Raw genomic sequence first — 57,671 nt, forward strand, 5'->3', positions numbered from 1 at the left:
AACCAAGCAATAATGCACAATTATTAGGTGAGGTAAGTATGACGCTAACGAAAGAATCTGGGAGCTGGAAGATGACTGACTCTAAACCAAATTTGCTTGAGGTAGATGCAAGTATAGAGGCAGATCAAACAATCGTGAATCTTGTTCAAGATTTAGAACATAAAACACAAGAGTGGTTAGACACACCAATTGGCCAAATGGATGGTGATATGTCAATTACTGATCCATTAACTGTTCGTTTAAAAGAACATCCATTTGTGGAATTTGTAAATAAAGTTCAGATGGATGTTGCAAATGTAACCATCTCGAATACTGCTTTATTTAATAATGACTCACCGGGATTTCCAAAAAATGTGACCATGCGTGATATCGTTTCGAATTATGTTTATCCAAACACATTAAAAGTCGTTCGTATTACTGGAAAAGATATCAAAGATGCTTTAGAAAAGTCTGCAACCTATTTTGTTATTGATAAAGATGGAGAAGTCGCTGTTAATCCGGCTTATATGAATCCAAAACCACAACATTATAACTATGATATGTGGGAAGGAATTGAGTATGAGCTGAAGATTAGCAATCCAATTGGGGATAGAGTTGCATCTTTGAACTACCAAGGTGCACCAATTAACGATGAACAGGAATATGATGTCGTTATGAACAATTATCGTGCTGGTGGAGGTGGTAACTTTACTATGTTCCAAGGCAAGCCAGTTGTTAAAGATATCCCAACAGATATGACAGAGTTAATTGCAAATTATATTATAAAACAAAAAATGATAAAAGTTAGCAATAATAGCAATTGGAAAGTTATAAAATAGAATCATATTTTTTATCCATAGTGTTGCTTATCAAAATACAGATTTGATGGAAACTGCGACATAACAGAAGACCCTTATCCGCCACGGAAGCAAATGGCTTTATGTTTTCGAGGATGTCGACCATTTGCTTCCTTCGCTAGAAAGAACTTAAAGTTCGAAAAGGTCTGTTATTGTTGATATTGCAACTTCATCAATAAACATATTACCGACTAGCGATGAAAATCCACTACGACTCCTGCAGGAACAGCGCGATCTGAAGATCCACTTGGAAGTGTCTTTCTTCCAAGTTAGCTGAAGACGTGCCTGCGGAAAGCGTAGTAGATTATCAGAGCGAGGTAATCTTCTAAGTTGTGTCGTAGTTGATGATAATTTACTCATAAAATACTGTCTATTAGAAAACAGTCTTTACGAAAAAAGCAGTTTGGATAAGTTGTCCAAACTGCTTTTTTGATGTCCTTTTTATTGTAAAAAATTCAGAAAGATTACAATTCTATGTATAAAATGCTAGATTATTGCCCCACAATTACATTATGACAAAGAAAAGCCCGAAACGTAAATGTTGCAATGAAACCTTAAAGGCATTGTAACCACAAATGCTATTGTCTATGTTAGGATTGGGCTTGTCACAAAAATAAGGAGGAAAACAGATGAACAAAAAAGTCGTAGCATTCGCTATTGGATTAAGTATAGTGGGTACAGCTACAACAACAGCATCTGCAGAAGAGTACCAAGTTGTCAAAGGAGATAACCTCTGGGAAATTGCCCAAGAAAATGAGAGCTCAGTGGATGAGCTAATGGAAATAAATGAGCTGGATAAAGAGATGATATTTCCTGGTCAAACATTACAAATAGATAAAGAGATTGTATATATAGTTAAAAAGGGCGATTCTTTAAGTGAAATAGCAGATGAATATGATGTTGTGGTGGAAGAATTAATAAAATGGAATGACCTATCTTCTGATTTGATTTTAATAGATCAAGAGTTACGTATCCAATCTGTTAAACACGTAGGAAATGAGACACAAGCAGCATCTACTGAAACAACAGAGCCTGTAGCAGCAGAACCAGCAGAAGTAGACGAAACTCCGGTAGCAGAAGAAGTTGAAGAAGTTTCTACTACTAATGAAGAACAAGCTGGAGAAACCATAACAGTAACAGCAACAGCTTACACCGCTGAATGCGAGGGCTGTTCAGGTATTACAGCAACAGGTATTAATTTGAACGAAGATCGCAATAAAAAAGTGATCGCCGTTGATCCATCCGTTATTCCATTAGGCACAAAAGTTTATGTGGAAGGATATGGAGAAGCAATTGCTGGTGATACTGGAGGCGCAATTAAAGGAAGTAAGATTGATATTCACGTACCAACTAAAGACGAAGCTTATCAATGGGGCGTTCGAACCGTTGACGTTACAATCTTAAATTAAACAGAATCGGAAGTGCGTATAATTAAACGCACTTCCGATTTTTTTGATCACATTTATATTTTAGATTCTAGAATTAAGGTTTCTTCACTTTGTTGTTCTACTTTTACGCCATGTGTGGGGGAGTTTTGCACGATACCAACCACACTAAAACTAATAATTAAAAGAAGAAAGAAGAAGACTAGCAATTTCCTCATTTTGTATCCCCCTGTTTGTCAACCTAGGTTATATTGTATATGATAAACACTATCATTGGCTATAGAAAATTTACAAAAAAAACAATTTTCTTATAGAAAGGGAGTAATAAAATGGAAAGCTTAGCAATCGCCGAAGTAATAAGTGTTACACCGATTGGAATGGGGACACGGGTGTGTTTAGATGTGATTGACCAACTAGCACCGTCAGAAGGAATTTTTGTTGGGAATACAGGGAATGGTTACCTACTAGTTTTATCGGAAAACAGGTCAACAAATACATATCCACCACGTCCATTTCGTATGAACGGTGGCGCTATTCATCAGTATCTTCATTTAGATGAGGGGAAGACAACCTATTTATCAGAAGTGAAACCAGGCTTGGAGGTTCCAATTTGGCAAGGAAATGAAGTTAGAAAAGTAGCAGTAGGGCGAGTTAAAGTGGAAAAACGTCCCTTTTTACGTGTTGTGTGTCAGGTAGAAGGAACGGAACAAGAAATATCAGCAACCTTACAAGAAGCTGACAGTGTTCATGTCTTAACTGCAGATGGACAGGCAAAGGCCGTCCTTGATTTAGAAAAAGGTGATCGAATAACCTGTTATCCTGATCAACCAGGCAGACACTTAGGTGAAAAAATTGATGAAGAGATAAGTGAATATTAATCTACTCTTAAGATAAACTAGGAGGGGATCTATCTAAATTTGTATATAAGAATGATGTGAGAGGAGAGAGCTGAATTTGTCCAATAAAATAATTCCATTGCAACCAGGTGATATTATTTATTCATCAAAAAGCTTTTCAACCTTTTTAGTCGGTCATTGCAGTATCGTGGGGCATGACAATAAGATATATCATTCTCATCCAAAGGGAGCCTTTGCTGATACGTTAAAGCAGTACATATCGCGTCACCCTTATGGTGGCAGATTAACACTAATTCGACCGTTACGTGGCGGAGAAGAAAGTGCATCTTGGGCCCAAGGTAATATTAAACATGTAACAAGATATTCATTTCATCCACATTTAAACAATATACAAATGAACTATTGTTCTAAATTTGTTTGGCAAGCTTATTGGTTTAGTTTAGAATAGGATATAACTGGGGGAGATCTCACAAATAAAATGAACTGGTGGATTCGCACGCCCCATATTCGCTATTCTCCTGTGTTTTCTATGATTGGTGTGTGGGATATAGCAGACCTTTAGAAATGAATTATCTAAAATGTTTGAAAATTCAAGCATGCCTGTTGACAAAATAATAGTAGCATATTATGATAAGAGACAAGATAGCAAACGGTAATAAGCGTTGACGAAGAGTAGTAGCTTATTTGTTTCACTAAAGAGAGCTAGTGGTTGGTGTAAACTAGTGTGAACGATAAGTAAATGGACTTCTGAGCTTTCAAACCAAACCCCTTCTTTTCTGAAGGGCAGTAGGCTTTGACGATTTCGTCTCATCGTTATCTGAGACAACTACTCGAGTGTTCTACTCGGCTAGTAAAGTGAGCTGACTTTCAGCTAACTAAGGTGGTACCACGGGTTTCCTCGTCCTTTTCGGATGTAGGAGACCCTTTTTTTTATAGGTGAAATTGTTTGAGTAGGAGTAGTATGCTTTTGTTTTTCTTATCATAGAGAGCCGGGATTTAGCTGGAAACCGGTATAAGAACAGAGCAGAATGGACTTACGAGAGCCTTTCTGAACAGTTGAAGGTTAACTAAGTAGGAAAAGACGGATTATCCCCGTTATCGGATCTGTGAGTGGAAGAGTAAAGAGATAATCTTCAACATAGAGGTGGCACCGCGGTATCAAACCGTCCCCTATACATGCAATTGAATTGTGTGTATGGGGGATTTTTTTATTACTAAAAATGACTTGATATATAGAAGGGGAGAATGAAAATAATGGAAACAAAATCGCAAAAGATACTATTCGAAAAGAGACAAATTAACGGCGATACCTTAACACCAATCTCGGTATATAACCGGATACAAGGAAAGAAAAAGTTCCTATTAGAAAGTTCTAGTGGCCATGGTGAAAAAGGCCGGTACTCCTTTATTGGTTTTGAACCTTTTAAAGAAATTGTTGGTGATAGTAGTCAAACTATTGTTTATGATAATCAAGAAAATACGAATAAAGAAGCGTTTGGAACACCATTGGAAGTTATCAAACAGCATATTCCGCTTCAAACACTTGATTTACCTTTTGCATTTTATGGTGGCGCGATTGGTTATATTGGGTATGATACGATCCGTCAATATGAAGATATTGGTGAGCTATTAGATGATGAAATAGAGATGCCGGATGTCCATGTTATGTTTTATCAAGATGTTGTCGTTTTTGACCACAAAAAACAAACGGTAACGATAATTGCAACGAACTTAGACGGTAAACGGACCAAAAACCATTTAGTTAATCAGTTGGAGCGTATACAAGCAGATATACTGAAACATGTGGAAGAAAATACGGAAGAAAGTATTAAAGTTTCCTTTAAACCTTCTATTAATAAGCAAACATTTATGGAAATGGTGGAGACAGCAAAAGGACATATAACAGATGGGGATATATTTCAAGTCGTTTTATCACAGCGAATGATAGCAAGCTTTGATGTTGATCCATTTACTTTTTATCGCAGATTACGTCTAGCAAATCCATCACCATATATGTTTTTTATCGATTTTGAGACGTACATTGTCTTAGGGGCTTCCCCAGAAAGTTTAATTAAAACAAAGGGTGATCAACTAATTACCAATCCAATTGCAGGTACTAGACCACGTGGTACTACGGAGGCTGAAGATCAAGCGTTAGCTGAAGAGCTGTTAGCAGATGAGAAAGAGCGTGCAGAACATAAGATGTTGGTTGATTTAAGTCGAAATGATATCGGACGCGTTTGCCAAGTTGGTACGATTACGATACCGAAATTTATGACAATTGAACGTTACCAGCATGTCATGCATATTGTTTCAGAAGTCCAAGGGACACTCAATAAAAATTTCACTGGTATTGATGCGCTAGTATCTACACTACCAGCAGGAACAGTATCTGGAGCGCCAAAGATAAGCGCGATGCAAATTATTAATCGCTTGGAAACAAAGAAACGAGGCGTGTACGCAGGTTCTGTCGGTTATATCAATATGAACGGTGATGTTGATTTAGCCTTAGCGATTCGTACGATGGTGATTAAAGGAAAACAGGCATATGTGCAAGCAGGAGCAGGGATTGTTTATGATTCTGATCCAGCTTCTGAATATCAAGAGACATTGAACAAAGCAAAATCATTATTGGAGGTAAATTGAGATGATACTTTTAATTGATAACTATGACTCTTTTACGTATAACTTATTTCAATATATTTCTGAATTAGATAAAGAAGTGCAGGTCGTTCGTAATGATAAAATTACGATTGAGGAAATTAAAGAGTTGAAACCAGAAGCTATTATTCTCTCACCAGGACCTGGAACACCAGAGGAAGCTGGAATTTGTATCGAAGTCGTAAAACAGTTAGATAGAACTTTTCCTATTTTAGGTATCTGTCTTGGACATCAAGCGATTGGTGTTGCATATGGCGCGACTGTCTCCCATGCGGCACAGATAAAGCATGGTAAGACGTCGATGATCAAGCACACAGAAGATGAAGTATTTCAAGACTTAGCGGCACCATTAGAAGTGATGCGTTATCATTCATTAGTAGTCAAACAAGATACGGTACCATCGACACTTAAAATTACAGCTACATCTGTTGATGATGCGGAAATTATGGGATTGAAACACGTTCATCTACCGGTTTATGGTCTGCAGTTTCATCCAGAATCAATTGGAACAAATACAGGGAAACAGATGTTAGCGAATTTTTTTGAAACGATAAAAAAGGAGCGATCACATGAGACAATATCTTAATAAAGTTATGAATCGTGAGAGTTTAACACTTGTAGAAATGGAAACAGCAGCACGAATTATGTTTATGGAAGAAACATCGGATATCGAGATTGGGGCATTTTTGACGGCTTTAAGAGTTAAAGGCGAAACAACGGATGAGATTGCTGGAATAGTTAATGTCATTCGCGAGAAATCACTAACTCTCCCACACGTAATTCCGGGAGTAATGGACAACTGTGGTACTGGTGGGGATGGTTCGCAAAGTTTTAATATTAGTACAACAGCGGCATTTGTGATCGCTGGAGCTGGTATTACTGTTGCAAAGCATGGAAATCGAAGTGTCTCTAGTAAAACAGGAAGTGCGGATGTATTAGAGCAATTAGGTGTCTCGCTAGATATGACACCAGAACACATGCAAGTAGTGTTAAAAGAAAATGGGATAGCCTTTTTATTTGCGCCACATGTTCATCCGGCCATGAAGCGAATGATGCGAGTTCGTAAAGCATTAGGCGTTCCAACTGTTTTCAATTTAATCGGTCCTTTAACAAATCCAGTAGAATTAACAACGCAGCTTTTAGGTATTTATCGTCGCGATCTGTTAGATCAAATGGCAAATGTATTACATCAATTAGGTAGAAAACGAGCGCTCATTCTTAATGGTGCAGGTCATATGGATGAAGCTTCACTTGCGGGTGAAAATCATTTGGTCCTCTTAGAACGCGGTGAACTTATGCAGTTCACGCTTCATGCGGAAGAAGTAGGATTACCAGTTTATCAAAATGAGGAGATTAAGGGCGGTGACGCTAAAGAAAACGCCCGTATCTTGCGAAATGTTCTAGAAGGGAAACCAGGTGCTGCTCGTGATACAGTTATATTTAATGCTGGCTTAGGGATCTTCGCTGATGGAAAAGCGAGCACTGTCCAAGAAGGTGTGGATTTGGCCCGAGAAAGTATAGACTCTGGTGCAGCTTTAGAAAAACTAGAGAATTTAATCAACTACAGTTATCAGATAAAACAAGAGGTGTAAAAAGATGACGATTCTTGATACTATATTAGAAGAAAAGGCAAAGGAAGTAGCCTTATTAAAACAAGACTATCAAAAAAAGAAGAGGCAAAGTAAGCTGCCAATTAAATCATTATACGACATATTTATGGAAGCGGACTATATGAATATTATTGCTGAAATCAAACGTTCATCTCCATCAAAGGGGAGTATTAATCCAGATGTAAATCCCCCAGAGCAAGGGAAGAAATACGAAGAGTATGGCGCAAGTGTTATCTCTGTACTAACAGATTACCCCTTTTTCAAAGGGACGATGGATGATCTTGCTGCCGTTCGTGAAGCGGTGGAAATTCCCATTTTAAATAAAGATTTTATTATAGATGAGATTCAATTAGAGCGTGCAAAAGACTATGGTGCTAATGTCATCTTGTTGATCGCTGCTGCATTGCCAAAGAATCGTTTAGTGGCATTATATAAACATGCGAAACAATTAGATCTAGAGGTACTGTTTGAAGTGCATAATGAAGAAGAACTACTAATTGCACAAGAAATCGGAGCAGATATTATCGGGATTAACAACCGCAATCTAAAAACGTTTGAGGTTGATCTAGCAATAACCGAACGATTAACCAAATTGATTGATACAGGTAAAACAGTAGTTATCAGTGAGAGCGGTATAAAAACTACACAAGATGTGGAACGAGTAAAAGAAGCTGGTGTACGTGGGATTTTAGTTGGCGAGACAATGATGCGTTCGGGACAACTAGAAAAAACGTTTAGCGATTTACGGATTAAGTTGTGAAATGGGGTCTAGATGATGTTAGCTAAAATATGTGGCATTACCACAATAGAAGCTGGATTACAGGCTGCAGAAGCAGGTGCTGACTTTATTGGATTTGTTTTTGCAAAAAGCAAACGGCAAGTAACAAAGCAGCAAGCGCGAGTAATTTCCGAAAAACTTCCAGTTAACGTTAAAAAAGTTGGCGTATTTGTTAATGAAGATCTCGCAACAATTCAAGATATTGCAAAAACTGTAGGGCTAGACTATGTACAACTACATGGAGATGAATCAGCTGATTTCTGTCAGGAAGTAAGTTACCCGGTAATAAAAGCATTCGAAATTCGAGAGCAAGCAGATGTTGCACAACTTGTTAATTATCAATGTGCTTACTTTTTATTAGATAGCCCTGCCGGTAAATATCGTGGTGGGAATGGTGAAACGTTTAATTGGTCGTTGGTAAAAGACCTACCCGATATCGAGGGGAAAGTGTTATTAGCAGGTGGCTTACATGCAGGTAATGTAGCAGAAGCTATTGAAGAGGTGAAGCCCGCTGGAATTGATGTTTCAAGTGGGGTTGAAACAAATGGATTAAAAGATAATGAAAAAATAAAAGCCTTTATACATGAGGTGAAAAGGGATAGGTGAGCAATGTGGCAGAATATAATCAACCAAATGAAACAGGACATTATGGCTCTTTTGGAGGAAGATTTGTACCAGAAACATTGATGCCAGCTGTAATTGAACTAGAAAATGCGTATAAAGAAGCGATGAAAGACCCGGCATTTATAGACGATATTAACTATTACTTCGAGCAATATATTGGAAGAGAAACACCGTTGTATTTCGCGGAACGACTTACTAAAAAGTTAGGCGGACCGAAAGTTTATTTAAAACGTGAAGATTTAAACCATACTGGAGCCCACAAGATTAATAATGCCATCGGACAGGCACTACTTACGGTCCGAATGGGTAAGAAAAAGGTAGTAGCAGAAACAGGTGCTGGGCAGCATGGTGTTGCTACAGCAACCGTTTGTGCACTGCTAGGTCTAGAATGTGTTGTTTTTATGGGAAAAGAAGATATTCGCAGACAAAAGTTAAACGTGTTTCGCATGGAGTTACTTGGTGCACGTGTTGAAAGTGTTGATCAAGGAAGTGGCACATTAAAGGATGCCGTTAATGAGGCGCTACGATATTGGGTCAGTAATGTAGAAGATACGCACTATATTATTGGTTCTGTTGTTGGTCCGCATCCATTCCCGCAAATTGTTCGAGATTTCCAACGTGTCATTGGTGATGAAACAAGACGCCAAATTCAAAAAGCAGAAGGAAAACTTCCAAATGCAATCGTAGCTTGTATTGGTGGTGGCAGTAATGCAATGGGTATGTTCTATCCGTTTGTTAATGATCAAGACGTTAAGTTATACGGTGTTGAAGCAGGAGGATCTGGTTTAGAAACAGGCAAGCATGCTGCTACATTAACGGATGGTCATACAGGAATCTTACATGGTACGATGACCTACTTACTACAAGATACGAATGGTCAGATTCAAGAGGCACATTCTATATCTGCTGGACTAGACTATCCTGGAGTTGGACCTGAACATAGTCATCTTAAAGAAATTGGACGTGTAACATATGAGTCGATTACAGACGATGAAGCACTTGAAGGATTACAAGTATTATCTAAAACAGAGGGAATTATTCCAGCGTTAGAAAGTGCACATGCTGTTGCTTATACAATGAAATTAGCAAAAGAAATGCAAGCGGATGAAACGATCGTTATTTGTTTATCAGGTCGTGGCGACAAGGATGTTGAGACGATTAGAGAATCACTTGGGGGTGAAGCAAATGCCTAAACAAAAAATTGACCAAGCGTTTGAGCGTGTTTTAAATAATGGTGATAAAGCTTTCGTTCCTTATATCATGGCGGGCGATGGCGGGTTAGATAAATTGGATGAACAACTGGCTTTTCTTGAAGAATGTGGTGCAACAGTAGTTGAACTGGGAATAGCTTTTTCTGATCCAGTTGCAGATGGTCCGACCATTCAAGAAGCTGGGATTCGCGCATTGAAAAATGGTGTTAGCCTAGGAGCTGTACTGAATAAACTTGTTGAAACGAAGCAGACACGAAGTATTCCAGTTGTCCTGATGACCTATATTAATCCAATTTATGCGTACGGTGTTGCGAATTTCGCGAAAGCATGTGAGCGAGCAGGTGTGGATGGTTTAATCATACCAGATCTTCCATTAGAAGAAGAAACGATTGTTGTTTCAGAGCTTACAGCAAGTAATATTGCATTAATTCGATTAGCAGCATTAACGAGTCCAAAAGAACGAATTGAAGAAATTGTTAAACGTACAGAAGGTTTCTTATATGCTGTCACTGTTACTGGTACAACTGGCGCACGTTCGGAGTTTAAAGAAAACCTTGCAGCACATTTGACTTCATTACAAGAAATCAGTAAGGTACCAGTCTTAGCGGGATTTGGTGTATCAACACCAGAACACGTGAAAGAATTGACAAAAAGTTGTGATGGTGTTGTAGTTGGTAGTCGTATTGTAGAGTTATTACACAAGGGTGACCACGAAACAATTCGAACATTAATTCAATCAGCTCGAGCATAGATGGAAGATAATGTTGGTAACTAGAATTGAGCGAAAAACAGAATAATCGGTCGAACACAGCTCGAATCGAGCGAACACAAAACAACAGTAAAATCAAACAGCACAATCAGTTGATAACATATCAATTGATTGTGCTGTTTACTCTAATATTATTATTATTCAATAAGACGTGACTAAAGAAAGCATTATGTATTTTCAAAGCGCGTTCTGCATTTAAGTTGTTTCGTAAACAAATAACCGAACCATAGTAGTTTTAACAACTAGTATGGTTCGGTTACTTTAGTGCCAAATTTCTTTTATCTAGGTTCTATTTAAGCTTTTACCAATGTTTCTTTATTCCTTTTTGTCTCTTGTGCCATTGCTTCTAATGCTACTTGATTCAAGAAGTTTATTGGCTTATTGTAATGCGGTTGGAAGAAAAAGTCTGTTAAAGCTAGTTGTTCGATCGTCATATCATTTGCAATAGCTATACTTATTGTGTTGATCGCTTGAGTAAAGTCAGCATCTGATATAACTTGTGCACCGACAACGCGGTGTGTTTCTAATTCGTAAACGAGTTGTAACTTAATCACATCATTATCTGGCATAAAATCTGGACGGTACGTATCTTCAATATACGCACTACCAACAGTTAACCCAGAAGCTTCACCCGCAGAAACGGTTAAACCAGTTGAAGCAATATTGTGATTGTAAATTTTTAATCCAGATGTTCCCTGTGTTCCTGGATGTGGTAAAGTTGGTTCAACTAAATTGTGTGCAACTAGTGTCCCCATGCGAACTGCATTTGTAGCTAGAGGAATATATGCAGGCTCTTTTGTTGGGTTATATTGTACTGCACAACAATCTCCCGCAGCATAGACATCTTTCACACTTGTTTGCATATACGCATCAACAATAATAGCTCCATTACCCAGTGTGTTGAGTTGATCTTTTACTAACCCTGTATTTGGTCGGAAACCAATACACATAACAACTAGATCAGCTTCATATTCACCTTTATCTGTAATAACTTTTTCAACTGTCTCTGTACCTTCAAATGCAGAAACGGTTTGACCTAGTGCTAAATGCACACCTTTTTCTTTGAATGAGTTTTCTACAGGTGTAGTAAACTTTTCGTCTAAATAACGATTTAGAATTCGATCTTCACTATCAATTAATGTTACTTCTTTCTCATTTTCTTCAAAGGCCTCGACAAGTTCTACACCGATATAACCTGCACCGACAACGACAACTTTTTTAACGGATTCAGCACGACGGATAATTTCTTTTGCATGATCATAATTTTTACAAAGAACAACATTGTTTAAATCTCCACCAGGTATTGGTGGTGTTATTGGCCATGATCCAGTTGTAACGATAATTTTATCAAATGTGTGGGTAGTGGTTTTTCCTGTTTTCAAATCTTTTGCTTCTATTTTCTTTTCGTTAATATCACAATTGGTTACTTCATGTTGCATATGCATTTGCACACCGTTTTTTTCAAATTGATCAACAGATGCATAAAATAATCCGGCAGCATCATTTACAACGCCTCCAACATACAAGGCGATACCACAAGATAAAAAGGAAACATTATCATTTTTCTCGAATACTTCAATTTTTGCTTCTGGATATAGATTTAAAATATTTGTTATAGCTGCTGTTCCAGCATGTGTACAACCGATAACTGCTATTTTCATTTTTATCATCCTCCATTAGGTTCATTATTTCACATTAAGTTAAAAACTATGCAATGAAATGTTTGTAAACTTATTATACGATTATGTGTAATAAATCACAATAGATATGCTCATAAATTCACAAAATGTTCACAAATAAAAAATCCCACTCTATTTAAAGTGGGATTTTAACCTTGTTATTATGCGTACATTTCACTAATTTGTTTTTGTAATTTCTTATCGACGACATACTCATCATAGCTCATTTCTTTATCAACAATACCAGTAGGTGTAATCTCAATTAGGCGATTTGCTATACTGTTAACAAACTGTTGGTCATGAGATGTAAATAATAACGAACCTTTAAATTTAATTAAGCCATTGTTTAAAGATGTAATGGACTCTAAATCTAAGTGGTTTGTTGGTTCATCTAAGATAAGCACATTAGCATGCGAAAGCATCATTTTAGATAACATACAACGTACTTTCTCTCCACCGGATAAAACATTCGCTCTTTTCAATGCTTCTTCTCCAGAGAATAACATACGACCAAGGAAACCACGTAGGAATGTTTCTGTTTGATCTTCTGGTGGCGCATATTGACGTAACCAGTCAACTAGTGGCATATCATTACCTTCAAAGAATTCACTATTATCTTTAGGGAAATAAGATTGGGAAGTTGTGACGCCCCAAGTATAAGTTCCTTCATCAGGCTCTACTTCTCCCATAATAATTTGGAAAAGTACGGTCTTAGCTAACTCATCTCTTCCAACAAATGCAACCTTATCATCACGATTTAATGCAAAACTAACATTATCTAGTACCTTTTTGCCGTCAATTGTTTTTGAGATGCCTTCTACACGTAGGAAATCATTCCCCATTTCGCGATCAGGTGTGAACATAACATAAGGATACTTTCTAGATGATGGTTTGATGTCTTCTAATGAAATATTTTCAAGCATTTTCTTACGAGAAGTTGCTTGTTTAGATTTAGAAGCATTTGCACTAAAACGCGCAACAAAGTTTTGCAATTCTTTGATTTTCTCTTCTTTTTTCTTATTGTTATCTTGTGACATTTGTAAAGCTAACTGGCTTGACTCATACCAAAAATCATAGTTACCGATATAAAGTTGAATTTTCCCGAAATCAACATCGGCAATATGTGTACATACTTTGTTTAAGAAGTGACGGTCATGGGAAACAACAATAACTGTGTTCTCAAAGTTGATCAAAAACTCTTCTAACCAATGAATTGCAGTAATATCCAAGTGGTTGGTAGGCTCATCTAATAACAAAATGTCAGGTGAACCGAATAGTGCTTGTGCTAACAACACTTTTACTTTGTCAGAACCACTTAGTTCTTCCATTTTCTTATCATGAAGTTTTTCACTAACGCCTAAACCTTTTAGTAAGACAGCGGCATCAGATTCTGCTTCCCAACCGTTTAATTCCGCGAATTCACCTTCTAATTCAGCAGCACGCATGCCATCTTCTTCAGTAAAGTCCGCTTTTGCATAAACAGCATCTTTCTCTTGCATTACTTCATATAAACGTGTGTGTCCCATGACAACTGTTTGCAAAACTTCTTGTTCCTCATAAGCGAAGTGATCCTGTTGCAATACAGCTAAACGTTCATCCTTACCAAGGGATACATGCCCACTTTGTGCTTCAACTTCACCAGAAAGAACTTTTAGAAAAGTTGACTTTCCAGCTCCATTCGCCCCAATTAACCCATAACAATTGCCAGGTGTGAACTTGATATTAACATCTTCAAATAACTTTTTATCTCCAAAACGTAAACTAACATTCGTGGCTTGTAACATATATTTATAATTCCTCCAGAAAAAACATAATCAAAGCTAAGCTTAAGCGATTTAAGCTTGTAAGTCAACTCCATAGCAATGAATGTGTGCCAATTGATGGTATAAATAAGATTTATTTGTAATGTTTCCCATTCCGGAGAAAGAATACAGCTTAATTATATTTCTTTGCATCGAGATGCTGAAGAGATTAGAATTGCAGATAGGAGAGAAATTTAGCTAAAATTGAAACGAAACTGCATTCCTATACGTTATAATAGTGAGACGTATCTAGAGATAGAATTATGGATAGTGTGATGGGGGATTTTGTATAATGGCAACGGGTATAGGGAAGAAAATTAAGTACTATCGAATAAAAGCAAAGATGACACAAGAGGAACTGGCTAATGGTATTGTTTCTGTCTCTTATTTATCTAAAATCGAACATAACACAGCAGCGCCGAATATTGAGGCTGTAAAGCTTATATGTGATAAATTACAGATTAAACCGGTAAGTACAGATGATGAGCAAATTCTAATTATATGTAAAAGATGGTTTACAGAATTATTGTACGAACGCCTTGCGACTGCACATGAAACGTTTCAGCAAATAACTGAAGAATTTGAAAAGGTAATTGATTCCGATTTGTATTGCTTAGTGGAATTACACACGTTACAGTTTTATCTTTTAACCAACCAAATTGAAAATGCAAAAATACAATATGAAAAATTAGAAAAATACGAGCACGTGCTTACTGATTTAGAATTATATTATTGGAATAAATTTTCTGGATGTTTCCACATAAATAATTCGGCTTATAGTTTAGGTTTAGAGCGATTCCAAAATGCTGAGAAATTGATTAAATCAGAAATACATAATTATCAACATGAATTACATGATTTGTATTATAGAATAGCAAAAGTAACAACCGATTTGTATTTCACTTATCATGCTATGACCTATGCCAATAAAGCTTTAGAATATTATCGGAATAATTATTTACTGAAAAATTGTGCTGCATGTCATATTTTAACTGGTATAGGTTATCAGCGAATGAGAGAGATAGAAAAATCAATGAAGAGTTTTCAATTGGCAATTACAATAGCTAATGAACAAGATGAACAGGGTTTACTAGCTGAATGTCAGCATTATTTAGGTGTGTTGTACAAGAGAAAACTACAGCCAACACAAGCGTTAAATTGTTTTAATCAAAGTTATCAGTTTGTGAAAAACACATTAAGTCAAGAAGAATTAGTGGCTACGATCAGTTTAATGAAAGAATATGTCGATCAAAATGATCTTGATCAGGCAATTATTTGGTATAAGAAAGCAGCTATTATCGCTAAAAAAATGAGACCAGACAAGTCTTTTTTAGTATATGAAATTAAAGTTTACAAGTATTTAATTTATGGTTTTACACCTTCATTTGAAACGTTAATGCAAAAAGAAGTATTACCCTTTTTGAAGGAGCGAGAGTTATATATAGAATACGGTTTATATCTCAAAAAAATGGGTGAATATTATTACAAAGAGCGTAAATATAAAATAGCTGCGGATTATTTTGAAGAAGCTTTTCAATCTGTGGATCAAATTAGAAGAAAAGATAGTAATTCTCTTTTACTAAAGTAAAAGAGAATTTTTTTGTTCTTTTATAAAACTGTAAACTCTTTCATTGTAAATAAAATAGTGATAAGATGTTTTTTGGATCTTATTTTCTCCTCGTTCCTTCTTTCAACTTTAAATCTCCTCATGAATTTCACCATAAAAATGGAGGATTAGCCAGATGACTTTTAAAAAAATAGGTAGTAATTTTTATTATGGCTGGATGATTGTTTTTATTGCAGGCCTAGGAATCTTTTTTTCTGGTCCAGGTCAGACATATTCTAATTCCGCTTTTATAGATCAATATATCAATGATTTTGGATGGAGCAGATCACAAGTATCGGGTGTGTATTCTGCTGCAACTTTGTGTGCGGGTTTAATTATGATGTTTGTCGGTCGATTTATTGATCGGTTTGGCCAACGTACCATGATGGTAACTGTTGGAACGCTTTTTGCGTTAGCATGCTTTTTTAATAGTATGGTTTCAAGTATTTGGATGCTTGCGATTGGTTTTTTTCTAATTCGTCTTCTAGGTCAAGGCAGCATGTCACTCATACCAAGTACGCTTGTTGCACAATGGTTCATTAAAAAGCGGGGCTTTGCTTTTAGTATCATGACACTTGGTAGCTTTATCAGTGCCGCCTTGTTTCCAATTATGAATACATGGTTAATACAAACGTGGGATTGGCAATTTGCATGGCGCTTTTGGGGTGTTGCACTTTTAGTTATTTTTCTACCATTCGCATTATTTGGTGTTCGTAATAAACCAGAGGATATGGGTTTAGTTCCGGATGGTAAGGTGGATGCTAAGAAAAAGAAATCTATTTTAGGTGCTGCAACTGCAGACCCTGCACAGGAAGACTGGACATTACGAGAAGCAACGAAAACGAAAACATTTTGGTTTTTGATTGCCTGTATTGGAATTCCTGCAATGGTTAATACAGGAATAACATTTCATATCTTTTCGATCTTTGATAGTCAGGCATTATCACTTGAAGTGGCCGCTACTGTTCTTAGTTTAATGGCTGTTGTAGGTATTCCAATGTCATTATTAGCTGGTTATTTGACTGATCGACTTCCGACTAATTATTTTCTGATAGCAATCTTCTTAATTGAAATTATTTTATTGCTATTGTTAATGGTCACTACAAATGTAATGATCGCAATCTTATTTGGGGCAATATGGGGTATTGCAAATGGTCTTGAGCGGATTAGTTTGAAAATTATTTGGCCTAATTATTTTGGGCGTAAATACATAGGAAGTATCAATGGTATAGGAACAACAATGATTGTATTGGGATCCGCTTTTGGTCCACTACCATTTGGCTACGGATTTGATTTATTTCAAAGTTACACACCAGTTCTATTAGTGACACTTCTATTTCCTGCTTTAGGTGTAGTTTTTGCATTTTTAGCAAAAAAACCATCTAAATCTGAATTGAAGGGTTCTTATTAATTTTCATCAAGATTTTGCGTCCACCTGTATTATTACTCTTTTTTTGTAAAGGATAAGATTGTAAAAATACAAACGTAAAATCTGGAGGGTTGTAAGATGTCAAAAGATTTTTATACAGCTATTAAAGACAGGCGCTCATTTTATCAAATAAGTAATGAAGCTGTCGTATCGGAAGAACGAATAGAAGAAGTGGTAAACTATGCTGTGAAATATTCCCCATACGCATTTAATTCACAAAGTGGCCGTGTTGTCGTTTTATTTGGTGACCAACATCATGCATTATGGGATATAACGAAAGAAACATTGCGTAAAATAGTGCCAGCCGATAATTTTTCTTCAACGGAGGAAAAAATCGCAAGCTTCGCAAGTGGTTATGGAACGGTTCTTTTCTTTGAAGATCAAAAAGTTGTGCAAGGTTTACAAAAAGACATGGAATTATATGCAGATAAATTTCCAGTTTGGTCTGACCAAGCATCTGGTATTTTGCAGTTTGTTGTGTGGACTTCATTAGAAATAGAGGGGCTAGGTGCATCACTACAGCATTATAACCCGCTAATTGATGATGAAGTAAAAATGAAATGGGACATTCCAACTAACTGGGAACTAAAAGCTCAAATGCCCTTTGGTAAACCAGCTGCTGATGCTGGCGAAAAGGATTTCCAACCTTTAGAAGAACGCGTTAAATTCTTTAAATAAGTAAAAAGAAGCGAAACTCTCTATAAAGAGAAGATTCGCTTCTTTTTTATTATTTCTGAGACTAAGTTAACCGACAATCTGTCGGAAGAGCGTATTAATTCGACGGAAGAGTGCGATAATTCGTCGGAACGCAACATCTAGCTAAAAATTATCTTCTGTCTCCACCAAAAATATCAAATAATCCACCGGCAATACTTCCTTCGCCTTTAGATCCTCCATTTTCAGGTGCCGCAGAGAAAACGCGACTTGCTAATCTGCTGAATGGTAGTGATTGTACCCAGATCGTACCTGGTCCACGTAAGGTTGCGAAGAAGAGTCCTTCTCCACCAAAGAGGGCTGTTTTAATCCCGCCAACAAACTCAATGTTATAATCAACATCACCAGTCATTGCTACAAGACAACCTGTATCTACGCGCAAAGTTTCTCCAACATTAAGCTCGCGTTTGTACATAGTTCCACCAGCATGAACAAACGCCATGCCATCACCTTCAAGTTTTTGCATAATAAAACCCTCGCCGCCAAAAAAGCCAGTACCAAGTTTGCGTTGGAACTCTATACCAACGGATACCCCTTTAGCTGCAGCTAAGAATGCGTCTTTTTGACAGATTAACTTGCCATTTATTTCACTTAAATCCATTGGGATAATCTTACCTGGATAAGGAGCGGCAAATGATACGCGTCTTTTTTCAGCGCCTCCATTGGTGAAAGTAGTCATAAACAAACTCTCTCCACTGATCACGCGTTTTCCAGCACCAAATAATTTGCCAACCAGCCCGCTAGGACCATCAGATGAACCATCACCAAAAATAGTCTCCATCTCGATTTTTTCTTCCATCATCATTAAACTTCCGGCTTCAGCAATTACCGTTTCATTTGGATCAAGTTCAACCTCCACAAATTGCATATCATCGCCATGGAGCTTGTAATCAATTTCATGGTTATTCATTTTTATCGTCCCCTTTCATATTTAAATTCATTGTACATTTGATTTAGTTAAAAAAGTAACTATATTTGAAAAATAATCCAAAAGTTCTATAAGGATTTTACTTTATGGAGATGCACGCATCTGTATATAACGGTCCTGTTTGCTAAACTTGAAATGGAGTGGTTTGAATTCAATTTAGTTAATACCTTTCTCGTCCACTGCTTGATATGATAAAGTATAAGTAGTAACTAGGAAGGATTGAAATAAATGAGTAAAACAGTTGTTTTAGCAGAAAAACCTTCAGTTGGACGCGACATTGCGCGTGTATTAAATTGTACCAAAAAAGCAAATGGATATTTTGAAGGTTCGAAATATATTGTAACTTGGGCTCTTGGTCATTTAGTAACTTTGGCAGACCCAGAAACATATGATGAGAAATTTAAAACGTGGAAGTTAGAAGATTTACCAATGCTTCCTGCTGATTTAAAGTTAGTGGTTATGAAGAAAACGGGAAAACAGTTTCAAACAGTGAAAGCACAAATGCAACGAAAAGATGTATCAGATATCGTTATTGCAACCGATGCAGGACGTGAAGGTGAGCTTGTTGCTGGTTGGATTTTAGAGAAAGCACGTATTAATAAACCAGTAAAACGTCTGTGGATTTCATCTGTAACAGATAAAGCTATTCGTGATGGTTTTACTAACTTGAAACCAGGGAAAAATTATCAGAATCTCTTTCAGTCGGCTGTTGCGCGTTCGGAAGCAGACTGGTATGTCGGTTTAAACGCAACCCGAGCTCTTACAACAAAATTTAATGCGCAATTATCAAGTGGACGTGTCCAAACGCCAACGCTTGCGATGATTGCTAAACGTGAAGAAGAAATTAAAAAGTTTCAACCCAAAGATTTCTATGGACTTGAGGCTAAAACGAAGCAAGGCTTAACATTAACATGGCGTAATGAAAAAAACGATACGCGCATTTTCGATAAAGAAAAGGCAGAAAAAATAGCGACAAACTTAAAAACTAAACAAGCAACAATTAGTGCAATAGATAAAAAAGAGAAAAAAAGCTTTGCGCCTCCTTTATATGATTTGGGTAGCTTACAACAGGAAGCCAATAAGGCATTTGGCTTTTCTGGTAAACAAACGTTATCGATCATGCAAAAACTCTATGAGCAGCACAAAGTATTGACATACCCACGAACTGATTCACGCTTTATATCAGCAGATATTGTACCTACTCTAAAAGATCGTGTTGATGCTTGTGGCGTAGACCAGTATGCGAAAGTAGGAGCAACTATTTTAAAACAGGGTATTAATGCTAATAAATCTTTTGTTGATGATAAAAAAGTTTCAGATCACCATGCAATTATACCTACTGAACAAGGCGTAATATTGTCGGATTTAGATGATAAAGAGCGAAAGATTTATGACCTTGTTGTGAAACGTTTTTTAGCTGTTTTATCAAAACCATACGTGTATGAACAGACAACAATCGAAGTAAAGTTTGGGGAAGAACGCTTTTCCGCTAAAGGAAAGAAAGTAAAAGATCATGGCTGGAAAGAAATTTATCAGAATCGTTTCCAGGATGACCGCGAAACAGCAGATGAACAAACACTACCTAATCTTACAAAAGGTGATGTTTTAGCTGATGTATCAGTGCGTGTCACGAATGGTAAAACACAACCCCCTGCACGTTTTACAGAAGGTACTCTGCTAGAAGCAATGGAGAATCCAGTTAAGTATATGGATCAAGAGAATAAACAATTGGTACAAACGATGCATCAAACGGGTGGACTCGGAACAGTAGCGACGCGTGCTGATATCATTGAAAAGCTTTTCCATACAAATTATATCGAGAGTAAGGGAAAATCTCTGTTCACAACGTCAAAAGGACGTCAATTACTTGAAATTGTACCATTAGATTTACAATCGCCAATCTTAACTGCCGAATGGGAGCAGAAGTTGACTAAGATTGCTAATGGAGATTTGAAAAAGGAAGCGTTTATTAAAGAAATGAAAACCTATGCGACAACAGTCGTACGGGAAATTAAAAATAGTAAAGAAAATTACAAACATGATAATATTACGGGAACTAAATGTCCGACTTGTGGCAAGCTAATGTTAGAGATAAATGGCAAGAATGGCAGAATGCTTGTCTGTCAGGATCGATCATGTGGTGAGAAAAAGAACATTGCCCGTAAAACAAATGCACGTTGTCCAAATTGCCATAAAAAATTGGAAATGCGTGGTGAAGGAGAAGGCCAAACCTTTACATGTAGCTGTGGTCATCGTGAAAAGCTAACGGCATTTCAAAAACGTAAAGAGCAAAACAACAAGAAAAAGGCTTCCAAACAAGATGTAAAAAAATATGTGAAACAAGAAAAAGAAGAATTTACAAACCCAGCGCTTGCAGAAGCGTTAGCAAAGTGGAAAAAATAATTTCTTGTGTCGATTTGAAAGAGTCAAGTAACACACTCCAATTTACGGAGTATTACTTGACTCTTTTTATTTTAAATATGAATTGACAACCTTTACCACTATAATATATAATCTAAATCGTAACCATTTCGATCGTAATGGTTACGATTTAATTAATGAGAGGGGAATTTATTTTGAATAAACATACATATGTTATTTACTTAATGTTACTATCACTAATTATTTTTTTGTCAGCATGCTCAGCTTCGTCTTCAGAGGAAACGGATGACGAAACAAAGGAAATTCACTTTTTATATAATTTCTCAACAAGTTCACTAGATCCACATGTTGATTCTAGTTATGTGCCGATACGAGCTGGTTTAACAGAGACCTTAATGCGCTTAGATGAAGAGGATTTGTCGGTAGAGCCTTGGTTGGCAGAGGATTGGAGTAGTGAAGATGGGCAAAATTGGACAATCGAGTTAAAAGAAAATATTACGTTTCATAATGGAAATGTTATGGATGCGGAGGCTGTGAAAGCTTCGTTAGAACGTATGTTGAAAGAAAGTGTTGCAATGCAAAATGCCTTACATATTCAATCGATAGAAGCGGATGGATTAAGTTTAAAAGTTAAAACGGATCAGCCATTTCCAGAATTTATATCGGAACTAGTAAATCCAAATACATCGATTATAGACGTAACGGAAACAGACTTTGTTACTAATCCTGTTGGAACTGGTCCATTTAAATTAACGTCATTTACACCAGGAAGTGGTTTGGAATTAGAGAGATTTGATGCATATTGGAACGGGCCATCGAATTTAGATAAAGTGAAATTCTCGTTTAATGAAGATGCCAATGCACGGTCGCTTGCTTTAGAAGCAGGTGAAGCTGATATTGTATTTCGTCCTGAGGTTGAAAGTATAGACTCTTTAGAAGAGCGTGACGGTATCACTGTAGAAGCAACTGACACATTTCGCGTACATCAAATGACGATGAATATGGAAAAGGAAAGTATACAAGATGTAAACGTAAGAAAAGCAGTAGATGCTTTAATTAATCGAGAAGAGATTGTCGATTCCATTTTACAAGGGTTTGGAAAAGTGGCAGAAGGACCTTTTCTTCCCTCACTCTCTTTTGCTCCTGAATACGAGGAAAGACTTACCGGTTCAGAAGTTGCTACAGATTACCTTGAAAAGGCTGGATATGTTTTAGAAGATGGTTTGATGCAAAAAGATGGAGAACAATTAAGTTTTACTTTATTAACGTATAGTGCACGTGCTGATCTACCGTTGATTGCACAAGTGTTTCAATCAGATGCAGGTCAAATTGGTATTGAGGTAGAGATACAACAGATTGATATTCCAGAAGAATATATGGCATCTAACCGTGATTGGGATTTAGCAACGTATAGTAATTTAACTGCACCACGAGGAGATGCTGGTTATTATTTGAATGCAACCTATCATCCAACTGGAGCACTAAACTTTAGTGGTACGGAAGAACCCGAGTTAACTGCTATTATAGATGAATTGAATCAAACTGTTGATGCGGATGCTAGAGCAGAATTAGCTGAACGTGCAGCGATGTATGTTGACGAAGAAATGATTAATTCCTTTATTTTACATCCAGCAACACTTGTTGCTTATGATGGAGATAAAGTAGAAAACTGGGTAACAACTAGAAGTGAATATTATATGATTACGAATAAATTGGATGTGAAGTAATGTTTCGAATTATAAGTAGACGATTAATAGAGGTTCTTATTTTTGTCCTTATTATTACCTTTATTAGTTTCCTATTTATTAGATTAGCACCAGGAGACCCAATATTGACAATATTAAATGCGGATGAGCTAGCCGTGACACAAGATCAAATAGAATTATTACGTGAGGAAATGGGTTTTAATGAACCGCTCATCATTCAATACGTAACATGGTTATGGAGATTCATTCAATTTGATCTAGGTGATTCTTTTGTTACTGGTCAACCTGTTATGGGTCTTATTCTTGGGGCAGTTCCTGCAACATTAGAATTAACGATAGGATCTACCATTGTTATGCTTTTGATAGCTGTTCCGTTAGGATCGCTAGCTGCTTTATATCGAAATAGTTGGATTGATCAGTTTAGCAGAGGCCTATCTGTAGTTGGGGCTGCAATGCCGAGTTTTTGGTTAGGGCTTCTCTTAATTGACCTATTAGCTGTTAAAATGGGTCTTTTTCCTACGATGGGACGTGATGGGTTTTTATCTTTGCTTCTACCATCATTAACTTTAGGAATTGCGATATCAAGTGTTTATGTACGTCTATTGCGCTCCAGTTTACTGGAGTCTTTAAACCAAGAGTTTATTAAATCTGCAAGAGCAAGAGGACTATCGTCATTTCGAATTTTCTTTTTTCATGCTTTTCGTTCCGCGCTACCTCCAGTAATAACTGTTTTTGGAGTAAGTATTGGTAGCTTAATAGGTGGAGTTGTCGTGATTGAAGTACTCTTTTCGTATCCTGGGATTGGTAAGTTAGTAGTTGATTCAATAAAACAACGTGATTATCCAATTATTCAAGGTTATATATTGATTATGGCGATCATTGTTTTCGTGGTTAATACGATAGTGGATTTATCGTATTATCTATTAAATCCCGAAGCTCGACTGCGAGAAAAGGAGACAAATTGATGGCACTTTTATCTAATAATAGCTTTGTAAAGAAAAAAAATAACTGGAAAATAATCTCTAGTATATTAATTGGTGTTAGTTTATTAGTATGTATCCTTTACACATTCTTATATCTGCAACATGATCCGAATCTTACCGATATGTCAAAGAGATTACTAGGCATGAGCTTTCAACATCCTTTAGGGACAGACCATTTAGGACGAGATGTGTTAACTAGAATCTTGCTTGGAAGTAAGTTAACAGTTGGCTACAGTGTTTTGGCACTTATTGTAGCAGTTATAATTGGTGTTCCATTTGGTGTCTTTGCTGGTTTTAAGGGAGGATTAATTGATCGTATTTTTATGCGTGTGGCGGATGGATTCCTAGCATTTCCTGACACTGTAGTTGCAATTGTTTTGAGTGGTTTACTTGGAGCCGGGATAGGCAACTTATTGTTTGCGATTATATTGGTTAAATGGGTTAATTATGCACGATTAGTTCGAAGTACGGTAATGACAGAACGTAAAAAAGAATATGTAGATATAGCTAGAATAAATGGACTGAAGCCGTGGAAAATAATGATTAAACATATTTTTCCACATGTAATTGGAAATGTTCTAGTACTTGCAAGCCTTGATTTAGGGAAAATAATATTGTTAATATCATCTTTATCCTACATAGGACTTGGTGCACAACCGCCATCACCAGAATGGGGAGCGATGTTAAATGACTCTAGACCATATTTTCAATCAAGACCTGTGTTAATGATTTACCCAGGACTTGCAATTGTTAGTATTGTTTTAGTATCAAATCTCTTTGGCGATTATTTAAGAGATCGTTTTGATGTGAAAAAGGAGGCTTAGTTCGATGTCTGTATTAGCTATTGAACAATTATCTGTTTATAAAAAGGATGAAACAATTATTAATAATATTTCCTTTGAAATTAAAAAAGGAGAGTGGTTTGCCCTTGTCGGACAGAGTGGAAGTGGGAAGAGTGTTACAGCTTCTGTGATTGGTCAACTAGCCGCAGCTAACTTCAAGATTACTGGAGAGATAATTTTTGAAAAGCAGGATATTTTGACAATGTCTAAAAAGGAAATGCAAAAGATTCGCGGACAAGAAATAGCTTACATCTTTCAAGACTATCATGGATCATTCACACCCTTTTTAACAATTGGAAAGCACTTTGAAGAATCGTTTAAAAGACATACGAACTTTTCAAAGAAGAAGAGAATAGATGAAACGATTAAAGCACTTCATTCTGTTGAACTAGATGAAGCGCTCTACGCGCGTTACCCTTTTCAACTTAGTGGGGGACAGTTACAACGGGTTTCGATTGCATTAGCTCTTCTTTTAAAACCTAAACTTCTAATTGCTGATGAAGCGACAACAGCATTGGATAGTGTTACATGCTATAAAATCTTAGGATTACTAACCAAATTACAAAAAGAAACGAACTGTACCATTTTATTTATAACGCACGATTGGCGTCACGTAAGAAATTATGCTGATCATATCGCTGTAATGAAAGACGGAGAAATCATTGAAATTGGTAAAAAACAAAAAATAATTTCTAATCCACAGCATAGTTATACAAGAAAACTAATCGTTGCGGCCCCTACGTTGAAAGATGATAGTTTTGAAGAGGTGAAGTAAGCAATGGCAGTACTGCAAGCCAAATCTATTTATAAGACATATAATAAAGATAATCTTATTCTGAACAATGTAAATGTAGAGATTGAAAAAGGAAAATGCTTTGGTTTGGTTGGCGAGAGTGGATCTGGTAAAAGTACATTAGCCAGATGTTTATTAGGGATTGAGCGAATTGACAGTGGAAGCATTGTTCTTAATGGCGTACAATTACAAGGCTTAAACGAACGAAAGTTAAGGGAACATCGCATCCATATGCAAGCTGTTTTTCAGAATCCTACAGCTTCACTGAATCCGAAGTTAAAAATAAAGGAATCAATGATTGATCCATATATGCAGTTCAAAGACGAACTTAATTTAACTTATTTTAACTATGAAAATAAAGAGCAGTATATAAATAAATTACTTGAAGCAGTTGAGCTACCTTCGAGTTTGGCTAATCGTTACCCACATGAACTAAGTGGTGGTCAAAAGCAACGCGTAACAATAGCACGAGCTTTAAGTATTGAACCCGAACTCCTTATCCTCGATGAACCAACTGCAAGTCTGGATGTGCTCTCACAAGGAGCTATATTAAAGCTACTTACTAGTTTACGTAAACAAATAGGAATGGCCTATTTGTTTATCTCTCATGACTTAGCAGCTGTATCTGAAATGAGTCAAGATATAATGGTAATGAAAGAAGGATCTGTTGTTGATAGTTTTTCGGAAATAGATTTATTCTCAAAAAATAGAAATAACTATACCAAGGAATTAATAGAATTATTTGTATGATCTAGCGTGAATAACAGAATCGTTTAAAAGGAGAATTAACATCTTTGTATGAATCACCCATCAAGTGTGTTACCAGTTGTATCACATAAAAATTATATGCAATTAGCTCTTCCATTAGTGTTTGCAACAATTACAACACCGCTTTTAGGAGCAGTTGATACAGCAGTAGTTGGACAACTACCTGATCCAGTTTATATAGGAGGTGTTGCTGTAGGAAGTCTGATTTTCAATACACTCTATTGGAGTTTAGGATTTCTGCGTGTAAGTACATCAGGTTTTACCGCACAAGCTCATGGAGCGAATGATCCTGATCGTTTAGCGCTGTCTTTTATACGCCCTGCAATAATTGCAGCTATAATCGGATGTCTATTCATCTTGTTTCAAATTCAAATTAAAGACTTTGCATTATTTATTATGCAACCGACGAATGAATTGAAAGAGCAAATTTTAATTTATTATAATATTCGGATTTGGGGTGCGCCATTTGCCTTAATGAATTATGTCATATTAGGGTGGTTAATGGGTTCTTCAAAAGTCCGATTAACACTGTTTTTACAAGTTGGAATGAATCTAACAAATATTGGATTAAACATTTTATTTGTTACTGTTTTTAGTCTTGGTGTCACAGGTGTCGCAACAGCAACGCTGCTAGTTGAGATTGTATTCATGGTAATTGGTCTGTTTTTTTTAGTTAAATTAAATATGATTAAGTTTTCTCTGCATAAATACAGAGCAATTTTTGACAAAAATAGTATAGTGAAATTAGTGAGAGTTAATCGAGATTTAATGATAAGATCGATATGTTTACTAGTTGTTTTTACGTTATTCACTTCTATAGGTACACAAATGGGTGAAGCTGTTTTAGCCGCTAACGCTATACTGTTTCAAATCCATTATCTAATGTCTTATTGTTTAGATGGCTTTGCGAATGCGAGTAGTATTTTGATTGGTCGCTCTGTTGGTTCTGATAATAAGCATATGTATAAGCGAACATTAAATCTTTCTGCGATTTGGGGTGGGGCTGTTGCAATTTGTTTAGCTCTTATCCTTTATCTTACTTCAGATATTATCTTTTCTCTTTTTACTTCTATAGAAGAAGTAAAAGTACTTATCACAAACTATCAAGGTTGGCTTTTGTTATTCCCACTCGTTAGTTTCTGGGGATTGCTATTAAATGGTGTTTTTTCTGGAGCTACGGAAGTCGTTCCAATACGAAATTCATTAATTATAGCAATGATATTATTTTTAATCATGATATATTTTTTGATTCCTCTATACGCTAATCATGGCTTGTGGTTTGCATTTATTTTATTTTCGTTTGCACGGTCAATTATATTAAATACATATTTACCGGGACTATCCAAGACGTTATTTAAAAGAGGAAAAGTTTAAATAATTTTTAGTTTGTTCTATTTAATTTGCTTATGTAATAGTATATGGTAGAGATAGAATAAAAGACTTCACTATAAAATATTAGGAATACGGGGGTTGGAAATTATTCGGGGATTTCGTTCCTTTTTAATAGATTTTTCATTGGTTATTGTGATTGGTTTAGCTGTTTATGTACTTTCTTTTGGTGATTCTTTTTCAACTGTTTTTCAGTTACCCAATTCTGTTTTGCATATGAATACGATTTTCTTGAGCATCTTAATTGAAGCACTCCCATTTGTCTTAATAGGTGTTTTAATCGCTGGTATAATCCAAATATTTGTAACGGAAGATCATATAAAACGTTGGATACCAAAGAATACCTTTTTAGCGATTATTATGAGTTGTTTTGTAGGAGCTCTATTCCCTGCATGTGAATGTGGCATTGTTCCAATTGTTCGTAGATTACTAGCAAAGGGTGTTCCGATACATGCTGGTATAGGTTTTCTTCTTACTGGCCCACTTATTAATCCACTAGTTATTTTATCTACGTATATGGCATTTGGAAATGATTTTAAAATTGCGGCATCAAGAATGATATTAGGTTTCTTTATTGCGATACTTATTTCTATTATTATTAGTGTATTGTTTAAGTCGAATCAATTAAAACATACACTCGAAATACCACACATACATACAAGTAGTCATGCTTCACAATCAATTTTCAGTAAACTAGGTCATACAGTAACACATGCAGTTGATGAATTTTTTGATATGGGAAAATATTTGATTGTAGGTGCGTTATTAGCTGCATTTGTGCAGACATATGTCTCTTCAGAAGCTTTACTTGAACTTGGAAGTGGACAAGTTTCTTCTACTGCTGTCATGATGGGCTTAGCTTATCTTTTATCATTGTGTTCAGAGGCAGATGCGTTTATTGCGGCTTCCTTTAGTAATGTATTTCCAACAACTGCAATATTAGGATTTCTTATTTATGGACCAATGACGGATTTAAAGAATACAATGATGATGCTAAGTGTTTTCAAAACGAAATTTGTACTTTTATTTGTCTTAATCGTAACTGTTGTCGTGTTTAGTGTGTTAACGTTACTAGACGGCTTCTATTAGGGAGGGAAAGAATATGCGTATTAATTTACAACAGGTGAGTAGAGCAATTATTTTATTGGTTTTTGTTATTTTTATTGTACGTCTACATTATACGGGAGATATTCTTAAACTTATTAATCCTAAATATGTGATGCTGAGTAAGACAGCCGCTATTCTTTTTCTTGTTTTATTTGTCGCACAAATTAAACGAATTCTAGAATCTAATAAGCATGATCATGGAGAACATGATGATCACGATGGCCATAAGCATGATCATGGTAATGCACCGTTTACTATCAGAAAATTCATTTCGTATGCAATTGTTATCTTACCTTTGTTCACTGGATTCTTCTTTCCAATGTCCACTTTGGATGCTTCTATAGCAGCAAATAAGGGTACAATGCTTTCGTTATCGAATAATACGAGCAAAGCTGATGTGTCAGAAGAGAATGTAACCGAATCAGAACCCGAGAGTATTGAAGAAGGCACAAGTAATGAAGTGCAACAGGATGATAATGTTGCAGATCCTAATCTTTACTCAAATACGATAAGTAAAGAAGAACATGATACATTAATAGATGAATTATCTGAACGAAATTCTATCGAGATGACTGATCAACTGTATACGACCTATCATCAGGAAATAAATATGAACGCGGATGATTTTGTAGGAAAAGAAATAAAGGTAACGGGATTTGTTTATAAGGAAGAAAGTTTTTCGGCAAATCAATTAGTGCTCGGTAGATTTATTATCACACATTGTGTTGCTGATGCAGGAGTAATAGGATTTTTGACTGAAATGGATATAGCAGAAGAATTAGATGAAGATACTTGGGTAGAAGCAGTAGGTACAATATATTTGCAGGAATATGAGGGCGATTTATTACCAGCAATAAAGGTTACCGAGTGGAATGTTGTCGAAGAACCAGCACAACCGTATTTGTATCCAATATCAATAAAAATAACATAAGTGATTTTTACACACCCCAATAAAGCTGGAATTTCTATGGCTATATTGGGGTTTTTGTATTGAGATTATTAATGTTGAAATACGAGCATGTATTACATCTTGCCATTTAGTTCCTAATATTATATAGTTGAAATATTACTGAAGATAGTAATCTATATATCTCGGTTGATAAATAAGCCTCTAGTCTTAAATGAAAATACACCTTTTGGCTATATTACTATCGATAAGAATCGGTTAAACTTGCTGATGGGTAAGTAAATTTATAGAGAAGTTTTAGCGTGTCTAAGGGGGAAACCGAGTGGAAACGAGAAAGGTATATCTTGTTTTTTCAGATACAGGTACCTTGTTAACAAGGACAATCAACTTGTACACTAAATCAATACTAAATCATGCTTCAATTGCATTAGACAGGCAATTAGATCATGTTTATAGTTTTGGAAGAAAAAGACCGAATAACCCGTTTATTGGGGGATTTGTTAAAGAAAACTTACAAGCACCATTTTTCAAAAAAACAAAATGTGCTGTCTATCGCTTAACGATATCTGAAGAAGAATATCAATTGTTGCAGCAACGTATTATGGTAATGGAAGCAAGTAAGCACTTATATAGTTATAATTTATTAGGTTTATTTGGAATTGTGTTAAATAAAGAGTTAGGGCGAAATAATGCATACTTTTGTTCGCAATTTGTTGCTACTTTACTAGAAGATTGCGGGTCTTATCATACTGCAAAACCCACTTATTTAATCAGACCGCAAGATTTAAGAGAATTACCCGAACTAGAACTGATCTATCAAGGTGAATTAGAACAGTACCCATACTTCTCAACGCGCTATGCACCAACACTCACAGGAAAGTGGAATAGATCAAAAGTTAAACTTGGCTAATCATATGCCAAGTTTTTTTGTTTTATGTAAGTGTTAATTGAGTGAATTACGCCTTAAGTCTTATGACAAAATATAACGGTAGTCCATTATGAAGAATACGAGCTAGGTTTAAGATAGATACATGAAGGAGGGAATGGAACATGAAAATATTTTTATTAGTAGTAGTCGGTGTGATAGCATCTCTTATTCTACTCGGTACTTTAGGACCAATGATCTTTCTAGCGATTAGTTTAGCCATTGCCTATTACGGCGTTCGAAGATTTATTTTATCTGATTCATTTATTGGAAAAATAAGTTGGGCACTAATCGTGCTAATTGGCTTATCCCTTTCACTATCAAATACTGCAGCTTTTGTAGGGCTTGTTGCTTTTATAGTTCTATACTATACCTATAAAAGTTGGAAAAAAACAAAACGGGATGAATACGACGAAGATTGGATTTTAGATTAAAATAGAAGGAGACGATAAAAATGGCAAACGTTTTTACTCGAGTAAAAGATACGATCGTAGCAGATTTCCACGAATTGTTGGATCAAAAAGAAGAAAAGCACCCAATGACTCACTTGAATCAATATATTCGAAATTGTGAAGAAGAGGTTAAAAGTCTAAAGAAATTAATTGAAAAGCAATATGCGATTAAACAAGAATATAATCGTGAATTGCAACAGGCTACAACAATGATGACCAAAAGAAAACGTCAAGTTACGTTAGCCGAGGAAATGAATGAATCAGCGCTTCTAGAGGAAGCATCAGAAGAGCTACAAAGATATCAAGCTCGCGTGGAACAGTTAACAGAAATGAATAATCAAAATTTTGAACAACTAGAGTTAATAGAAACAAAATATATTGACATGAAGCATAAACTAAAAGACTTATACGTTAAACGTTTAGAATTAAAAGGTAGAGAAAATGTCGCGCGTGTCCACAAAGGGATGAATAAAGTGCTTCATACGGAGTTAATAGAGAGAAGCGAATCGAAATTCCAAGAAGTAGAAGCGTATATTGAACGACTGGAACAACAAGTTACAACAGATGGACGATTACACACGCTTGATGCAAGATTTCAAGAATTAGAAAAAAAAGTTACTACTTCTAAATAAGTTAATGGTAAGCTAGTAATAGAAGGACGCAGCAAGTGTGATCGCTGCGTCTAAAATAAAAAGGGGGGAAGCGCATGCTAAATCATAAAAAAATGAGGAAAATGGATTATGTACTATTAGCTATTATAATTTTCTTTATATATGAAGTTATCTTTGTTCATACCGAATCGTTTATATGGATTGGAATATGGTTAGGTATGATTTATCTTGCAAGACAATACTATTATCGACCTGCAGGAAGAACCTTTTTTTGGATCGGAATAATAGGTTTTGTGATTACCGTAATAAATACGACAACCTTCCAATTTATTCTATTCGTCTTGCTCGTATTTCTACTACTTAATTGGTACCAATCGAAACAAACTACCACGCACCATCAACCACAATTTTCAACTATGAAAGAAGGAATAAATAAAAAGATTCTCTTTAGTAATAAATGGTTTGGAAAACAACAAACAGCATCCCATTCATACCAATGGGAGGATATTAATATTCAATCAGCTTTTGGTGAGACTGTGATTGATTTGACCTATACTGTTTTACCAAAAGATGAACCACTAATCATGGTTAGACAACTGATTGGTACAATTAAAATAATTATTCCATTTGATGTGGAAGTTAGCGTGCATCATTCCGTTTTGATGGGAGCTGTGGATATATTAGATCACCGGGATGATAACATGACGAATCGCGTCGTGCATCTACAAACAGAGAATTACCACGATGCAAATCAAAAAGTAAAGATTGTCACCTCGATGATTGCAGGGAAAATTGAGGTGATACGTGGATGAGGAAAATAATAAGCCGATCCATTCTTGTTAGTATCATCCAGTCTTTATTAGTAAGCGTGATCTTACTTTCTATATTCTTAGTTAATTTCCCTTTACAAAGTTGGCTCGAGATATGGTACCGTCCTGTTTTAGGTATGCCGTTTGTCGTTTTTATTGTCATAATCAGTTTATTATTTGGTATAGTAAGCGGTTTAATGAACGGATTTTTTTGGAAAAACCAAATAGAAGTTGTTGAGAAGGCATTAATTAAGTTAGAACAAGCAACACCTGATACTACCATCACTTACGAAGGGTCTTTAACTGAAATTTCTAATGTCATGGAAAAAATAAAGCAGCTTCAACTTGCTTTCCAGGACCAAACGAAAAGAAGTCAAAAATTGATCAGTGAACGGGTCGAAAGTCAGGAAGAAAGAATAGAGGAAGTTATTACACAAGAACGAAATCGTTTAGCAAGAGAACTACATGATTCGGTTAGTCAAGAGCTTTTTGCAGCTTCTATGCTCGTTTCTGCGATGAATGAATTACCTGTAGCACAGGACTCACAAATGAAGAAGCCGATTCAACAAGTTGAAACAATGATACAACAAGCACAACTTGAAATGCGCGCATTACTGCTGCATTTGCGTCCTATTGCATTAAAAGATAATTCATTAAAACAAGGGATGGATCAACTATTACAGGAATTGGATGAAAAAGTGCCATTGGAAATTATATGGGATGTAAAAGATGTTGATCTAAGTAAAGGTGTGGAAGACCATCTCTTCCGTATTTTGCAGGAATCGGTTTCTAATACACTACGACATGCGAAGGCAGAAGTATTAGATATTCTCTTAATTGAACGTGATGGATTTGTAATCTTACGCGTAATGGATGATGGTATTGGGTTCGATTTAGAAAAGAAATCGAGTTCATATGGATTAGCAAACATGGAAGAAAGGGCGGCAGAAATTGGAGCCAAGTTACGTCTCGTTAGTGTTCCTAATAAAGGAACGAGAATCGAAGTGCGTGTACCTATTATGGATGTAGAGGGTGATGAGAAGAATGATTAACGTTTTATTTGTTGATGATCATGAGATGGTGCGAATTGGTGTGAGTGCGTATTTGGCTACTCAATCCGATATTGAAGTTGTTGCAGAAGCGGCGAATGGTAAAAAGGCAATAGAGCTAGCTTTAGAATTGCGTCCAGATGTTATTTTAATGGACATTGTGATGGATGAAATGGATGGAATTGAAGCAACACGACAAATTATTGCAGCATGGCCAGAAGCAAAAATCTTAATGGTCACGAGTTTTATTGATGATGATAAAGTTTACCCAGCACTAGAAGCAGGAGCAACAAGTTATGTATTGAAAACATCAAAAGCAAGTGAAATTGCTAGAGCAATACGTAATACGCATCGAGGTGAATCTGTTTTTGAAGCAGAAGTAGCGAATAAAGTTTTAACAAGAATGCGGACGAAACATGAGATAGCGCTTCATGAAACATTAACGATGAGAGAAAACGAAATACTATTATTAATTGCACAAGGAAAAACAAATCAAGAAATTGCTGATCAACTATTTATTGCACTTAAAACAACGAAAGTACATGTTAGTAATATTTTGAGTAAATTAGAAGTACAAGATCGAACGCAAGCTGCAATTTACGCCCATCAACAAAAACTTGTTTAGCGTAAGGGGAGAGAAATTTGGATAAACGCGGGTTTATGAGAGAATTGGATTATCATTTAAGAGATTTGTCTATATCGGAAAGGAAAGATATTTTAGAGGACTATTCAGATCATTTTAAGATAGGGGAAATCGATGGAAAAACAGAACAGGATGTGGTTCTAGAACTAGGAAGTCCACGTACAATTGCACAAAATAGGTTAGGTGACCGACAATTAGTGGGCGATCAAACAAGGCCATCTTCATATGAAAGAAAATCAAATCCATTTCGTTCGTTTTTTCTATTAATATTGCTCGTCATTTTTAATTTAATAGTTGTAGTTGGACCTGCAATAGGGTTATTTGCAGTATGGATTAGCGTATGGGCCGTTTCAATTTCTTTTACACTTGCACCAGGTTTTTGGATGTTTTCCTTTATCAATCAATCGGTTATAGATGTAACGGCAGAATTTTTTGTTGTTTTAACATTGACCAGTATCGGTGTTTTGATTGGTCTTGCAATGATTCCAATTTCAAAAGTGAGTTATAGAATAGTTAGGGGATATTTAAAATGGAATGTTCGTCTTATAGGGGGATGAAAGTATGATGAAAAAGATAGCTCTTGTTGCATGTTTAACATTGTTGATTGGTATAGTTGGAATATTGACCCTTCGTGATCGGATATTTTCAGATAGCTCAAAAGCATCTGTAAACGAAGAACAAGTAATTGATGCATCGGACATTAAACAAATATATGTTGAAGCTGATGTAGTTGATATTAAGATAGAAAAAAGTTCAGATGAAAATATCCATGTTTTCTTAGATGGAAAAGTAAGTGAAAAACGGAAAGATAATATTGATTTCCGTGTGGAAGAAGATAATGGAGAGTTGAAGATTGACTTAAAAGGAGAGAAGCAAATATCTATTTCATTTTTACCATTGCAAGATTGGGGTTCAATCAAACTTACCATACTAATACCGGAGAAGCAGTTTGACAAATTAGACCTTGTAAATAATGTTGGAGGAATTATAGTTAACTATGGTGATTTTAATACTGTAAATGTAGAATCAGATGTTGGGGATGTAAAACTCCAAGAAATCATTAGTAAATCTGCTTCTGTAACATCTAGTGTTGGTGATACTAGTATCCGGCAAGCGCAAGGGGAATGGGACATTAAAAGTGATGTTGGTGAAGTTGACCTACAATTAAAAGAATGGGAACAAGATATTACAATTGTATCTGATATAGGTGATATAGAGGTTCAGGTAGCAAAGAAAACAGCTGATTACACATTAGATTTAGATAGTGATATAGGTGATGTCACGGTAGATGGGTTTGATCTTAATCGTGATGGTGGAAAAGAAGTATATTTACAGTCAGGTTCAGGTGAGCCACTACTAAAAGTTTCAAGTGATATGGGAGATATAGAGGTAAGCACGCCTTAATCTTTATCCGAGTTAGAAACATAAAAGACCAAGTACATGTACTTGGTCTCTTATAATCCTAGTGTTGCAGTTGGAACTTTTATACGAAATGATATTTGGTCATTTTCTAGATCGATTTGCTGCGCTCTTACTTTAAAGTTACTCTTAATATCCATTTGCGTAACTGCAATATAGATTTCTTCATTATCGGGGTCGATAATGACCCATTCAGGTGCATCAATTGCTTTAGCGACATACTCAAGAATTTTATTTTTCGGTAAATTCAATAAACCTAATGACATTTCTGTTTGTTTTAAAATGATATCGCCGTTTTCTTGTACGATAGGTTCCATTTCAATTGATATTGGAATATCCTTGTTAAAAGCTTCAACAGAACCAAAAATTTGCACATTTTCATCAAGTTGAATCGAATACTTTCCTTCTTTATCATTTAATGCTTTATCTATATATTGATTAACCAATTCAGTTAAATTCTGCTTGCTCGATCGAACAGTAAATTCTGCTCCGGCCTCATCTTCAATATATTCCTTTTCTGGGAGTGCATTACTACCAGGAGTAGGAGAAAAAATTATAATGAATAAAGTAATGATAATGAATATATTTAAACTAAATAAACTTATGAATAAAACCTTCCAATTTCTTTGATGCATGTTATCGTTCACCTTTCTGCCTTATTACTGTGCCTCACTTGCCTCTTCCTCATTCTCGCTTTCTTCATGTGCTGCTTCAATGATAGGACGAATATAGGTTAGAATCCGTTCAGCAATAAGTGTATACCCTGTAGCGTTTGGATGGAAATTGTCATCAGCTAAGAGATCCACATCTTCTATTTGAAATAAATCATTTGTAGGAATATAGTGCGTTTGTTGTTTCTCTGTCGTTAGTTGTTTCCCAGTAGTATTAAAATCTGTTAGAATTCCATCCAGCTCTTCAATATCATCAAAATACCCTTCAAAAGGATTGAAAAATCCAATTAAATAGATCTCTGCATCTGGACTTAAATCTAGCATAATATCAATAATCTCTTGTAAACGTTGTTCGTAAGCCGATCGTTCAGCAATAAAGGGCTCTTCATTAAGACTCATGAAGTTACTTTTGACAACTTTCATAATATCGTTTGCTCCAATTGTAAGTAGAATCATGTCTGCTTCTTCTAAAGATGATCTTATTTCCTCATCTTCCAAGCGTTTTAGTAATTGATCTGACCGATTCCCACGCTTACCAAAGTTATCGATAGAAACACGTTGATCTTCATTGGAAAATGCATCTTCTATTCTTCCGACATATCCATCGTTATCTGCTGAGTCTCCAACCCCTTGTGTTAATGAATCCCCTATTGCGACGATTTTATAATCGTTACGTAGGAATAAGCCGATTGTACTTTCAACAGCATCTTTTAGATTATTGGAAATGCTCCGATTTTCTTCATTTTCAACTTCTTCATCTTTTTCCTGTACTTGATCAATGACTTCTTCTATATTCTCCTTTTCCGCTTCAATGTTCGCGGTTAGATTGGAAGGAGAACTGGATTTTTGTGATATTAAAATGAACCCAATTATAAACAGTAAGAAAAACATCCCACCAAGTAATAGCCAAATCTTTTTTCTATTCATTATCCCACACCTGCTATGCTATAGTTTTGCAACCAACATTCTTCTTTAATCATAACATCAAACAAAAAAAGAAGAAAAATAAATCACTTATAAGACAAATGAAATTTTTTAGTCTATCCCACATTATATGTTACACAAACCTTATTTAGCAATAGCGTTTCCAAGTAAATATCAAAACAAGGTTGGAGCCAAATTAAGCCAGTCGGTTGAAAAATACCATTATCCACGATGAATCGATAATTCGGCGGAAGGAAGCAATAATTCGGCGGAAGGAAGCAATAATTCAGCGGAGAGGAAACCTAATGTAGTAATACATCATCAGAAAAAGAGCTTAAATAAAAAAAGCAGTCTCACTATTGCTAGTGAGATTGCTTTTCTTGTTTACTTCTATCTAGTTCGTCTAATGCGATCAGCTTCATTAAAAGGGCAACGATTTTCAATAATAACGCGTTGATTTGATTTGGCGAATTCTTTTTGTTCCGTATAATCTGCCTTCGTATTAAACCAAACAAGTTTTGCTGTTTTTAAGGATTGATTCGTTACTGTCGATGGATCAGTAATATATATGAGATCGATAGCTTCCTCATTTTTCTCGACAGTGGTAATCTGATAGCCAAGACCTCGTAATTTCTCTAGTGCTTCATTACCGTCAATTGAACCAGCAACGACAATATTTTTGAGACGTAATTGGCCATCTTCACGAGCAAATGGAGAATCAAACGCCCACTTGATTGCTGTTTCTTCTGAATTCGAAATGGTGGTTTGTGTATTGGTTGCTTTTGCAATTGCTTGATCTAAATCTAGTAATATATCATCAATTGTTTCTAGTCCAACCGATAAACGTACTAATTCTTCTGTTACACCACTTGCTTTTAATGCGTCCGCACTTAATTGCTGGTGTGTAGTAGAAGCTGGATGGATAATCAATGACTTAGCATCACCAACGTTAGCAACATGTGACCACAAATTAATAGTGTCAATTAGCTGGCGTCCAGCATTACGTCCACCTTTAATGCCAAAGGTAATAATCGAACCGAATGTTCCGCCTAAATACTTTTTGGCAAGTTGATGGGATGGATGTGATTCTAAGCCTGGGTAGGCAACCCATTCAACTTGTGGATGTCCCTCTAAATATGCCGCAACTTTTTGTGCATTTTCATTATGCTTCTCGATTCGTAAATTCAACGTTTCTAACCCTTGGATGAAGTAGAATGCATTTTGTGGCGTTAAAGATGGGCCAATGTCACGCAGTAGCTGCACGCGGAATTTCGTTGCAAAAGCTGCCGGTCCAACATCAATCCCAAAACGAATTCCATTATAGCTTGAGTCAGGTTCGATAAAGCCTGGATACTTTGCTTGATTCCAATTAAAACGGCCACCATCAACGACGACTCCGCCGATAGAAGTACCATGTCCACCAATCCACTTTGTTGCGGAATGGACAACAATATCTGCACCCCATGCTATTGGTTTGCATCCATAAGGGCTGGCAAAAGTGTTATCAATAATTAGAGGTAGATTATTTTCGTGTGCAATAGTTGCTACCGCTTCTACGTCAAGGACATTAAGTGATGGATTTGTAATAATTTCACCGAAAATAGCTTTTGTTTTGTCTGTGATAGCCTTACGGAAATTTTCCGGATCAGTACCATCAACAAAAATCACATTAATACCGTACTTTGGTAAGGTTGATGCGAATAAATTGTAAGTTCCACCATATAGATTACTATCCGCAACAATTTCATCACCAGCGTTGGCAAGATTTAGAATCGATAATGTAATCGCAGAAGCACCAGATGCTGTTCCAACAGCTGCAACACCGTCTTCTAATAAAGCAATCCGTTGCTCAAATACATCAACAGTTGGATTCATAATCCGAGAATAGATATTACCTGGTTCCGCTAATCCAAATAAGTTTTGGGCATGCTCTGTATCACGAAAAACGTAAGAAGTTGTTTGATAAATGGGGACAGCGCGTGAACCAGTCGTTGGATCTGGGACTTGACCGCCATGTAATAGATTTGTTTCTGTTCCTGTCGTATTGAAATTTTGTTCTGTCATTATGAATTCCTCCTAATAAATTTGATATAAATAATCTCTTATATAGGTCAATGAAGAAGAAATCAAAAAGCCCTCTTCTATTGTAAGAAGAGGGCGTATAAACGGTTTCCTCCTCTTATCTATCAGGCTATTAACCTGTAGGATTTGGCACCAATACATATATAGTTGGTTGCCGGGCTTCACAGGGCCTATTCCCTCTGCCACTCTTGATAAGAGATATGTAGTTGATGTTAGTTTGGAGTATAGGCTACTAGTAGACGTTCGTCAAGAATTATTTTCAGAAAAATGAAATTCTTTAAAAGAATTCGGTCTGCTTATAACAAATGTGTCAGTTTTGCATATGCTAAGAGCAGATTAATTGGTTAAAGGAGGTTTATTTTATGGAAGATAAATCATCGAATAAAAAAGCAACGGACTTTTTTGAAACGGGGCAAGAATTCATTCGGAAAATGGATGGTTTATTTGCTGATCGACCCAAAAATAATATGTTAGATTCCATTGATGCTTTTTTTCAAAAGAATGGATTGACACGTTTGCCAGTAGACGTTTTCGAAAATGAGAAGGAGTGGATTGTGCAAGCAGATTTACCTGGATTGCGAAAAGAAGATATCCATATTGATGTGATTGGAGATCGGTTAAAAATTAAAATTAAGCATGATGAAATGAACGAAAAAAAAGATGATAAAAAGGCCTATTATCATAGAGAAAGGCGCTATCAACAGGCAGAACGAACCGTGCAACTACCGTACGTAATAGATAAACGAACAACCAAAGCTGGATATAAAAATGGCGTATTAGAAGTACGTGGACCGAAAAAAGCTAAAACAGACCACATTATTGATATTGATTAAAAGCGAATGGTAGGCCATTCGCTTTTGTAGATAACTTAATGCGCAGTCTTTCTGCGATTATACTGAAAAGCTCTTATTTTAGACGTTGTATAAATAGCGAGTGCGGTCCAAATACATACAAACGCTACTAGATGTGCGGGCGTGAATTCCTCTTTGTATACAAAGACGCCAATGATTAACATTAAAGTAGGCGTGACGTATTGTAAAAATCCAATCATGGATAACGGAATCCGTTTAGCACCACTAGCAAATAGTAATAAAGGAATAGCTGTGACGACCCCAGCTCCTATTAACAATCCTGCCGTTAGACTTGATTCCCACATATTTATCAGTGACCCAGAGTCTGACGGATGCATGAGTAAATAAAGGAAAGCTAGTGGTAACACAATAAAGGTTTCTAATGTTAATCCGTATAAGGATGGAATATCAACGACCTTCTTCACGAAGCCATAAATTGCAAATAACAAAGCTAAAAGTAGGGAAATCCATGGGAATACACCAAAATAAATGGTTAAGTATAATACTCCCATTCCAGCTAATACAACAGAGAAAACCTCCCATTTATTTAATGTTTCTTTTAAGACGATAATCCCTAATAAAATACTTAACAAAGGGTTGATGTAATAGCCGAGGCTCGCTTGAATAACATGATCGCTATTGACTGCCCAAATAAATATGAGCCAATTCCCACTGATAACGAAAGATGCTAAGATCAGTCCTAAAAGTTTCCTTTTGTTATGTATGATTGCATGACATTCTCGGATAAAGCTACGCCATTTTCGAGTTATAAGTAGTAAAAGAATCATAAAAATAAAAGACCAGATGATGCGATGGGACAATATCACACCGGCAGATATATCTCCAACAGCTTTCCAATAGATCGTCAGAAATCCCCATAAAATATAAGCAAATGTTGCGAATAAAACTCCTGTTTTAAGTTCCTTATCCATCTTGATGTCCCCTCGTCTTTTCTAAAGAATAAGCATAAGTTTACGCCCGAAAGGGTAAAAAAGCAATGAAAATGAAAGGTTCTATAGTAACCCGACATAAACAGTAAAGTAAGTATATCGATTAGAATTATGCTATATTATGAAGAGGGAGTTTTGTGAAGGGGGATGAAATATAATGAGTATCACACCAATTATATTAGGGTTTGTCCTAGTATTTAATATATTCTTAGCACTTGCTATTGTCTTTTTAGAACGAAAAAACGCTACATCAACATGGGCATGGTTAATGGTTCTTTTATTTATACCTGTTGCCGGATTTATATTATATCTAATTTTCGGACGAAAATTAAGTAATAAGAAGTTGTTTATTTGGGATAACAAAAGTAGGTTGGGTGTAAAGCGTGCAGCCGAAAATCAAATGCAGTTAATAGAAGAGGGTAGTTTCCCAATACCTGAGAGTGTTAAAGAATATAAGGACTTATTTTATTTACATTTACGCAATGATGATGCCATCTTAACACAAGATAATGATGTCGAAATTTTTACAGATGGTGTAGAAAAGTTTAATGCTCTTATAAAAGATATAGAGTCAGCGACAGACCATATCCATTTAGTTTATTATATTGTTCGAAGTGATCATCTCGGTCAAAGGGTTGCAGAGGCATTAATGAAAAAGGCGAGAGAAGGCGTGCAAGTTCGTTTTCTTGTTGATGATATGGGCTCCAGAAAGTTAGCACGTAAGTACAAACGGCAGTTACGTGATGCTGGTGTTGAAGTCGAATTCTTCTTTCCGTCACTGATTCCAAAAATAAATTTTAAAATAAATCACCGAAATCATCGTAAATTAGCGATAATTGATGGTAAAATCGGTTATATAGGCGGATTTAATATTGGAGATGAGTATCTCGGAGAAAACAAAAGATTCGGCTATTGGCGTGATACCCATTTAAGAGTTATCGGTGGATCAGTTCGAAATATGCAAACACGATTTATTTTAGATTGGAATCAAGCTTCCCGACATGATATTCTTTATGAAGATCGTTATTATGATGCAACACCAAAAGGTAATGTAGGCATGCAAATTGTGTCAAGTGGTCCCGACTCAGAATGGGAACAAATAAAAAATGGTTATATGAAGATGATTATGAAAGCAAAATCTTATATTTATATACAAACACCGTACTTTATTCCAGATGAAAGTCTAGCCGATGCGCTTCGGATTGCTGTACTTTCAGGTGTGGATGTTCGTATTATGATTCCTAATAAGCCTGATCACCCGTTTGTATATTGGGCAACATATTCAAATATCGGGGATTTATTAAGAGCTGGTGCAACGGTCTATGTTTATCAGAAAGGTTTTTTACACGCCAAAACGATTGTTGTGGATGGTAAAATAGCTTCAGTTGGTACTGCGAATATAGATGTACGCAGTTTCCGCTTGAATTTTGAAGTGAATGCCTTTTTATATAGTGAAGATATTGCACAACAATTAGTAAGTGAATTTCAAAAAGATATGATGCACGCATCCCAATTGACTTCACGTATTTATAACAATCGGTCTTTATGGATTCGATTTAAAGAGTCCATTGCCCGTTTAATAGCTCCTATTTTATAAGGAATGAGGGAATAATATGAACAACAAACCTTGTGTAGCATCTTTAACTGTAAAAACAACGCATGTACTACCATCTGATACAAACGGACATGGGACGTTGTTCGGTGGACAATTAATGGCACATATTGATGATGTTGCTGCAATAAGCGCGACAAGACATGCTAGAAAACTAGTTGTTACAGCCTCGATTGATTCAGTGGATTTTTTATATCCGGTAAAAGAGGGAGATACAATCTGCTTAGAGGCAATTGTTACATGGGCACACAAAACGTCAATGGAAGTTTTCGTTAAAGCTGTTACGGAGAATCTAATAAGTGGAGAGCGAAAAGTATGTGCAACCGCATATGTAACGATGGTTGCAATTGATGAAAATAATCAACCCACTTCGGTACCAGGTGTCTATCCAGAATCAAGTGAAGAGAAATGGTTGCACGCTGAAGCGGCAGAACGTGCTAATCAACGAAAAGAAAGACGAAAAAAATCCAAGGAATTAGCTAGAACATTTGGGACAGCCTTTCCTTGGAATGAAAAAAGTCGATTCGGAGAGAATCCTTCAATTTAGGGTTCTCTTTCTATTCACTACTATTTAGTTGGTTGGTAAATCTTCTTTTAAAATGGCTACTTCTTCTTCTGTTACCCATGCTTCTGCCCAGTTTTGAATATCCTTAATTACTGGTTGTAAGGCCAAGCCTTTTTCAGTAAGAACATATTCAATCCGAACGGGAAATTCAGAGTATACCCTTCTCTCGACAATACTTTCTTGCTCTAACATTTTAAGACGCTCAGAAAGTAAACGTCCACTAATCGGTAGTTCTGTTTCCATTTGTGAAAAACGCTTCGGACCTTCTAATAACTCAAACAAGACAAGACCAACCCACCTTTTACCAAAAAGTTGCATGGCTTTTTCAAATCTTGGACATAATTCTTTCATTTATATTCACACTCCTGATTAACTAGTATAATCAATTTTACAAAAGAAAAATATTGACTGGTAGCTATTACTAATATGAACTTACTTACTAAAAGTAACTATTAAAGTATAGCACAGGAAAGGGTTAACGTAAACATGGGTAACACACCAATCGAGAAATTCCAATGAAAAACAGTATTTTTGACGATTTAAAATTTGAAACGTTCAATTGATTTCTACGCGCGAGTTTTAGGTTTACACCTCATTGAAGAAACAACTAACGTAGCTAAGCTTGGAATGGAAGATGGCACAGTTCTTGTTCAATTAGTTGAGACCACCGATTTAAGCTGGCTTCCTTAAACATATATTGCGATATTTCTCGGGATTAGTTGTAAAACCAATTGTATCTGTTTGTACTCCTAACATCTCTGTACTATACTTAGTAGTAGAGATGTTTTTTTAATTGAAGGGTGAATATAATGGAAATAATAGCGGTTGAGAATGTAACGAAATCATATGGAGATAAAGTGTTGTTTGAGTCGATCGCCTTTTCTATTAGTAGGCATGAACGAATTGGTTTGATTGGTGTCAATGGTACTGGTAAATCGACTTTGCTGCGGATTTTAGCAGGAACAGAATCAAGAGATACAGGAGAGATGCATCACGCTAAAGATTTTGAAGTAGCGTATTTACCTCAAGAACCTGTACTGCAAGAGGAACATACCATTTTAGAAGAAATCTATGCAGGCGATGCTGACGTAATGGTTGTATTACGTCGCTACGAGCAACTACTATTACAACTTGAAGCGGATGCGACAAACGTAGATTTACAAGAAGCATTAGTAAATACGCAACAGTCAATGGATCAGTTTAATGCATGGGATGCAAGTACAACAGCTAAAACAATTTTAACCAAGCTAGGTATCACCATGTTTAATCAGCAGATTAAAAACTTATCAGGTGGTCAAAAGAAACGCGTAGCTATGGCGAAAGCTTTAATTCAACCAGCTGATTTATTAATACTTGATGAGCCTACTAACCATTTAGACAATCAAACGATTGAATGGTTGGAAACATATTTACCGCAATATAAAGGTGCGATCATGCTCGTTACACACGATAGGTACTTCTTAAATCGAATAACAAATAGTATATATGAATTAGACAATGCGACATTGTACCGTTATCAAGGTAATTATGAAACGTTCCTAGAAAAAAAGGCAGAACGAGAAGCATTAGAAATGCAAAGTGAACAAAAACATGCCAACACACTAAAACGAGAACTTGCTTGGTTAAGACGCGGTGCAAAAGCACGTTCAACAAAGCAAAAAGCTCGAATTGGTCGCGTTGAAGAAATGAAGGAAGAACGTTTTAATACAGATAAACAATCGTTAAACTTTCAAGCGGGAACAAAGCGTTTAGGGAAAAAAGTTCTTGAAATAAATGGTGTGAATAAAGCGTATGAGGGGCAACATGTAGTTCGGGACTTTGACTTCTTAGTTAATCCAGGTGACAGAATTGGTATTATTGGTGCAAATGGAAGCGGAAAAACGACGTTGTTAAATATGATTGCTGGCAGAATAGAGCCAGATACAGGTGATATAGATGTAGGACCTACAGTTAAAATTGGTTATTATACACAGGATCACAGCCAAATGGATGAGAATTTGCGTGTCCTTGAATATATTCAAGAAACAGCACAAGTGATTCATACAAAAGATGGGGAAACCATCACAGCTGAACAAATGCTAGAACGCTTCTTATTTTCACGTGCACATCAGTGGACGTATATTAGAAGACTTTCTGGTGGAGAACGAAGAAGACTATATCTATTAAAAGTTTTAATGGAAGAACCTAATGTTTTGTTGTTAGATGAGCCAACAAATGATTTGGATACCCAAACATTAAGTGTTTTAGAAGATTACTTGGATTATTTCTCGGGTGTCGTAATTACCGTTTCGCATGATCGTTATTTTTTAGACCGTGTTGTTGATCAGTTAATTACATTTGAAGCCCCTGGAGAGATTGGGCATTTTTATGGTAATTATAGTACGTATATGGATCAGAAGAAGCAAGATGCGGAAGTGAAAACAAAAGATTCAAAGCCAGAAGTTAAAAAAACACGATCTAAACGAAAAAAATTATCATATAATGAACAAAAGGAATGGGAACAAATTGAAAATCAAATAGAAAAGTTAGAAGAAGAAATAGAGGCTGTGAAACAAGCCATTATTGATTCTGGTAGTGATGCAGAAAAGGTTCAAACGCATTTTGATAAACAAGTAGAACTTGAGTCTAGTTTAGAACAAAAAATGGAACGATGGGAAGAACTATCGTTACTTGTTGAAGCAAGTGAATCATAATAATGCAGCTATAAGTAAAGGCTATAATTAAATCGAAGGAAAGATGTAAACCGAGGACTTCGATTTAATAGCAATAGATTAGAGATACATAAATGGAGGGAATGTCATGTCAGATTTACAAATGCAAGAAAAGTATGCAGAATTAGCTTTACGTACCGGAGTGAACTTACAAAAAGGGCAAGCGTTGATGGTTAATTCATCAATTGAAGGAGCAGATTTCACACGTATTGTTGTTAAAAAAGCGTATGAATTAGGTGCAAAAGATGTGCTTGTAAATTGGGAAGATGATGCGTTAACACTGCTTAAATATCAAAATGCGCCAGAAGAAGTGTTAACAACGATCCCGCAATGGAAAGTTGATAAATATTTAGCCTTTGCAAAAGACGGCGGAGCGTTATTATCGATTCGCTCGACTAATCCTGATTTGTTAAAAGACGTTGATGCAGGAAAAGTGGCAAAAGCGCAAAAGGCAAGCGCAGAAGCAATGAAAGAATTCCGTAAATATACGATGAATGATCGGATTGCATGGTCGATTATTTCCATTCCAACTGGTGATTGGGCCCAAAAAATATTTCCGGATAAATCAACTGAAGATGCAAAGGAAAGTCTTTGGGAACAAATTTTTAAGATTGTCCGTGTAGATAAAGAAGATCCAGTTGCAGCCTGGGATGAACATAACCAAAAGTTGAAAGACGCTAGAGAGGTCTTAAATAAAAAACAATATACCAAATTGGTTTTTAAAGCTCCAGGTACCGATATTAGTTTTGACTTACCAAAAGGACATGTTTGGAAAGGCGGTTCCGCAAAAACAACAGAAGGAACAACGTTTAATCCGAATATGCCTACTGAAGAAGTGTTCACATTGCCACATAAGTATGGCGTGAATGGTACTGTGGCAAGTACAAAACCATTAATTTATGGTGGAAATATGATAGATAACTTTAGTCTGACTTTTAAAGACGGTAAAGTTGTTGATTTTAAAGCAGAACAAGGTCTAGAAACACTCAAACATTTACTTGATACAGATGAAGGGTCCAGTCGACTAGGAGAGCTAGCACTAGTACCACATGCATCACCGATTTCACAGTCTGGTTTGATTTTTTATAATACTTTATATGATGAGAATGCATCGTGTCATATTGCACTAGGAAAAGCTTATCCAACGAATTTGGAGGGCGGATCAGATATGAATGACAAAGAGTTGGATGAACATGGTGTAAACGATAGTCTGACACATGTTGATTTCATGATCGGGTCAGGAGAATTAGACATCGATGGCGTAAGTGCTGATGGTACAACAGAAGCAGTTTTCCGAAAAGGCGCATGGGCATTTTAATAAACGAAAACCTCGCAAATTAACTTTGCGAGGTTTTTTAATGAATTCTTTTCGTAAACTTTTTTGCGTTTAATCTTACGAACGTGAGAGTGACTACGACGAAGCTGCCTCGTCCGCTATGTCAGCAAATGGGCTCCCTTTCTGTGGGCAGAGCACTTTGATGGGACGAGTAATCGCAGTCCCACGGCGCTAACTTAGTAAAGCAAAAAACGCTTTACTAAGTGGATCTTCAGCCCGTGCTGTTCCCACTAGAGTGTCACCCATTTGCTTCCTCCGCTGGTTTGTATTAATAACAAATGAAGAAATGATTTATCTATTCTACAGTCAAAGCAAATGTAAACGGAGAAAACGCAGGGATTAAAAAGCTTCAATAAATATAATTAAAACGAGCGAAGAAAGTAATTTATTTTCAAAGCATCTCGATTGCTATAATTATTACGCAGCTAGCTAGCGACGGAAATACACTACGACTCCTGCAGGAACAGCGCGATCCGAAGTTAGCTGAAGACGTGCCTGCTGAAAGCGTAGTGTATTTCCAGAGCGTGTTAGCCTGTACTTTATATGTCTGAGTTTATTAGAAATTTAGTCATAAGAAACAATCTACTGCTAATAGTAGTATTTGATCTCAAACACAATAGGTTAACTCGTTATGATTCTATTTTTTATTAGTACGGCTCGGATGATTTCATAACTATAGGTTTCATCTAAGCTGTCCTTCAGAGCTTTCAGTTTCGGTTCTTCTAATTGTTCGTGAGATTCCAAAACAGCCTTCTCCTCATCTTCTGAAAAAAAGACGGACCAATCTAACGCCATTCCATGTTGATACGCTTGAAATAAATGGCTAGAAACAGTTTGATCTTTAATTTCTCGTTTTTCTGCGATTTCAGTTAACGTTTCACCAGCTTGATAAAGTTGATAACTAACTAAATAGCTTGGCTGATCATCCTTTTCCTTTGGCGCTTGTTCTTTTAACCATTCTGCAATAGCCGCGATGAAGGCTTCCCCATATTGTTCGAACTTTTTCGTTCCAACTCCCTTTATACGAAGCATGTCCTCCTGAGTCTGTGGTAAATAGCGACTTAATTCTTTTAATGTAGCATCTGAAAAAAGAACATACGGCGGAACCTTATCATGAGCGGCCATTTCTTTACGTAACACACGTAATTTCTCAAATAAACTTTCTTTGTAATCTGTCTCCGCGGCTTGTTGAACTTTACTTACTTGCATCCATATCTGTTGGTTTCCTTTTAAGACCGCTTCTGCATTTTTTGTTAATTGTAAGATAGGAAAACGTTGATCACCAGTTGTTAAAAAATCCTCTGCCACCAAATAGTGAATGAAATTTGTTATTTCTTTTTCGGTCTGATTGGCCATTAAACTGTAGGTTGTTAACTTGTCAAAACCAAACTGTTTAATTTTTTTATCCTTGGAACCTTTCAATACTTTAGCCGTTAATCCTGCGCCAAATCGTTCGTCCATCCGTTTTACACAGGAAAGAACCATTTGTGCCTCTTTTGTTCGATCGCGCTTGTCACCGCTGCTTTGACAATTGGTACAACGGCCACAATCCTTATTGGTTGAATAATCCTGAAAGTAATGCAACATATACGTCTGTAAACAACTGGCTGTATGACAATAATTAACCATTGATTGTAGTTTCTTGTATTCGTTCGTTTTCATTTTTTCGTCCATCATCGATTGTTCGATTAAGAACTTTTGTAAATGCGTATCTTGTCCTGAAAATAATAAAATACAATCACTAGGCTCACCGTCACGTCCAGCACGTCCAGCTTCTTGGTAGTAAGCTTCTACGTTCATTGGCAAAGCAAAGTGAATAACAAACCGAACATTAGATTTATCTATCCCCATACCAAATGCATTTGTAGCGACCATGATGGTTGCTTCGTCCTGTATAAAACGATCTTGTTCCGTTTGTCGTTTTAGCTCACTTAACCCTGCATGGTATCTTGCGACGGATAAGTTTTTCCCTTCTAACAGATTTGCAAGCGAGTCCACTTGTTTGCGTGTTGGGGCATAAATAATCCCTGATTCCTGTGGGTGTTCCTTTAAATATTCTGCGACGAATTCGTGTTTATCGCGTCCTTTTACTAGATGAAAGGCTAAATTTTCACGAGCAAATCCAGTATTCACTACAGCATCGGAATCGATCGATAATAGTCGCTGAATATCTTTAACGACCTCTGGTGTGGCCGTCGCGGTTAGAGCCATTACCATAGGGATGTGTGTGAGGCTATGAAGGGTAGTAACGATTGAGCGATAGCTAGGACGAAAATCATGACCCCATTGCGAAATACAATGTGCTTCATCAAAAGCAAGAAATGAGATTTTCATTTGTTTAATTGTATAAAGAAATGAATTTGTCTCAAAGCGCTCAGGGGCAACATAAACAAAATCGTAAGCTCCTTTTTTCAGTTCATTTAAGCGGGCTTGTTGCTCATCGCTTGAAAGCGAACTATTAATATAAGTCGCAGAAATACCTAATGCGTGAAGAGCATCTACTTGATCCTTCATTAACGAAATCAAGGGAGAGATAATGATAGCTGTTCCTTCCAGTAATAGGCCTGGGATTTGATAACAGATTGATTTACCGCCTCCGGTAGGCATAAGACCTAACGTGTTCTTTTTATGTAAAACATGCGCAATAATCTCTTCTTGACCACGGCGAAAAGTATCATACCCATAATATTCATGTAATAATTTTTTTGCTTCTTCTAACATCTAGATAGCCATCCTTTATCAATATAATTTCAATTATAGTATATATCTCATTCTACCATTAGCGTGCAACTAAAAAAATAGTCGAGTCAATCTAATTCAAACTGTTTTACAATATTGGATAGTACAAGTAAACTATCTTTATAATTAAAAAGAGAGACGGAAAGAGAGGAGGGTGCAAAATGCTTGATTCATTCTTAGTACAATTTATGATAATTGGTATACTTGGAGTTGGTTCCCAATGGGTAGCATGGCGTTTTCGTTTACCTGCAATTGTGGTAATGTCGATTGTTGGTTTACTAGCGGGCCCTATTTTTAGCGTAATTCATCCGGAACAGGACTTTGGTGACATGTATCGTCCCTTTATTTCCGTAGCAGTTGCGATTATTCTGTTTGAAGGTAGTTTAAATTTAAACTTTAAAGAGGTGCGTGGGTTAGGTAAACCGGTACTTCGAATTGTAACATGGGGAGCTTTAATTAGTTGGATACTTGGCTCATTAGCAGCCCATTATGTTGCGGGATTATCATGGACGATTTCCTTTGTCATTGGTGCTATTTTCATTGTGACAGGCCCAACAGTTATATTACCGTTATTACGACAGTCAAAATTAAAACCACGCCCAGCTAAAATACTGAAATGGGAAGGTATTATTGTTGATCCCTTTGGTGCATTATTAGCTGTGTTTGCATTTGAAATTATTGTCTTTTTAACAGCGGAAACTCCTGATATAACAGCATTACTATTTTTCGCTCTAGCGTCCATTTTTGCTGTCGTACTTGGCATAGGATTCGGAAAATTAATTGGTTGGTCATTTGAATCTGGCTATATGCCGGAGTATTTAAAATCCTCTGCGGTATTAATTGCCGTAATCGCCTGTTTTGCAATTGCAGATGAAGTAACACATGAAACAGGTCTATTGGCTGTGACGGCTATGGGTATGACGTTAGCAAATATGGGTATTGCATCAATTCGTCAGATGCGGCATTTTAAAGAAGATATATCGATCTTACTCGTATCAGCAATTTTCATTATGCTGACTGCTTCACTAACAAGAGAAACATTAATTCAAGTTTTCAATCCTGAAATTATTGGCTATGTACTTTTAATGCTGTTCTTAGTTCGACCATTATCTATTTTTATATCAACGATTGGAACGGATTTGAAATTTAAAGAGAAAATTCTGGTAGGGTGGATTGCACCACGCGGAATTGTTGCACTAACAGTGGCTAGTTACTTTGCATCTGTATTTACTGATGGAGATTTTGAAGGAGCAGAGATCATCACATCGATAACATTTGCTCTCGTATTCTTTACTGTTTGTGCGCACGGGTTTTCAATTGGTTGGTTAGCGAAAAAGTTAGATTTATCCTCAGATGGTAAACCAGGTGCATTAATTATAGGTAGTAATCAATTCTCTGTTGCCTTAGCAAAGGTAATGAATGAATTAAAAGTGCCAATCTTAATTAGTGATTCATCGTGGGAAAGACTTTATAAAGCGAGACAGGCAGGAATAGATATCCATCATGGAGAAATTTTATCAGAGCAAACAGAATACTCGGTTGATATGACACCGTATGATTATTTGATTGCTGCAACTGAATATGATTCCTATAACGCTTTGGTAGCTTCTACATTTGTTCCAGAGTTCGGTAGAAAGGACGTTTACCGCCTTTCGATTCAACATAATAGTGGGGATAATATAGAAGATATGGACCATACGATTGGTGGAAGAATATTGTTTACCAAAGATGTTGCGCTGGATGATTTAACACATAAAGTAGAGATTGGTTATGTGTTCCGAAAGACAACATTAACAGAACAATATACATTTAAAAGTTATCGAGATAACTGTGAATCGCATACCGTCTTATTATTTGTTTTAAAAGCAAACGGAAAGTTACTTTTCTTTACGGAGGAGATGGCAGTTTCACCAGAAGCAGGTGATACGGTTATCAGTCTAACTCCGCCGAGTAAAGAATTTAATAAGATAAAAGAAAAGATTGAAGAACAACGAAATGATAAAGAAGCATAATAAAAAGGTTCATGCAAACGCATGGGCCTTTTTTATGTACCATTTTTTGAAAAAAAGTGTAACTCGTAATGTGTATTATTACGCTTAAAATATTTCATACAGTTTGTACATTATAACGAAAGACTATATCCATTATTCTAAAGAGAAATAAAAATGTAAAGAAATTAAATACGGTAGAAGAGGGGTGAATATATAATAATTGGAAATAAATTAGTAATTTTAAATCCTTTTTTTAGCATATTTAAAGTATTTGCTAAGAAAAAAGAGGATTTTAGCCTATAACTACATATACTCCTCTCCTTTTTGTGACAGGCTAATATTTGTCGTAAGAAAGCGTGTAACTAAAGCTTAGCACGTTTGTTAAGGAATCTACGTTACTCTATAATTATAGTATTCTGAATAATACGGTAATCGTGTATGAACATCCCAATAGAGGAGGAAACAAGTAATTGAAATTATTCCAAGTGCTCGATAATTTATTATTGAAATTAGAAGAGATTATCTTAAGTTATTCTATTTTACTAATTGCATTTATGGTTGTTGGAAATGTGCTTAGTCGTGCGATTACAGGTAAGAGTTGGTTTTTTGCAGCTGAAATTAGTTTGTTTGCTGTAATAATTGCCACTTTTATGGGAATCAGTTACGCTGCACGAAAAGGACGACATATAAGTATGTCGGCATTTTATGATTTAGCTCCATTTAAAGTTAGAAAAGTATTAGCAATATTTATTCCATTAGTTACTGCAATTGTTCTTTTTGTTGTTTCTTATTACTCTTTCAGACATGTACAATCTGTTTACGAGAGTGGAACTGTTACAGCTGCATTAGAATTACCAGCAGTATATATGTTGATTTTTATCCCAATTGGTTTATTTCTAGGTGGACTCCAATACTTACGAAATGTATGGATGAATATCAGACACAAAGAAATTTATCTAGGCACAGATTTAAAAGACTATAACGATAAAGAAAACAAAGAAGAGGATATAAAAGATCAAATTCATGTATAGAATTAGAAAAGTAAATACTGAAGGGGAAAGGATTACACTATGCTAACAACATTAGTGACGATTATGATCGTCTTATTACTATTAAATTTCCCGATGATGATTCCTTTAATTGCTGCGCCATTAGTGGTAATGATGATTTACTTCCCAATGATGGATCCGATGCTGATGATGCAGCAATTAAAAACTGGAATTGAATCGTATGTCTTATTGGCTGTACCATTGTTTATCTTTGCTGCAGACATAATGACGACAGGTAAAACATCTAATCGTTTATTAGATTTTATTGGATCATTTGTTGCCCACATTCGTGGTGGTTATGCGATTACTACCGCAGCAGCATGTACTTTGTTTGGTGCCATCTCTGGTTCAACACAAGCAACTGTTGTAGCAATTGGAACACCAATGAGGCAACGTCTACTTAAAGCAGGTTATAAAGATTCCAGTGCAATTGCATTAATTATTAATTCCTCAGATATCGCATTACTTGTCCCACCTAGTATCGGAATGATTATGTATGCACTGGTTTCTGGAACCTCTGTTGGAGATTTATTCCTGGCAGGTGTTATTCCAGGTTTACTCGTATTTCTGACATTTGCAGTTTATAGTTATTTTTACGCACGTATTAAAAAAATCCCATTAGCAGAAAAGGCAAATTGGTCTGAACGTTGGAAATTCACTAAAAAGGCATTATTACCATTAGGTTTTCCGATAATTGTAATTGGCGGTTTGTATTCAGGTATTTTCGGACCAACAGAAGCTGCTGGTGTATCCGTATTTTACGCTTTTATTTTAGAAGTAGTGATATATCGCTCGATAAAACTAAAGGACTTACCACACGTTGCATTGTCAACTGGATTAGTAACCTCCGCAGTATTCGTTTTAGTGGCCGGTGGTCAAGCATTTACATGGCTGATTTCATTCGCTAGAATACCACAGCAGATTACTGAAACAGTTCTAGGTACAGATCCTAGTGCAATATATGTACTATTAATGGTATCGTTATTTTTCTTTATAGGTTGTATGTTTGTCGATCCAATTGTTGTTATTTTAGTTTTAACACCAATCTTTTTACCAGCGGCAACAGCAGCGCAAATTGACCCTGTTCATCTTGGAATAATTGTAACATTCCAAGCAGCATTAGGATCTGCAACACCACCATTTGGTGTCGATATATTCACCGCTAGTGCGGTTTATCAAAAACCGTATTTAGAGGTAATTAAGGGAACGCCACCTTATATTATTATGTTATTAGTAATAGGTGCACTCTTAATCTTTATTCCGGAAATCTCACTTGCTTATCGTTGGTTCATCCCATCGTAGAGCGGTGATTTCATATATAACAAAATTCTTAGGGGGTAAGGCATATTTTTAACAAAAAATATTTTTTCGGTTTATTAACTGTTCTCGCACTTAGCTTTTTATTAGTAGCTTGTGGAGGAGAAGAAGAAGACACAGGAAGTGATACAGAAGGTGATGATACTGCATCATCAGATATTACTCCTGAAACATGGCGCTTTGTAACAGAGGAAGTTTCTGGTCAAGTGCAATACGAATATGCAGCTGAATTTGCTGCACGTATGGCTGAAAAGACAGACGGAGCAATCACAGTTGAACCATACGAGTTTGGTGGTTTAGGTAGTGAAACAGATCAAACAGAATTATTACAACAAGGTGGCGTTGAAATGGCAGTTATGTCACCAGGTTTTACAGGTGGAATGGTTAAAGAAGGACAACTATTTGCTCTTCAATTCCTATTTCCAGATAGTGTAGAAACAACACAAGAGATTTTAGAAACAAGCGAAGCATTAAATACAGATTTACGTGAGCGTTATGAAGAATATAATATTTCACCATTAGCATTCTGGACAGAAGGTGCAATGCAGTGGACTAGTTCATCACCACTTGAAACACCAGAAGATTTCGAAGGCTTTAAAATGCGTACGCAAGAATCGCCTTTAATCCTTGAATCTTATCGTGCATATGGTGCGGAACCAACAGCAATGAGCTGGAGTGAGTTATACACTGCATTAGATAACGGTACTGTTGAAGGACAAGAGAACCCAATCTTCTTTATTGGTGATGCTTCATTTAATGAAGTGCAAGATTATATGACGATTTCGAATCATAATAACTACGTAGCAATGACTACTGTTAATACAGATTGGTACAATGGTCTAGATGACAATGTAAAACAAATTGTTGATGAAACAGTAGAAGAAATGCAAGAGTGGGTATTTGATGAACAAGCAAGTCAAAACGAGGAATTCTTAGAAACAATTAAGAATGACACGGATAACCCAACAGAAGTTGTTGAGTTAACAGAAGAACAACGTGATGCATTTAGAGAATTAGCTGTTCCTGTTCGCGAATTCTATCGTAATGAAGTATCAGAAGTAGATGGCGCAATTCTTGATAAGTTAGAAGAAGAAATAGAAGCAGCACAATAAGCACATAAGCATAATAAAAAGCCAGGCTCATTTTAAAAGAGCCTGGCTTTTTATTTGATTAGAAAATATCTTGTTCATCTTCAGGTTGTTGTTTTTTCCATTCATGATAAAAGTGTGAAATGATCGTTTTTACAACTGCATATGCCGGTATTATGAATAATAATCCAAGAAATCCAGCAATACCTCCCGCAGCAAGAATTAACGTAATTACTGTTAACGGATGAATTTGTAACACCTTACCCATTACATTAGGCGAAATAAAGTTACTTTCAATTTGTTGCGCTATTATCATAACAACTGCTGCCCATACCCCTAACATTGGATCTTGGAAGAGACCGACAATAACTGCTGGTATTGCAGATAAAAATGGCCCAACAAATGGAATGAAGTTCATTAAAACTGCAAATAATGCGAGTGTTAATGAATAGGGTAGATCAATAATTAGGTAGCCAATATAAAGCATAATACCAACGCAAACACTAACAATAAATTGTCCTTGTATAAAGGAAGCCAATGTATGATTGATATCCCCCATTAATGTTTTGTAACTTTTTGCTTTTTCCTTGCTTAAAAACTTTGTAATAAATGGAACAAATCTATATCCGTCTTTCAACATAAAGAATAAGAAGAAAGGGATAAGGAAGAAGGAAAATACAAAACCAAATATTTGTCCAACTGCATCAAGTAGAAAAGATGTAATATTCTCTACATAAGTATTTAGGTTGTCTGTAACATTCTGAATAGAAGTCTCAAGTTGTTCTGGAATATAATCCTGATTATTTTGCCATAAATTTATTAATTCTTCTGCGGTTGAGATCATACTTGGCGTATTAGAGACAAGTTTGTTAAATTGATCTTGAACAATTGGTACAATATAATTTAAACCAAAAAACCCAAGTGTGATAATAAGAAGAAATACAATAATAATACTGATGATACGTGGAATTTTGTTTTTTTCTAATAGATTTACAAGTGGATTCGTAACATAGAAAATAACACCTGCACCAATGATTGGGACTGCAATTGCCGTTAAATATGCAACCAATGGGGCAAAAACAAAATTAGTTATCGAAATTAAATAAATAAGTACGAAAATTAATATGGTCGATATTAAAATTCGAAACCATTTTTTATGCATCAAAAAAACCACTTCCTTTTGTTCAAATTATTTAGTATGTATTTTAACAGTATTTACTATAACAATAGCATATAAAACTAAAATCTTCTATTATTTTATATGTTGGAAAACTTGTTGACAATAGCTTTCAGTAGACTTAATATAAAAGACATGAATAAAGGGGAGTAGCTGTTACAATTACGCCGTCAATACGAGAGAATATCTCCGGTGTAATTGGCAACGAAAGTTGTTAGCAAGACCTTTACCATTTTCAATGGTAAAGGTCTATTTTTGTGTTGAAAATAGAAACATGTAATTTTTAAAATAGAAATAGGGGGAATACTAATGGATGCTCAATTATTAATTGAATATGGATGGGTCTTAATTGTACTTGTTGGATTGGAAGGAATATTGGCAGCTGATAATGCGCTAGTTTTAGCTATTATGGTAAAGCATTTACCAGATGATCAACGTAAAAAAGCTTTATTCTATGGTTTAGCAGGTGCTTTTGTATTACGTTTTGCGTCATTATTTGTTATTTCATTTTTAGTGGACGTTTGGCAAGTACAAGCGGTTGGAGCGTTATATCTATTATTTATTTCTGCTAATCACTTATATCATAGATTTAAACGAAAAAGTTTGGAAAAAGAGAAAAAAGAGAAAGAAAAGAAAAATAGTGGTTTTTGGGCTACTGTTGTAAAAGTTGAATTTGCTGATGTTGCCTTTGCAGTTGATTCCATTTTAGCTGCCGTAGCTTTAGCAGTTGCACTTCCAGCTACTAGTCTACCTAATATTGGTAGTTTGGATGGCGGTCAATTTCTCGTTGTGTTTGCTGGTGGTATGATCGGACTAATTATCATGCGCTTTGCAGCCAATGTATTTGTCCGTATATTACATGAGCGCCCAGGCTTAGAAGTGGCAGCATTTGTTATTGTTGGTTGGGTCGGTATTAAACTAGTAGTTAGTGTTC

At 36.0% G+C, this 57,671-nt stretch carries 53 protein-coding genes, 1 riboswitch and 2 other annotated features (2 of these 56 running past the window's edge); of the genes, 42 read left to right on the top strand and 11 right to left on the bottom strand.

Annotation, left to right across the window (positions count from 1 at the left end):
* Both D2K60_RS02025 and D2K60_RS02030 read left to right on the top strand, forming a co-directional pair.
* Positions 1-818, top strand: the 3' portion of a protein-coding gene (locus D2K60_RS02025) for a bifunctional metallophosphatase/5'-nucleotidase (protein ID WP_117168323.1). The gene continues 751 nt to the left of window position 1, outside the view; 818 of the gene's 1,569 nt are visible here — the last part of the coding sequence; its start codon lies off the left edge, out of view; the stop codon is at positions 816-818.
* Between the two features lie 647 nt (positions 819-1,465).
* Positions 1,466-2,245 (top strand): 3D domain-containing protein, encoded by a 780-nt coding sequence (locus D2K60_RS02030; protein WP_117168324.1) that lies wholly within the window; start codon positions 1,466-1,468, stop codon positions 2,243-2,245.
* A gap of 53 nt (positions 2,246-2,298) precedes the next feature.
* Here the strand turns inward: D2K60_RS02030 and D2K60_RS20530 are convergent, their stop codons facing one another.
* Positions 2,299-2,439: a hypothetical protein gene (locus D2K60_RS20530; protein WP_162880666.1), complete on the bottom strand. Its 141-nt coding sequence runs from the start codon at positions 2,437-2,439 to the stop codon at positions 2,299-2,301.
* A 111-nt stretch (positions 2,440-2,550) separates the two neighbouring features.
* On the opposite strand from D2K60_RS20530, the gene D2K60_RS02035 reads away from it, so the two are divergent.
* From D2K60_RS02035 to trpA, 9 genes are all read left to right on the top strand, one after another.
* Positions 2,551-3,099 carry a 3-dehydroquinate synthase II domain-containing protein gene (locus D2K60_RS02035; RefSeq protein ID WP_117168325.1) on the top strand — a complete coding sequence of 183 codons (549 nt, stop codon included), beginning with the start codon at positions 2,551-2,553 and terminating at the stop codon, positions 3,097-3,099.
* Between the two features lie 76 nt (positions 3,100-3,175).
* A complete protein-coding gene (locus D2K60_RS02040; RefSeq protein WP_117168326.1) occupies positions 3,176-3,526 on the top strand; it encodes a C40 family peptidase in 351 nt (116 codons plus the stop codon).
* 205 nt (positions 3,527-3,731) lie between these two features.
* Positions 3,732-3,987 (top strand) — a binding site (T-box leader).
* 28 nt (positions 3,988-4,015) lie between these two features.
* Positions 4,016-4,252, top strand: a binding site (T-box leader).
* Between the two features lie 80 nt (positions 4,253-4,332).
* Complete coding sequence (trpE, locus tag D2K60_RS02045; RefSeq protein ID WP_205418571.1) at positions 4,333-5,724, top strand: anthranilate synthase component I; 1,392 nt, start codon at positions 4,333-4,335, stop codon at positions 5,722-5,724.
* 1 nt (position 5,725) lies between these two features.
* Entirely contained in the window at positions 5,726-6,325 is a 600-nt protein-coding gene (locus tag D2K60_RS02050) for an anthranilate synthase component II (RefSeq protein WP_117168327.1), read from the top strand.
* Entirely contained in the window at positions 6,309-7,331 is a 1,023-nt protein-coding gene (gene trpD / locus D2K60_RS02055) for an anthranilate phosphoribosyltransferase (protein ID WP_162880667.1), read from the top strand. Before D2K60_RS02050 ends, trpD begins: the two co-directional genes overlap by 17 nt.
* Before the next feature lie 4 nt (positions 7,332-7,335).
* The gene (trpC, locus tag D2K60_RS02060; RefSeq protein WP_117168328.1) at positions 7,336-8,109 is read left to right on the top strand and encodes an indole-3-glycerol phosphate synthase TrpC; all 774 of its coding nucleotides are present in this window, start codon (positions 7,336-7,338) and stop codon (positions 8,107-8,109) included.
* 15 nt (positions 8,110-8,124) lie between these two features.
* Positions 8,125-8,733, top strand: a complete 609-nt coding sequence (locus tag D2K60_RS02065; protein ID WP_117168329.1) for a phosphoribosylanthranilate isomerase — start codon at positions 8,125-8,127, stop codon at positions 8,731-8,733.
* 5 nt (positions 8,734-8,738) lie between these two features.
* Entirely contained in the window at positions 8,739-9,944 is a 1,206-nt protein-coding gene (gene trpB, locus D2K60_RS02070) for a tryptophan synthase subunit beta (protein WP_117169078.1), read from the top strand.
* Positions 9,937-10,713 carry a tryptophan synthase subunit alpha gene (gene trpA, locus D2K60_RS02075; protein ID WP_117168330.1) on the top strand — a complete coding sequence of 259 codons (777 nt, stop codon included), beginning with the start codon at positions 9,937-9,939 and terminating at the stop codon, positions 10,711-10,713. The genes trpB and trpA overlap by 8 nt, the downstream gene beginning before the upstream one ends.
* Before the next feature lie 311 nt (positions 10,714-11,024).
* Here the strand turns inward: trpA and D2K60_RS02080 are convergent, their stop codons facing one another.
* Both D2K60_RS02080 and D2K60_RS02085 read right to left on the bottom strand, forming a co-directional pair.
* A complete protein-coding gene (locus D2K60_RS02080; protein WP_117168331.1) occupies positions 11,025-12,392 on the bottom strand; it encodes an FAD-dependent oxidoreductase in 1,368 nt (455 codons plus the stop codon).
* 179 nt (positions 12,393-12,571) lie between these two features.
* Positions 12,572-14,194 carry an ABC-F family ATP-binding cassette domain-containing protein gene (locus D2K60_RS02085; RefSeq protein WP_117168332.1) on the bottom strand — a complete coding sequence of 541 codons (1,623 nt, stop codon included), beginning with the start codon at positions 14,192-14,194 and terminating at the stop codon, positions 12,572-12,574.
* Between the two features lie 310 nt (positions 14,195-14,504).
* On the opposite strand from D2K60_RS02085, the gene D2K60_RS02090 reads away from it, so the two are divergent.
* The 3 genes from D2K60_RS02090 (at position 14,505) to D2K60_RS02100 (ending at position 17,925) form a co-directional block, all read left to right on the top strand.
* On the top strand, positions 14,505-15,800 hold the full coding sequence (locus D2K60_RS02090) for a helix-turn-helix domain-containing protein (protein WP_117168333.1): 1,296 nt from the start codon (positions 14,505-14,507) through the stop codon (positions 15,798-15,800).
* Between the two features lie 154 nt (positions 15,801-15,954).
* On the top strand, positions 15,955-17,229 hold the full coding sequence (locus D2K60_RS02095) for an MFS transporter (protein WP_117168334.1): 1,275 nt from the start codon (positions 15,955-15,957) through the stop codon (positions 17,227-17,229).
* 96 nt (positions 17,230-17,325) lie between these two features.
* Positions 17,326-17,925 (top strand): nitroreductase family protein, encoded by a 600-nt coding sequence (locus D2K60_RS02100; RefSeq protein WP_117168335.1) that lies wholly within the window; start codon positions 17,326-17,328, stop codon positions 17,923-17,925.
* Positions 17,926-18,073: 148 nt separating this feature from the next.
* On the opposite strand, the gene D2K60_RS02105 is transcribed toward D2K60_RS02100, so the two are convergent.
* A complete protein-coding gene (locus tag D2K60_RS02105; protein ID WP_117168336.1) occupies positions 18,074-18,871 on the bottom strand; it encodes a TIGR00266 family protein in 798 nt (265 codons plus the stop codon).
* A 246-nt stretch (positions 18,872-19,117) separates the two neighbouring features.
* Between D2K60_RS02105 and D2K60_RS02110 the strand changes: the two genes are divergently transcribed.
* The 17 genes from D2K60_RS02110 (at position 19,118) to D2K60_RS02190 (ending at position 35,659) form a co-directional block, all read left to right on the top strand.
* The gene (locus D2K60_RS02110; protein ID WP_117168337.1) at positions 19,118-21,292 is read left to right on the top strand and encodes a DNA topoisomerase III; all 2,175 of its coding nucleotides are present in this window, start codon (positions 19,118-19,120) and stop codon (positions 21,290-21,292) included.
* Positions 21,293-21,495: 203 nt separating this feature from the next.
* Positions 21,496-22,998 (top strand): nickel ABC transporter substrate-binding protein, encoded by a 1,503-nt coding sequence (nikA, locus tag D2K60_RS02115; protein WP_420818807.1) that lies wholly within the window; start codon positions 21,496-21,498, stop codon positions 22,996-22,998.
* Positions 22,998-23,942 carry a nickel ABC transporter permease gene (gene nikB / locus D2K60_RS02120; protein WP_117168339.1) on the top strand — a complete coding sequence of 315 codons (945 nt, stop codon included), beginning with the start codon at positions 22,998-23,000 and terminating at the stop codon, positions 23,940-23,942. Before nikA ends, nikB begins: the two co-directional genes overlap by 1 nt.
* Positions 23,942-24,784: a nickel transporter permease gene (gene nikC, locus D2K60_RS02125; RefSeq protein WP_117168340.1), complete on the top strand. Its 843-nt coding sequence runs from the start codon at positions 23,942-23,944 to the stop codon at positions 24,782-24,784. Before nikB ends, nikC begins: the two co-directional genes overlap by 1 nt.
* A gap of 4 nt (positions 24,785-24,788) precedes the next feature.
* Entirely contained in the window at positions 24,789-25,577 is a 789-nt protein-coding gene (locus D2K60_RS02130; protein ID WP_117168341.1) for an ATP-binding cassette domain-containing protein, read from the top strand.
* Positions 25,578-25,580: 3 nt separating this feature from the next.
* A complete protein-coding gene (locus tag D2K60_RS02135; RefSeq protein WP_117168342.1) occupies positions 25,581-26,345 on the top strand; it encodes an ABC transporter ATP-binding protein in 765 nt (254 codons plus the stop codon).
* 48 nt (positions 26,346-26,393) lie between these two features.
* Positions 26,394-27,737, top strand: a complete 1,344-nt coding sequence (locus D2K60_RS02140) for an MATE family efflux transporter (RefSeq protein ID WP_117168343.1) — start codon at positions 26,394-26,396, stop codon at positions 27,735-27,737.
* A 102-nt stretch (positions 27,738-27,839) separates the two neighbouring features.
* Positions 27,840-28,841, top strand: coding sequence for a permease (locus D2K60_RS02145; protein WP_117169079.1), 1,002 nt, complete (start codon positions 27,840-27,842; stop codon positions 28,839-28,841).
* A gap of 13 nt (positions 28,842-28,854) precedes the next feature.
* Positions 28,855-29,790, top strand: coding sequence for a TIGR03943 family putative permease subunit (locus D2K60_RS02150; protein WP_117168344.1), 936 nt, complete (start codon positions 28,855-28,857; stop codon positions 29,788-29,790).
* 298 nt (positions 29,791-30,088) lie between these two features.
* Positions 30,089-30,676, top strand: a complete 588-nt coding sequence (locus D2K60_RS02155; RefSeq protein WP_117168345.1) for a hypothetical protein — start codon at positions 30,089-30,091, stop codon at positions 30,674-30,676.
* Between the two features lie 140 nt (positions 30,677-30,816).
* Complete coding sequence (locus tag D2K60_RS02160) at positions 30,817-31,125, top strand: lmo0954 family membrane protein (RefSeq protein ID WP_117168346.1); 309 nt, start codon at positions 30,817-30,819, stop codon at positions 31,123-31,125.
* A 20-nt stretch (positions 31,126-31,145) separates the two neighbouring features.
* Positions 31,146-31,775 carry a PspA/IM30 family protein gene (locus tag D2K60_RS02165; protein WP_117168347.1) on the top strand — a complete coding sequence of 210 codons (630 nt, stop codon included), beginning with the start codon at positions 31,146-31,148 and terminating at the stop codon, positions 31,773-31,775.
* Positions 31,776-31,849: 74 nt separating this feature from the next.
* Positions 31,850-32,566, top strand: a complete 717-nt coding sequence (gene liaF / locus D2K60_RS02170; protein WP_117168348.1) for a cell wall-active antibiotics response protein LiaF — start codon at positions 31,850-31,852, stop codon at positions 32,564-32,566.
* The gene (locus D2K60_RS02175) at positions 32,563-33,615 is read left to right on the top strand and encodes a sensor histidine kinase (RefSeq protein WP_240335217.1); all 1,053 of its coding nucleotides are present in this window, start codon (positions 32,563-32,565) and stop codon (positions 33,613-33,615) included. Before liaF ends, D2K60_RS02175 begins: the two co-directional genes overlap by 4 nt.
* Complete coding sequence (locus D2K60_RS02180) at positions 33,608-34,237, top strand: response regulator transcription factor (RefSeq protein ID WP_117168349.1); 630 nt, start codon at positions 33,608-33,610, stop codon at positions 34,235-34,237. The genes D2K60_RS02175 and D2K60_RS02180 overlap by 8 nt, the downstream gene beginning before the upstream one ends.
* Before the next feature lie 17 nt (positions 34,238-34,254).
* Positions 34,255-34,812, top strand: a complete 558-nt coding sequence (locus tag D2K60_RS02185; RefSeq protein ID WP_117168350.1) for a DUF1700 domain-containing protein — start codon at positions 34,255-34,257, stop codon at positions 34,810-34,812.
* Positions 34,813-34,816: 4 nt separating this feature from the next.
* On the top strand, positions 34,817-35,659 hold the full coding sequence (locus tag D2K60_RS02190; RefSeq protein WP_117168351.1) for a DUF4097 family beta strand repeat-containing protein: 843 nt from the start codon (positions 34,817-34,819) through the stop codon (positions 35,657-35,659).
* Positions 35,660-35,709: 50 nt separating this feature from the next.
* On the opposite strand, the gene D2K60_RS02195 is transcribed toward D2K60_RS02190, so the two are convergent.
* From D2K60_RS02195 to D2K60_RS02205, 3 genes are all read right to left on the bottom strand, one after another.
* Positions 35,710-36,309, bottom strand: coding sequence for a YpmS family protein (locus D2K60_RS02195; RefSeq protein WP_117168352.1), 600 nt, complete (start codon positions 36,307-36,309; stop codon positions 35,710-35,712).
* Positions 36,310-36,333: 24 nt separating this feature from the next.
* Complete coding sequence (locus tag D2K60_RS02200) at positions 36,334-37,272, bottom strand: SGNH/GDSL hydrolase family protein (RefSeq protein WP_117168353.1); 939 nt, start codon at positions 37,270-37,272, stop codon at positions 36,334-36,336.
* A 387-nt stretch (positions 37,273-37,659) separates the two neighbouring features.
* Positions 37,660-39,333 carry an O-acetylhomoserine aminocarboxypropyltransferase/cysteine synthase family protein gene (locus D2K60_RS02205; protein ID WP_117168354.1) on the bottom strand — a complete coding sequence of 558 codons (1,674 nt, stop codon included), beginning with the start codon at positions 39,331-39,333 and terminating at the stop codon, positions 37,660-37,662.
* 112 nt (positions 39,334-39,445) lie between these two features.
* Positions 39,446-39,549: riboswitch (SAM riboswitch) on the bottom strand.
* 164 nt (positions 39,550-39,713) lie between these two features.
* On the opposite strand from D2K60_RS02205, the gene D2K60_RS02210 reads away from it, so the two are divergent.
* Positions 39,714-40,184 carry an Hsp20/alpha crystallin family protein gene (locus tag D2K60_RS02210; protein ID WP_117168355.1) on the top strand — a complete coding sequence of 157 codons (471 nt, stop codon included), beginning with the start codon at positions 39,714-39,716 and terminating at the stop codon, positions 40,182-40,184.
* A 35-nt stretch (positions 40,185-40,219) separates the two neighbouring features.
* Here the strand turns inward: D2K60_RS02210 and rarD are convergent, their stop codons facing one another.
* Positions 40,220-41,134, bottom strand: coding sequence for an EamA family transporter RarD (rarD, locus tag D2K60_RS02215; RefSeq protein WP_117168356.1), 915 nt, complete (start codon positions 41,132-41,134; stop codon positions 40,220-40,222).
* 175 nt (positions 41,135-41,309) lie between these two features.
* On the opposite strand from rarD, the gene cls reads away from it, so the two are divergent.
* Complete coding sequence (gene cls / locus D2K60_RS02220; protein WP_117168357.1) at positions 41,310-42,749, top strand: cardiolipin synthase; 1,440 nt, start codon at positions 41,310-41,312, stop codon at positions 42,747-42,749.
* A gap of 16 nt (positions 42,750-42,765) precedes the next feature.
* Positions 42,766-43,311, top strand: coding sequence for an acyl-CoA thioesterase (locus D2K60_RS02225; RefSeq protein WP_117168358.1), 546 nt, complete (start codon positions 42,766-42,768; stop codon positions 43,309-43,311).
* Between the two features lie 24 nt (positions 43,312-43,335).
* Here D2K60_RS02225 and D2K60_RS02230 read toward each other — a convergent pair whose 3' ends face one another.
* Positions 43,336-43,680, bottom strand: a complete 345-nt coding sequence (locus D2K60_RS02230) for a winged helix-turn-helix transcriptional regulator (RefSeq protein WP_117168359.1) — start codon at positions 43,678-43,680, stop codon at positions 43,336-43,338.
* Positions 43,681-43,875: 195 nt separating this feature from the next.
* Here D2K60_RS02230 and D2K60_RS21245 point away from each other — a divergent pair, with 195 nt between their 5' ends.
* The 3 genes from D2K60_RS21245 (at position 43,876) to D2K60_RS02245 (ending at position 47,358) form a co-directional block, all read left to right on the top strand.
* Positions 43,876-44,019: a VOC family protein gene (locus D2K60_RS21245; RefSeq protein WP_117168360.1), complete on the top strand. Its 144-nt coding sequence runs from the start codon at positions 43,876-43,878 to the stop codon at positions 44,017-44,019.
* A 119-nt stretch (positions 44,020-44,138) separates the two neighbouring features.
* Positions 44,139-46,022 carry an ABC-F family ATP-binding cassette domain-containing protein gene (locus D2K60_RS02240; protein WP_117168361.1) on the top strand — a complete coding sequence of 628 codons (1,884 nt, stop codon included), beginning with the start codon at positions 44,139-44,141 and terminating at the stop codon, positions 46,020-46,022.
* Between the two features lie 106 nt (positions 46,023-46,128).
* On the top strand, positions 46,129-47,358 hold the full coding sequence (locus D2K60_RS02245; RefSeq protein WP_117168362.1) for an aminopeptidase: 1,230 nt from the start codon (positions 46,129-46,131) through the stop codon (positions 47,356-47,358).
* 639 nt (positions 47,359-47,997) lie between these two features.
* Here the strand turns inward: D2K60_RS02245 and recQ are convergent.
* Entirely contained in the window at positions 47,998-50,097 is a 2,100-nt protein-coding gene (gene recQ, locus D2K60_RS02250) for a DNA helicase RecQ (protein WP_117168363.1), read from the bottom strand.
* Between the two features lie 179 nt (positions 50,098-50,276).
* On the opposite strand from recQ, the gene D2K60_RS02255 reads away from it, so the two are divergent.
* The 4 genes from D2K60_RS02255 (at position 50,277) to D2K60_RS02270 (ending at position 55,584) form a co-directional block, all read left to right on the top strand.
* A complete protein-coding gene (locus D2K60_RS02255; RefSeq protein ID WP_117168364.1) occupies positions 50,277-52,127 on the top strand; it encodes a cation:proton antiporter in 1,851 nt (616 codons plus the stop codon).
* Between the two features lie 449 nt (positions 52,128-52,576).
* Positions 52,577-53,137: a TRAP transporter small permease gene (locus tag D2K60_RS02260; protein ID WP_117168365.1), complete on the top strand. Its 561-nt coding sequence runs from the start codon at positions 52,577-52,579 to the stop codon at positions 53,135-53,137.
* A gap of 39 nt (positions 53,138-53,176) precedes the next feature.
* Complete coding sequence (locus tag D2K60_RS02265; protein ID WP_117168366.1) at positions 53,177-54,457, top strand: TRAP transporter large permease; 1,281 nt, start codon at positions 53,177-53,179, stop codon at positions 54,455-54,457.
* A gap of 44 nt (positions 54,458-54,501) precedes the next feature.
* Positions 54,502-55,584 carry a DctP family TRAP transporter solute-binding subunit gene (locus D2K60_RS02270; protein ID WP_117168367.1) on the top strand — a complete coding sequence of 361 codons (1,083 nt, stop codon included), beginning with the start codon at positions 54,502-54,504 and terminating at the stop codon, positions 55,582-55,584.
* A 58-nt stretch (positions 55,585-55,642) separates the two neighbouring features.
* Here D2K60_RS02270 and D2K60_RS02275 read toward each other — a convergent pair whose 3' ends face one another.
* Positions 55,643-56,722, bottom strand: coding sequence for an AI-2E family transporter (locus D2K60_RS02275; protein ID WP_338048330.1), 1,080 nt, complete (start codon positions 56,720-56,722; stop codon positions 55,643-55,645).
* 324 nt (positions 56,723-57,046) lie between these two features.
* Here D2K60_RS02275 and D2K60_RS02280 point away from each other — a divergent pair, with 324 nt between their 5' ends.
* Positions 57,047-57,671, top strand: the 5' portion of a protein-coding gene (locus tag D2K60_RS02280) for a TerC family protein (RefSeq protein WP_117168369.1). It continues 164 nt past the right edge of the window; 625 of the gene's 789 nt are visible here — the first part of the coding sequence; the start codon lies at positions 57,047-57,049; its stop codon lies beyond the right edge, outside the window.

This window comes from Paraliobacillus sediminis (genome assembly GCF_003426055.1).

Excerpts from the sequence above, each read along its gene's own strand:
- D2K60_RS02030 (WP_117168324.1), top strand. The coding sequence starts at position 1,466 with ATGAACAAAAAAGTCGTAGCATTCGCTATTGGATTAAGTATAGTGGGT.
- D2K60_RS20530 (WP_162880666.1), bottom strand. The coding sequence starts at position 2,439 with ATGAGGAAATTGCTAGTCTTCTTCTTTCTTCTTTTAATTATTAGTTTT.
- D2K60_RS02035 (WP_117168325.1), top strand. The coding sequence starts at position 2,551 with ATGGAAAGCTTAGCAATCGCCGAAGTAATAAGTGTTACACCGATTGGA.
- trpE (WP_205418571.1), top strand. The coding sequence starts at position 4,333 with ATGGAAACAAAATCGCAAAAGATACTATTCGAAAAGAGACAAATTAAC.
- D2K60_RS02050 (WP_117168327.1), top strand. The coding sequence starts at position 5,726 with ATGATACTTTTAATTGATAACTATGACTCTTTTACGTATAACTTATTT.
- trpD (WP_162880667.1), top strand. The coding sequence starts at position 6,309 with ATGAGACAATATCTTAATAAAGTTATGAATCGTGAGAGTTTAACACTT.
- trpC (WP_117168328.1), top strand. The coding sequence starts at position 7,336 with ATGACGATTCTTGATACTATATTAGAAGAAAAGGCAAAGGAAGTAGCC.
- D2K60_RS02065 (WP_117168329.1), top strand. The coding sequence starts at position 8,125 with ATGTTAGCTAAAATATGTGGCATTACCACAATAGAAGCTGGATTACAG.
- trpA (WP_117168330.1), top strand. The coding sequence starts at position 9,937 with ATGCCTAAACAAAAAATTGACCAAGCGTTTGAGCGTGTTTTAAATAAT.
- D2K60_RS02080 (WP_117168331.1), bottom strand. The coding sequence starts at position 12,392 with ATGAAAATAGCAGTTATCGGTTGTACACATGCTGGAACAGCAGCTATA.
- D2K60_RS02085 (WP_117168332.1), bottom strand. The coding sequence starts at position 14,194 with ATGTTACAAGCCACGAATGTTAGTTTACGTTTTGGAGATAAAAAGTTA.
- D2K60_RS02090 (WP_117168333.1), top strand. The coding sequence starts at position 14,505 with ATGGCAACGGGTATAGGGAAGAAAATTAAGTACTATCGAATAAAAGCA.
- D2K60_RS02095 (WP_117168334.1), top strand. The coding sequence starts at position 15,955 with ATGACTTTTAAAAAAATAGGTAGTAATTTTTATTATGGCTGGATGATT.
- D2K60_RS02100 (WP_117168335.1), top strand. The coding sequence starts at position 17,326 with ATGTCAAAAGATTTTTATACAGCTATTAAAGACAGGCGCTCATTTTAT.
- D2K60_RS02105 (WP_117168336.1), bottom strand. The coding sequence starts at position 18,871 with ATGAATAACCATGAAATTGATTACAAGCTCCATGGCGATGATATGCAA.
- D2K60_RS02110 (WP_117168337.1), top strand. The coding sequence starts at position 19,118 with ATGAGTAAAACAGTTGTTTTAGCAGAAAAACCTTCAGTTGGACGCGAC.
- nikA (WP_420818807.1), top strand. The coding sequence starts at position 21,496 with ATGTTACTATCACTAATTATTTTTTTGTCAGCATGCTCAGCTTCGTCT.
- nikB (WP_117168339.1), top strand. The coding sequence starts at position 22,998 with ATGTTTCGAATTATAAGTAGACGATTAATAGAGGTTCTTATTTTTGTC.
- nikC (WP_117168340.1), top strand. The coding sequence starts at position 23,942 with ATGGCACTTTTATCTAATAATAGCTTTGTAAAGAAAAAAAATAACTGG.
- D2K60_RS02130 (WP_117168341.1), top strand. The coding sequence starts at position 24,789 with ATGTCTGTATTAGCTATTGAACAATTATCTGTTTATAAAAAGGATGAA.
- D2K60_RS02135 (WP_117168342.1), top strand. The coding sequence starts at position 25,581 with ATGGCAGTACTGCAAGCCAAATCTATTTATAAGACATATAATAAAGAT.
- D2K60_RS02140 (WP_117168343.1), top strand. The coding sequence starts at position 26,394 with ATGAATCACCCATCAAGTGTGTTACCAGTTGTATCACATAAAAATTAT.
- D2K60_RS02150 (WP_117168344.1), top strand. The coding sequence starts at position 28,855 with ATGCGTATTAATTTACAACAGGTGAGTAGAGCAATTATTTTATTGGTT.
- D2K60_RS02160 (WP_117168346.1), top strand. The coding sequence starts at position 30,817 with ATGAAAATATTTTTATTAGTAGTAGTCGGTGTGATAGCATCTCTTATT.
- D2K60_RS02165 (WP_117168347.1), top strand. The coding sequence starts at position 31,146 with ATGGCAAACGTTTTTACTCGAGTAAAAGATACGATCGTAGCAGATTTC.
- liaF (WP_117168348.1), top strand. The coding sequence starts at position 31,850 with ATGCTAAATCATAAAAAAATGAGGAAAATGGATTATGTACTATTAGCT.
- D2K60_RS02175 (WP_240335217.1), top strand. The coding sequence starts at position 32,563 with ATGAGGAAAATAATAAGCCGATCCATTCTTGTTAGTATCATCCAGTCT.
- D2K60_RS02180 (WP_117168349.1), top strand. The coding sequence starts at position 33,608 with ATGATTAACGTTTTATTTGTTGATGATCATGAGATGGTGCGAATTGGT.
- D2K60_RS02190 (WP_117168351.1), top strand. The coding sequence starts at position 34,817 with ATGATGAAAAAGATAGCTCTTGTTGCATGTTTAACATTGTTGATTGGT.
- D2K60_RS02195 (WP_117168352.1), bottom strand. The coding sequence starts at position 36,309 with ATGCATCAAAGAAATTGGAAGGTTTTATTCATAAGTTTATTTAGTTTA.
- D2K60_RS02200 (WP_117168353.1), bottom strand. The coding sequence starts at position 37,272 with ATGAATAGAAAAAAGATTTGGCTATTACTTGGTGGGATGTTTTTCTTA.
- D2K60_RS02205 (WP_117168354.1), bottom strand. The coding sequence starts at position 39,333 with ATGACAGAACAAAATTTCAATACGACAGGAACAGAAACAAATCTATTA.
- D2K60_RS02210 (WP_117168355.1), top strand. The coding sequence starts at position 39,714 with ATGGAAGATAAATCATCGAATAAAAAAGCAACGGACTTTTTTGAAACG.
- rarD (WP_117168356.1), bottom strand. The coding sequence starts at position 41,134 with ATGGATAAGGAACTTAAAACAGGAGTTTTATTCGCAACATTTGCTTAT.
- cls (WP_117168357.1), top strand. The coding sequence starts at position 41,310 with ATGAGTATCACACCAATTATATTAGGGTTTGTCCTAGTATTTAATATA.
- D2K60_RS02225 (WP_117168358.1), top strand. The coding sequence starts at position 42,766 with ATGAACAACAAACCTTGTGTAGCATCTTTAACTGTAAAAACAACGCAT.
- D2K60_RS02230 (WP_117168359.1), bottom strand. The coding sequence starts at position 43,680 with ATGAAAGAATTATGTCCAAGATTTGAAAAAGCCATGCAACTTTTTGGT.
- D2K60_RS02240 (WP_117168361.1), top strand. The coding sequence starts at position 44,139 with ATGGAAATAATAGCGGTTGAGAATGTAACGAAATCATATGGAGATAAA.
- D2K60_RS02245 (WP_117168362.1), top strand. The coding sequence starts at position 46,129 with ATGTCAGATTTACAAATGCAAGAAAAGTATGCAGAATTAGCTTTACGT.
- recQ (WP_117168363.1), bottom strand. The coding sequence starts at position 50,097 with ATGTTAGAAGAAGCAAAAAAATTATTACATGAATATTATGGGTATGAT.
- D2K60_RS02255 (WP_117168364.1), top strand. The coding sequence starts at position 50,277 with ATGCTTGATTCATTCTTAGTACAATTTATGATAATTGGTATACTTGGA.
- D2K60_RS02265 (WP_117168366.1), top strand. The coding sequence starts at position 53,177 with ATGCTAACAACATTAGTGACGATTATGATCGTCTTATTACTATTAAAT.
- D2K60_RS02275 (WP_338048330.1), bottom strand. The coding sequence starts at position 56,722 with ATGCATAAAAAATGGTTTCGAATTTTAATATCGACCATATTAATTTTC.